The organism is Streptosporangium sp. NBC_01755 (genome assembly GCF_035917995.1).
Classification (GTDB): domain Bacteria; phylum Actinomycetota; class Actinomycetes; order Streptosporangiales; family Streptosporangiaceae; genus Streptosporangium.
The window spans coordinates 1,206,463-1,264,133 of sequence record NZ_CP109131.1 but is presented as its reverse complement, the minus strand read 5'-3'; the positions used below and the strand labels follow the sequence as shown (position 1 = coordinate 1,264,133).

The following is a 57,671-nucleotide window of genomic DNA, read 5'->3' as shown; positions in this document are numbered from 1 at the left end:
CCGGGACCGACGACGTGGACGGCCGGCTCCTGCCCGGCTGCCGCTTCGCCGCGCTGTGCCCGTCCGTCACCTCTGCCTGCACGGCCACTCCGCCCGCGCTGGACGAGCTGTCCCCGCGGCACGAGGTCGCCTGCTACCACCCGTTCGAGCCCGCTGTCCGCTGACATCGGCTCCATCAGTCCCTGAGAAAGAAGGCAACGCAATGCGCGTCCCATATCGGGGTAGCCGCGTGGGCAGGGCGACCGTCCTCCTCCTCGCGTCCGCCACGGCGATCACCATGTCCGCCTGCACGGTGCAGGACGGCAGCACCACCTCCGGCGCCCCCGCCGCCACCGATGCCGTCCCGAAGGCCGGGGGAACCCTGACCGTCAGTGGCGGGGCCGACCTGACCACCCTCGACCCCTCCAAGGGCTCGGCCAACACGATGGCGCTGATCGGCTCGGCGGTCTACGACACGCTGATGGCGGTGCCGAAGATCGGCGATCAGCCGGAGCCGAACCTGGCCAAGTCACTGGTCGAGAGCGATGACCAGATGAGCTGGGAGATGACGCTGCCCACGGGCGTCCAGTTCAGCGACGGAACGCCCTTCAACGCCGAGGCGGTGAAGTTCAACCTCGACCGGAACAGGGCCGAGGGCTCGACCGCGGCGGCGCTGCTGTCCTCCATCGACTCGGTCGAGGCCAAGGACGACAGCACGGTCGTCATCAAGATGAAGCAGCCCTTCAGCAACCTGCCGTACGTGTTCGCCTACGACGGCTCCGGCACCGCCGGGTACGTGGCCTCCCCGACGGCGTTGAAGCAGTACGGCGACGACTACACCGCGCACGCCGCCGGGGTCGGGCCGTACAAGCTCCAGTCGTGGTCGCCGGGCAGCCCGGTGGAACTGGTCCGCAACCCCAACTACTGGAACAAGAACAAGCAGGCCTACCTGGACAAGGTCGTGGTCAAGACCATCGCCGACCCGCAGAGCGCCTACCAGGCACTCCTGGCCGGGGACATCGACCTGATGGCGACCACCTCCTCGACGCTGATGAAGACGGCCAAGGCGAACACCCAGGTCAACTTCGTCCAGGGCGTCGGCGGCGACCAGGACAGCATCATCCTCAACGTGACCAGGCCCCCCTTCGACGACCAGCGGATACGCCAGGCGGTGTCGAAGGCGCTCAACCGCCAGGAGATCGTCGACCTGACCACCGAGGGCCTGGGCAAGCCCGCCGTCAGCCTCTTCCCCGAGGGCAACCCCTTCCACGGCACCGAGGCCAACCCGGAGTACGACCTCGCGGGGGCCAAGGAGCTGATCAAGGCGTACGAGACGGAGACCGGCAAGAAGGCCTCCTTCACCTACACCTGCAACAACGCCAGGGCGGCCACCGACGTCATCGTCTCCCAGCTCAAGGCGGCCGGGTTCGACGTGAAGCTGGACGCGCTGGAGAGTTCCGCCTGGCTGGCGCAGTTCTTCGGCAAGAAGTACGAGTCGATCTGCTGGACGATGGCCGGCTTCCTCACCCCGGACCTGCTGCCGTACCGGTTCCTGCACTCGAGCGGCGATCTGAACACCGGCGGGTTCAAGGACGCCGCCTTCGACGAGAAGGCCGAAGCGGCCCGCGTCACCGGGAGTCCCGAGGAGCAGAAGAAGCTGTGGAACGAGGCGGACGCCGTCCTGACCAGCCGGCTCCCGTGGGTGTGGACGACCAGCGCGCCGATCGGCTTCATCTGGTCCAAGCGGGTGCACAGCATCGACCTCGACGAGCCGGGCCGGCTGCGCTACAGCGTGCCGAGCTTCCTGAACGCGTGGGTGTCGGGCTGACCTCGCGACCGGACGCCTGACCGAAAGGCAGAACAATCATGGACTGGACGGATCGTGTCGGCATCGTGACCGGCGCCGCGTCGGGCATCGGCGCGGCCACGGCCCTGCGCTTCGCCGCGCGCGGCATGCACGTGATCGGGTTCGACATCGACGAGGCGGGCCTGGCCGCCACCCGCGAGGCGATCGAGCAGGCGGGCGGCACGGCCACCGCCGAGGTGGTCGACGTCGGCGACGACGAGGCGGTACGACGCGCCGTCGGCGGCATCGGGGCCGCGCACGGCCGCCTGGACGCGGTGGTCAACTGCGCGGTGAACTTCCTGGCCCGGGGGCTGGACGTGACGCCGCCGGAGTGGGACCGGGTGCTCCGGGTCAACGTGCAGGGCATCAGCAACGTGGTGCGGGCGGCGCATCCGCTGCTGGCCCGCTCAGAGGCGGGGGCGATCGTCAACACCGCCAGCGTCTCCGCCCACGTCGCCCAGCCGGCGCGGTGGACCTACAACACCACCAAGGGCGCCATCCTGACGCTGACCAAGTGCATGGCGATGGATCTCGCCCCGGACGGCATCCGGGTCAACGCGGTCAGCCCGGGATGGATCTGGACGCCCGAGGTGAGCCGGGCCGCGCACGGCGACCGGGCCGCCTGGGAACCGATCTGGGGCCGCTTCCACCTGCTGCGCCGCCTGGGCGAACCGGACGAGGTGGCCCGCGCCATCGCCTTCCTGTGCTCCAGCGACGCCAGCTTCATCACCGGCGTGGAACTGCCCGTGGACGGCGGCTATCTGGCCATGGGTCCTGAGGGCCTGGGCGAGGACTCCAGCTTCGCCGGATCCGCTCCGGCGACGCGCACCGACAGCGATTCGAGGGACCCGCGTTGAACACGCACATCGTCATCACCGACACCAACCTGGGGGACGGCTCCATCGAGCGCGACGTCCTGGTCCCCGTCTTCGAGGTGAGCCACCACGACGCCAGGACCGAGGAGGAGGTGCTCAAGGTAGGCGCGGACGCCGACGGCCTGCTGGTGCAGTGGGCGCCGCTGACCGAGCGGGTCCTTTCCGGGCTGCCCCGGCTGCGCGCGGTCGTGCGGTACGGGATCGGCCTGGACAACATCGACCTGGCCGCCGCCGCCCGGCTGGGCATCGAGGTCCGCAACGTGGACGACTACTGCCTGGCCGAGGTGGCCGACCACGCGGTCGCGTCGGTCTACGCCCACAACCGCAGGCTCACCGCGGCGAGCCGCTCCTACACCGTCAGGGGATGGACCACCGAGGGCATCGCCGCGCCGCTGCCCCCCGGCGAGGACCCGGTCGGCATCGCCGGGTTCGGGCGGATCGGCCGTGCGGTCGCCCGGCGCGCCACCGCACTCGGCTTCCCGGTGCACGTGTGGGATCCGTACGTCACCGACCTGCCCTCCGACGTCACCGGACATACGACGCTGTCCGGCCTGGCCGCGGCCGTCAACCACCTCACGCTGCACGTGCCCTCGACCGAGCAGACCCGCGGCATCGTCGGCCGGGCGGTGCTCGACGCGCTCGGCCCGGCCGGGCATCTGGTCAACACCGCCAGGGGCGCCCTGGTGGAGGAGGCCGCGCTGCTGGCCGCACTGGAGGCGGGCACGCTGGGCTTCGCCTCGCTGGACGTACTGGCCGGGGAGCCGCCGTCCGGGATCTCGGCGGAGCTGGCCGGGCACGACCGCGTGCTGGTGACCCCGCATGTCGCCTACCTCTCGACGCGGTCGCTGCCGATGCTCCAGCGGCGGGCCGCCGAGATCATGCGCGACCTGCTGACGGCGGCGGGCTGAGACGATGCGCGCTCTCGTCTTCACCAAGCCGAGCACCGTCGAACTGCTCGATGTCCAGGACCCCCCGCCGGTCGACGGTGAGGTCCTGGTCAAGGTCCGCGCGGTCGGCATCTGCGGCAGCGAGTTGCACGGCATCCGGGACAGCGGCTTCCGGCGGCCACCACTGATCATGGGTCACGAGTTCGCCGGGACCACCCCCGACGGCCGCCGGGTCACGGTCAACCCCCTGCTCAGCTGCGGGGCGTGCGACCTGTGCCTGATGGGCCGCGACCATCTCTGCCGCGAGCGAGCGATCCTGGGCATCCACCGGCCGGGGGCGTTCGCCGAGTACGTCTCCGTGCCGGAGAAGGCTCTGCATCCGCTCGCGCCGTCCATGTCGTTCGAGACGGCGGCGGTGATCGAGCCGCTGGCCAACGGCGTGCACGCGCTGAACCTGGCCCGCCCGGCCGAGGGCGCCCGCGTCGCCGTGCTGGGCGCCGGCACGATCGGCCTGGTCTCCATGCTCGTGGCCAGGCGGTTCTCCGACCAGGTGGTGGTCTGCGATCTGTCGAGGGAGCGGCTGGAGGTGGCCGGGCGCCTGGGCGCGACCGCCGTCACCACGTCTCTTCAGGGTGAGTTCGACATCGTCGTGGACGCCGTCGGCGCGGCGGCGACGCACCGTATGTCGGTGCAGCACCTGCGCCCGGGTGGCACGGCCGTGTGGGTGGGGCTGCTCAGCAGCGATGCCGCCTTCGACGGGCAGAAGATCGTTCGCGAGGAGAAGCATGTCGTCGGTTCGTACTGCTACACGGCGGCCGAGTTCGCCCAGGCGGTGAAGCTCGCCGAGGAGGTCGCGCTGGACTGGACGTCCTGTTTCGACCTGGCCGACGGCGCGGCCATCTTCGGTGAGCTGATGACGGGCCGCCAGGATGTCGTCAAGGCGCTGCTGCGCCCATGGGGAGAGGAGTGAGATGTTCGGTGTACGCCTGCTTCATCTGGGCGACGGAGACGTGCCGGGTCCAGAGGTGTACTGGATGTCGGACTGGGACCAGTGGTACCGGCTGGCCTTTCAGGCCGTGCTGATCCAGGGCGAAGGGGTCACCGCGCTCATCGGCACGGGACCGGCCGAGGACCTCGGCCCGATGAACGAACAGTGGGCCGGTTTCCTCGGCGAGCGCGCGGCGATGCGGCGCGAGCAGGGCCAGTGGCTGCCCGACCAGCTGGCCGCGCACGGGGTCGCGCTGGAGGAGGTCACCCACGTCCTGCTGACGCCGTTGCAGCTCTACACCACCTCGAACATCCCGCTGTTCCCGAATGCACGGTTCTGCCTGACCGAGCGTGGTTGGACCCACTTCCACCGCACCAAGCGGCACCCGCACGACGACCGCTGGTCCTGCCTGCCGCCGCACGTGCTGAGTTATCTCACCCACGACGCGTGGGATCGGGTCCGGCTGCTCGCAGACGAGGACGAGGTGGTGCCGGGGATCCGCACCTGGTGGACCGGCTCGCACCACCGGGCCTCCATGGCCGTGGAGATCGACAGCACGGCGGGCGTGGTCACGGTGACCGACGCCTACTTCACCCGCCGCAACCTCGACACCGACCAGCCCATCGGGATCTGCGAGAACATCTACGAGGCGATGGCGGCCCACGAGCGGGTCCGCAGGGTGGCCGACGTGCCGCTGACCATCTACGACGCCGACCAGCTCATCCGCTACCCGGACGGCGTCGTCGCGGCGGTCCCCGGTTCGTGACCGGGATCCGCCCGCCGACGCCCCGGCTGATCGGTTCGCGCCAGGTCGGCCCGGTCGGGCTGGGCGGCGCCCGCTGGTCCCTGGCCGCGGAGCCGGACGAGGCAGCCGCGCTCGCGACGCTGCACGCCGCCGTCGACGCCGGGGTGACGCTGGTGGACACCGCGCCCGCCTACGTCCCGGCCTCGTGTCCTGGGCGCAGCCACAACGAGGAGCTGATCGCGCGGGGCCTGGCCGCTCACCCGCGCGGCTCCTCGGTCCTGGTGGCCACCAAGGGCGGGCACTGGCGCGACCCGAGTGGCGGATTCCCGGTCGACGCCCGGCCGGAGACCCTGCGGCGGCACTGCCTGGGCAGCCTCGCCGCGCTCGGCGTCCCGCGGATCGACCTGTACCAGTTGCACTGGCCCGATCCGGAGGTGCCGATCGCCGACAGCGTCGGCGCGCTGGCCCGGTTGCGTGAGGAAGGTCTTGTCGAGCTCGTCGGGGTCTGCAACGTCGGGCTCGTTCAGCTACGGGAGGCCACCGCGCGGACCCGGGTCGACGCGGTGCAGAACCGCTTCTCCGTGCTGGACCGCGCCGATCGCGCGGTGCTGGACCACTGCACCGCGCACGGCATCGCCTACCTCGCCTACTCGCCGTTCGGCGGGCCCGCCGGGGCGCGCGGCCTGGCCGGCCGTCTGCCCGCGCTTGGCGAGATCGCGCTGGCGCGTGGCGTGAGCGCGCACGAGGTGGCCATCGCCTGGCTGCTGGCCCAGTCTCCGGTGATCGTTCCCATCGTCGGCGCCGGGCGCCCGGCCAGCGTCGCCACCGCCGTACGGGGGGCCGGGCTCGTCCTGAGCGAGGAGGAGCTGCGGTCGCTGGACCGGGCGGAGCCGCCGACTCAGAACGCGGGCTGGTAGTCCACCACCTTCTGCTCCTGCCGGCCCAGCCCGTCGATCTCCATGCTCACCACGTCGCCGGCCTTGAGGTACGGAAAGCGGCCGGAGAGGCCGACGCCCTCGGGCGTGCCGGTACTGATGACGTCGCCGGGCAGCAGCAGCATGTGGTGGCTCAGATGCACGATCAGCTCGGGAACCGAGAAGATCATGTCGGCGGTGCTGGAGTCCTGCCGCGGCTCGCCGTTCACCCAGGAGCGCAGCCGCAGCCGGTCGGGCCGGAGCTCGGCCGCGGGCCGCAGCACCGGGCCGAGCGGGTTGAACGTCTCGGCGCACTTGCCCTTGGACCACTGCCCGCCCGACACCTCAAGCTGGAACGCCCGCTCCGACAGGTCGTTGGAGAGCGCGTAGCCCGCCACGTAGTCGAGGGCCTCGGACGGGTCGCTCAGATAGCGTGGCGTGCGCTTCATCACCACGGCGAGCTCGACCTCCCAGTCGGTCTTGACCGAGCCGGCAGGGAGGATCACCTCGTCGTCCGGGCCGACCACGCAGCCCGGGTGCTTCAGGAAGACCACTGGCTGCTCCGGCGGGGCCGCGCCGGACTCGGCCGCGTGGGCGGCGTAGTTCATCCCGATGCACACCACGGCGGCCGGTCGCGCGATGGGCGACCCGATCCGCTGCCCGGCCGTGTCGGCCTCCGCGAGCCCGCCCGTGACCAGGGCGGCGGCGACCCGCTCGATGCCGTCGGCCGCGAAGAACGCGCCGTCAAGGTCGGTGGTCAGCGAGGTGAGGTGGTATTCGCGACCTTCGTGCCGTACGCCGGGACGTTCTGACCCGGCGGGGCCGAACCGGAAGAGTTCCATGTCAGTCCTTATGCCTTATGCGTTGCCGCTCGCGCCGTCCTGGTAGCCCATGCGCAGCGAGAGCTGGTGAGCGGTCGAGCGGACGTTGTCGATGGTCGTGGCGATGAGCGCCGGCGTCTTACGCATCTCGGGGATCGAGACGCTGATCGCGGCGCGGCTGCCGCCCCGGTGGCCGCTGAAGGAGGCGGCGATGCAGAACACGCCGGGGGTGTACTCGGAGTTGTCGGTCGCGTAGCCGTTCTCGCGCACCTCGCGCACGGCGGCGAGCAGATGGGGCAGCGACTTGATGGTCTGCGGGGTGTACTGGACGAAGCGGATCTCGGCGAATCGTTCCCGGATCTCCTCGTCGTCGAGCTGGCCGAGCAGGGCCTTGCCGATCCCGGTGGCGTAGGCCGGCAGGCGGACGCCGACGCGGGAAGCGAGCCGCAGCTGGTGGTCGGGGTCGACCTTGGCGATGTAGACGTTGTCCGTACCGTCGAGCGTGGCCAGCTGGACGGTCTCGTTCAAGGTGTCCCGCAGCGTCTCCATGTACGGCAGCGCCGCCTGCTCCAGATCGGAGACCGCGACGTAGCTCTGGCCCGCCTGCCACAGCCGGATGCCGACGCGGAAGCGTCGCGTCTCGGCGTCCTGTTCCAGGAACCCGCGGGTGACCATCGTGACGAGCAGCGTGTAGGTGCTGCTTTTCGGGATCTCCAGCCGGCGCTGGATCTCGGTCAGGGTCAGGCCGTCGCGATGGTCGGTCAGCAGATCCAGAATCGCGAGGGTACGGTCTGCCGACTTGACAAGTGGGTTCATAACAATGGAAGGCCGTTCATGTAGGTAAACCGGGGTTCGGTCAGTGGTACCTTACTCGGTTCGCTGACGCACAGGGAGAAGCCAGGAAAGGTCCGGCCGACCGCCCCGTGCGGGGGGCCACGCTCCCGGCCGGCGGCGCTAGCCGACATCGGCACGGGCCCGCAACAGCACCTTTCGGATCTTGCCGGAGGACGTCTTGGGCAGCTCCCCGAACTCGATCCGGTCCGGTGCCTTGAACGCGGCGAGCCGGCCGCGCACGTACGCGCGCAGCTCCTCCGCCGAGGCCTGCGCGCCGGGGCGCAGGGTCACGAAGGCCACCGGGCGCTCGCCCCAGCGATCGTCGGGAACGCCGACCACCGCCGCCTCCAGGACCGCCGGATGGCCGGCCAGGGCCGCTTCGACCTCGATCGAGGAGATGTTCTCCCCGCCGGAGATGATGATGTCCTTGGCGCGGTCGCGCAGTTGCAGGTAGCCGTCCGGATGCAGCACGCCGAGGTCGCCGGTGCGGAACCAGCCGTCGGGCGCGGCGGCCCGGGTGGCCTTCTCGTCCCGGTAGTAGCCGAGCATCACCGTGTTGCCCCGCAGCGCGACCTCGCCGATCGTCTCCCCGTCCCACGGCACGTCCAGGCCATCGGCGTCGAGGACGCGCATCGCGGACGACACCAGGTTCGAGACGCCCTGGCGGGCGCGCAGCGGCGCCTGCTCGTCGTCGGGCAGGGCCGACCACTCCGGCCGCCAGTCGCAGATGGCCGCCGGGCCGAACGTCTCGGTCAGGCCGTACAGGTGGGTGACGTCGAAGCCGACCCGGGCGCAGCCCTGGAGCAGGGTGGGCGACGGCGGCGCGCCGCCGACCGCGACCGTCACCCGGTGGCCGTCGAACGCCGCGGGGGCGGCCTCGACCAGGGAGATCAGCACGGTGGGCGCGGCGCACAGCATGGTGACCCGCTCGGCGGCGATCAGCTGCCACACCCGGGGTGGGTCGACTTTGCGCAGGCAGACGTGGACGCCGCCGGCGGCCGTGACCGCCCAGGGGAACGCCCAGCCGTTGCAGTGGAACATCGGCAGCGTCCAGAGGAAGACGGCCTCCGATGTGAGGCGGAAGTGACCGACCATCGCCAGGGCCTGGAGGTAGGCGCCCCGGTGGTGGTACATGACCCCTTTGGGGGGACCCGTGGTTCCGCTGGTGTAGTTCAGGGCCATCAGTGCGCGCTCGTCCGTCACGGGCACCCGGTGCGGCGCGGCGTCGGCGCGCAGCGCCTCGTACTCTCCCGGGTCCACGACTCTCAGGTCCTCCAGCGGTTCGGCGACCGCCGCGGCGAGTTCGGCGAACTCGGGATCGAACAGCAGCAGCCGGGCGCCCGAGTGCCGGATGATGTGACGCAGTTCCTCGGCGGAGAGCCTGATGTTGAGGGTGACCAGCACCGCCCCCGCGTACAGCACGCCGAAATGCGACTCCAGTAGCAGCGGGGTGTTGGCGGCGAGCACGGCGACGCGGTCGCCCGGCCGCACGCCCAGACCGGCGAGCGCGCCCGCCTGGCGCAGGCACCGCAGGTGCAGCTCGCGGTAGGTCAGCCGGAGCGGCCCGTCGATCACCGCTGTGCGGTCGGCGTGGACCGCCGCGGCCCGGTCGAGGAAGGCCGTCGGGGTGAGGGCATCGAAACTCAGGGCGGCGGCGATGCCCGCGCCGGGCGTCTGACTGACATGAGTCGACACGACAACTCCACCTCTCTTGCCGGACGTCGCGGCCCATTGTCAGTCGGGTTCCATATGCTGTCAAGCTGTTTATATATGTGAACTTTGCGAGGGTGTCGTGAGAGGATCCCGCGGTGTTCGTGGACTGTTCGGAGAGCTCGGAGAGCAGGGGGCCTGGGCGCCCTCGCGCCCTCCGGGAAAGGCGGGGCCGGGTCAGTCGTCGGAGGCGACGATGACGGCCAGGGAGCCCTCGCTCCGGTCGATCAGGACGAGTTCGTGGAACTCGCCGAGGATCCATCCCAGGTCGTCGTCGCGGGCCGCCTCGTCGAGGTCGCGGAGGCGGTAGCGGGAGGTGGCCGCGCGGATCAGCCGGTAGACCTCGGTCTCCAGATCGTGGGCGACGGCCTCGGGGAGATCGGTGTATCTGTCGGCCCAGGTACGGATCGTGGCGGAGGCGGTTTCCGTGTCGACGTCCTCGAAGGAGGCGGCCGAGAGCGCGTCGAGGCGGTAGGGGCCGTGCACCGACCCGTCGCCCTTCCAGGAGTCGGAGCCAAGGTAGTCGTCCCGGTACAGCTGGTGGGAGAGCAGTGCGGTGAGCAGCGGTTCGTCGTCCTGCCCGGAGGCGATACGGAAGTGCTTCACGTCCACCCAGCGGTAGGTCCTGTCCTTGAAGTTGACCAGGGTGGTCGAGGTGAACGCCAGTTGCTCCATGGTTGTGACGATAGTGACTTCCAGGACCTGTTGATCACCGGTCGACCGAAGCGGACGAGCGGCTGGGAAACGAGGTGCCCAAGAGCAGGAAGGCGCCGAAGCAGGCACGGCCGGTCCGCGGTGACCGGGACGGTCGTCAGGTCGACGCCGATTCTCTCTTTTAGTCAACATTCATAACAAATGCAGACTCGATATGGTTTGCCGACTAATCGCTTAATGGAAAGAGCGGCAATGACCGGTAGCCGTTGGACGGAGGCCGACGTCTCTGACCGCCCCCGGAGGGATCCGTTCCAGTGCCGGCTCGCACGCCGTCGCCGCCTGGACCCGGCTGCGGGCGAGGTCCGAGCGCCTGACAGGGATCGTGTACGAGCTGTGATCGACCTGAACGTGTCGATCGAGATGGCACATCCGGCGGCCGAGATATGGCGGATCATCGCCGACTTCGGCCAGGACCCCCGATGGCGCGCGGGCGTGACCACCATGGCGCCGGACCCGCCGGGCCTCGTCGTTCCGGGCACCACCGCGGACGAATCCATCACTTTCGGGGGCCGTGTCCACCACACCGGCAGCGTGGTGACCTCGGTGGTTCCCGGGACGGAGTTCGCCTGGCGGATGATCTCGGGGATCGACGCCGAGGGTGGCAGGTCGGTCGTGCCGCTGGCCGGCGACCGGTGCCTGGTGACCGTTCACCTCAGGATCAGGCTCCGCGGCCTGCAGCGCCTGCGTGTCCCCTTTCTCAGACGCGGGCTCAGGCACAAGCTCCAGCAGGACGTCCGCCGCCTCAACGACCTGGTCATCGCGCGCGCGTGACCGTCACTCGTCCAGGATCGAACCGACCTGGCGCAGGGTGAGGCCGAGATCCTTCAGGGCGCAGATCAGGACAGCTGGGACCGCTACGTGGCGAGCCAGTGGTGGACGCTGAGTGACTGGCTGCGTGACAACCCCGACGATGCCGACGTCGAGGAGGTGCGCGACTTCCTGGAGCGCCGCCGCCGCTCGCATGTCGAGTACGGCAGGAGACACCTCGGCCGGGGTGTCTTCGTGCTGCGCCGCCGTTGACGGCTACTGACGGGTAGGAATAGGTTCCCAGAGACCGGCTGGTCGCTTCGAGGGAGCTTGCATGCGGGTGCGGGACAAGGTCGTGGTGGTGACCGGGGCCTCGAGCGGGATCGGCCGGGCGATGGCCCGCAGGTTCGCCGCCGAGGGGGCCACCGGCGTGGTCGTGGCCGACCTCGACGCGGCTGGTGCGACCGCGGTGGCCAAAGAGATCGGTGACCAGGCGGTCGCGGTACGGGCGGATGTGTCGGTCGAGGAGGACGTGCGCGGCCTGGTCACCACCGCCGAGAGCGCCTTCGGCCCGATCGGGCTGTTCTGCTCCAACGCCGGCGTCACCACCGGCCGCGGGCTCGACGCCACGACCTCGGACTGGACCCGGACGATCGCGGTGAACGTCCTCGCCCACGTCTACGCGGCACGCGCGGTCATGCCCGGCATGGTCGAGCGCGGCGAGGGCTACCTGCTCAACACCTGTTCGGCCGCCGGGCTGGTGAGCTGCCCCGGAGACGCCCCCTACGCCGTGACCAAGTCGGCGGCGATCTCCTTCGCCGAGTGGGTGTCCATCCACTACACGACCAGGGGCGTCAAGGTCAGCGTGCTCTGCCCGCAGAGCGTGCGCACCGCCATGTTCGAGCGAGGTATCGCCGAGGACCATCTCAGCGCGAGGGCGGCGGGCGCGTCGGGACCCATCCTCGACCCGGAGGCCGTGGCCGACACGGTGGTCGACGGCCTCGCCGCCGAGCGGTTCCATATCTTCCCGCCCCCCGAGGTCGCCGGCTTCGTCCAGCGCAAAGCCGAGGACCCCGACCGCTGGCTGACCGGAATGGCGTATTTCGTCGACTCGTTGAGGACGTGATCATCAACGTCCGGCCCGCCTGCCCCGGCTCGACCGGGCTCAGTTCCCGGCGGTGGGGTCGCCGACCTGACCGATGAACAGCGGGGTCAGCGTCGGCCGGTGGACGATCGCGAAGGCGAACGGGTGGTCGGCGCGGACCTCGGCCTCGGGCACGGCGGGGGCCGACACGGTGAAGGCGAGGCCGGTGACGGCGGCGGCCTCGGTGCCCCACTCGTCCACGGTGATGTTGGCGCGGTGGACGGCCTGGTCAAGAGAGGCGTCGTCGGTGATACCGGAGTAGTCGGCCCCCCGCAGTCCCAGCTTCCCGAGCGGCTCCGTCAGGTCCAGGCTCGTGGAGAAGTCCCAGCGTGGCATGGCGAGCCTCACCGGCCGTTCCCTGAGCCCGCCGGCCACCTGTGCCATTACGGCGGGAGAGAGCAGGTCGCCGGGAGAGCCGCCCGCTCGCGGCACGAGAACCCACATGGCCAGGTCACCGCCGGCATACCGCAGCTCCACGGCCTGCCAGCCGGGCCCCGCCGCGTACGGGAGGCCGCCGTCGCGGCGCATCAGGGCCGTACGCACGGCCGTACCGTCCGCGCGGGTGAAGGAGGCGCCTTCCTCGGCTGGTTCGACGAACGGAGTCGTCCACTCGGCCTTGAGGTAGAGGGCGTTGGCGATGACCAGCCTGGTTCGCGGGTCCAGGTTGCCGAACACCTTCCTGATCCGCCCGGCCGTCTGCTCCTCGACCCAGGCGTCGATGACCTTCGCGCCGTCCCCGGCGAAGTCCACCTGGCGCACGCCCGCACCGTACTGCGCCGCGAGCGTGCGCAGGAACTCCGCCTTGACGCCCAGGCCCTCCTGGGTGAACAGCCCGTTGGCCATGCCGACGATCGCCGCTTCGGGGGTATCCCCGGCATCCCGCTCCGTGCCTGGGACAACAGGGTGGGGTGGCGGGTCCTCGGTCGTGATGATCTGCCTGGTGAGCGCGTTGAGCGAGGTGTGCGGTCCTGCTGAGGGGAAGCCGAAGACCCTGTCGAGCTCGGTCGCGGTGTCCTTGGAGGCACCCGCCCTCGCCAGGCCGAAGGCGTAACCGATGCTCAGGGGCGACAGGACCGCGTTGGCGCCGGGGCTCGCGGTCGCGGCGAACAGGGCGTGTCCGAAGGACGTCAGACCACGCACGGTCTCCGCGACCGGAGGGTTCTCCGGGACCTCCCGCCGCACCCCCTCCGCGGTGATCACGTTGGGCTCGGCCATGGCACACGACGAGAGGACGGCGACGGCCAGCAGGGCGGGAAACAGTCGGCGCATGCTTCTAACACGTATGTCGCCGCACGGTGGTTCACCATCGGTGTGGCGGGTGACGTCAGGTGAGTGCGGCGAAGGCGCCCGCCCCGATGAGGGTGGCCCCAGCAGCCGCCAGAGGCCGAAGGCGCACACCACGGCCGCCACACCGTACGAGACCGCTTTCGGCGGACAGACGGAGAGGTACGGGGGACATTGTCGCCCCGTACCTCTCCGTCTGTCGGTTCTATCTGTCAGTCGACGGCCACCTGTCCTGCGCAACCGTTCCCGAACGCCACTTTCTTGGTCCTAGAGACCTTCGGAGCGAACCACTGGGCCGGGAGGTGTCAATCGACCTGTTCCATGAGACCCCTGGAGAACCTCAGCAGATTTTCGTAGGAGTGCAGACATGCATGGGAGTCCAGATGATCGGGGCAGTGATAATCGGCACCCTGATAATCGGCGTCCTGATAGCCGGTGGCCTGGTCGTCGGGGTACTCAAAGTTCCCGATCCGGGCGGTCCGGGCGGTCCTTGCGGGCCTTCCGGTCCTTGCGGTCCTGTTGGTCCTTCGGGTCCGGGTGCGCCGTCGGCGCCTGCCGGTCCGGGTGCGCCGTCGGCGCCTGCCGGTCCGGGTGCGCCGTCGGCTCCCGCGGGTCCTTGTGGTCCTTCGGGTCCGGGTGCGCCGTCAGCTCCCGCGGGTCCGGGTGCGCCGTCGGCTCCCGCGGGTCCTTGCGGTCCTTCGGGTCCTTGTGGTCCTGCGGGTCCTTCGGGTCCGGGTGCGCCGTCGGCGCCTGCCGGTCCGGGTGCGCCGTCGGCTCCCGCGGGTCCTTGCGGTCCTTCGGGTCCTTGCGGTCCTTCGGGTCCTTGTGGTCCTGCGGGTCCTTCGGGTCCGGGTGCGCCGTCGGCGCCTGCCGGTCCGGGTGCGCCGTCGGCTCCCGCGGGTCCTTGCGGTCCTTCGGGTCCTTGCGGTCCTTCGGGTCCTTGTGGTCCTGCGGGTCCTTCGGGGCCGGGTGCGCCGTCGGCGCCTGCCGGTCCTTGTGGTCCTTCGGGTCCGGGTGCGCCATCAGCGCCTGCCGGTCCGGGTGCGCCGTCGGCGCCTGCCGGTCCGGGTGCGCCGTCAGCTCCCGCGGGTCCGGATGCGCCGTCGGCGCCTGCCGGTCCGGGTGCGCCGTCGGCTCCCGCGGGTCCTTGCGGTCCTTCGGGTCCTTGTGGTCCTGCGGGTCCTTCGGGTCCGGGTGCGCCGTCAGCTCCCGCGGGTCCGGGTGCGCCGTCGGCGCCTGCCGGTCCGGGTGCGCCGTCGGCTCCCGCGGGTCCTTGCGGTCCTTCGGGTCCTTGCGGTCCTGCCGGTCCTTGTGGTCCTGCGGGTCCTTCGGGTCCGGGTGCGCCGTCGGCGCCTGCCGGTCCGGGTGCGCCGTCGGCGCCTGCCGGTCCGGGTGCGCCGTCAGCGCCTGCCGGTCCGGGTGCGCCGTCAGCTCCCGCGGGTCCGGGTGCGCCGTCGGCGCCTGCCGGTCCGGGTGCGCCGTCGGCTCCCGCGGGTCCTTGCGGTCCTTCGGGTCCTTGCGGTCCTGCCGGTCCTTGTGGTCCTGCGGGTCCTTCGGGTCCGGGTGCGCCGTCGGCGCCTGCCGGTCCGGGTGCGCCGTCGGCGCCTGCCGGTCCGGGTGCGCCGTCAGCGCCTGCCGGTCCGGGTGCGCCGTCAGCTCCCGCGGGTCCGGGTGCGCCGTCGGCGCCTGCCGGTCCTTGTGGTCCTTCGGGTCCGGGTGCGCCGTCAGCGCCTGCCGGTCCGGGTGCGCCGTCAGCTCCCGCGGGTCCGGGTGCGCCGTCGGCGCCTGCCGGTCCTTGTGGTCCTTCGGGTCCGGGTGCGCCATCAGCGCCTGCCGGTCCGGGTGCGCCGTCAGCTCCCGCGGGTCCGGGTGCGCCGTCGGCGCCTGCCGGTCCTTGTGGTCCTTCGGGTCCGGGTGCGCCGTCAGCGCCTGCCGGTCCGGGTGCGCCGTCAGCGCCTGCCGGTCCGGGTGCGCCGTCAGCGCCTGCCGGTCCGGGTGCGCCGTCGGCGCCTGCCGGTCCGGGTGCGCCGTCGGCGCCTGCCGGTCCGGGTGCGCCGTCGGCGCCTGCCGGTCCGGGTGCGCCGTCGGCGCCTGCCGGTCCGGGTGCGCCGTCGGCGCCTGCCGGTCCGGGTGCGCCGTCGGCGCCTGCCGGTCCGGGTGCGCCGTCGGCGCCTGCCGGTCCGGGTGCGCCGTCGGCGCCTGCCGGTCCGGGTGCGCCGTCGGCGCCTGCCGGTCCGGGTGCGCCGTCAGCTCCCGCGGGTCCTTGCGGTCCTTCGGGTCCTTGTGGTCCTTCGGGTCCGGGTGCGCCGTCAGCTCCCGCGGGTCCTGCGGGTCCTTGCGGTCCTGTCGGTCCTTCAGGCCCCTCAGGTCCCTCAGGTCCGGTTGCGCCAGCGGGACCTCGTGGCCCCACCGGGCCTCTGGGGCCTACGGGTCCAGCAGGGCCCTGGACTCCATCAGGAATCCGGCACAGGAAGGTCGGCAGGCCCAGCCACTTGCACAGCGGGATGTAAGCCGAACCACTCGTGGTCGGCTGCAACGCACCCTGGATGATTGCCTTGGTGCTGGAGACGTCGCGTGCGGTGACTAGTCCGGGGATGGAGACGAAGTTCGTGCAAATAGTGGAAATCGCCAGAAGACAGGGGTCAACCTGTGCCCCCCTGGCGGATTCGATGATCTCGTGACGAGCCTGCGCCGAAGTCGGAAGTTGCGAATCAGCTGAAACTGGGACAGGGGAGTGCAGAAGAAGGACGGCCCCGGCGAGCGCGCCGCCCGCAAGGGTCCGTTTCATGAAAATAGACACGTGCGTTGTCTCTCCTGTTGCATTCAGAGAAAACGCTTTGCGACCATTCTTGGGAAGCTTAAGGGGTGGTGGGAGAAGCGTCGGTCGAATCAGGCGTGGAAGCTTGATAAGGGGTGCGCGTTTCTTTGCTTTCCGTAAAATTGAAGCACCACATAAAAGCTCAATATACTTGTTGTGCTAATTAATTGGATAAGTGAATCATATTCACCAAAGTCGGATAATAGGGTGGCTGGACTGTGGTTGGACGTAGCTCTCGACGCCGTCCAGAACCGGCTGTGAGTCGAGGTCGGAGCCGTCGTCGTCGTCGTTGAAAACGCTCGCTCGCGGAATACGCTCCATCGTTGAGAAGTGTCCGTCATACATGATCTTCGTGCGTCGTACGCGTGACGTTGCGCGATATGCGCGGCTGGGAGATTCTCGGCCCGAATGGGGCGAAGTTTTTATGATTACGAGACGGAGGTGGAAGGTGGGCTCGCGTGGCAGGGCGACACCGGGGCGCGGAACGCCCGGCGATAGCCCGAGTGGGAGGTGCGCATTGCCCGGCACCGGACACGCGGGTCGCGAAGATCGAAAACGAGTCGGGGAACGGCGTCGGTAAAGCGTGGTCTTCCCCGGCTTCAGCCGTGGGGAGGAGGTCAGGACGGGATGGGGATGTGGATCCTGGGCAGGCCCTTCGGCTCCTTGCCGGGATAGTCTCCACCCAGCATGGTGGCCACCGTGTAGAGATGCCAGGCCTGGTTGGGCTTCTTGAGGACGGGTTCGGCGAACAGCGTGCGAACCTCGTCGGGGTTGACGATGGGCGTCAGCAGGTCGAGGCGGCCCAGGACGTGGTCACGCATCAGGCCGGTCAGCTCCGCGCCGGGGCTGGTCCGCCAGTTCCAGCCACCGCCGCCGGTTTTCGGCGCGGTCAGCACCTGTGGTCTGCGCTGCCAGGGGTAGTACCGCTTCCCGGTGGTGAACCGCCACGGCTTGCCCTCGATCGGGATGTCCCCGAGCGACGGGGCCAGGACGCCGAGGAGCTCGTAGATGACCTCCTCCGACAGCCGCCAGGTCTGGTCGAGGCCCAGCGCGGCGCGGACCACCCGGTTGTCGAGGAACGGCCAGATCTGGTCGCCCCGGCGCAGCGAACCCGCCCGCGACCCCGCGTGCCAGCGGCCGACCTTGTAGGTGACGTACATGTGGTCGAGCGCCTCAAGCGGAGCCCGCTCTCGCCACGGCCCGGCCAGTTCGCGGGCGTGCTCGTTGGCCGCCTCGCTGAACAGCGCCGGATCCCGCAGGAAGGTCACGTCCACCCGGCGACGCAGCGCTTTCTCCCCCAGGTCGGACTGGAGCAGCAGCAGGCCGCCGGCTCGCAGGATCTCGCCGCTCTGCCCGGACATGGTCGGCCTGGCGCTGTAGGGGAGGTAGCCGACGACCGACTCGTACGCCGATGTCATCCCCTCGCAGGTGCGCAACGTCTCGTAGGCCCGCGCGAGCGGGTGCTCGACGACGATCGCGTCCTTCTTCTCGGCGCGGGCCGGAGGGATGACCGTGTGCTCGATGCGGAGTGCCCTGGCGACGCGCCTGGAGAGGATCACGTCGGGGTGGGTGTCCAGGCCGTTGGTGGTCGCGCGCAGCGGGATGCCGGCCGCGTGCAGCACCGCGGCGATCAGGCGGCTGTCCCTGCCACCGGTGAGCGCGAGGTTCACCGGTTCACCGGCCGCGCGCAGCGGCTCCACGGTGACCAGTAGCGCGTCGGCCAGCTCTCCGACGAGCTCCTTCTTCCGCCTGCGCGACTCCGGAACCGGCACGGCCGTCGGGAGCGGGGTCGTGGTGATCGTACGGGCGCCGCCCCTGATGGTCACCGACGAGGACGGCGGTAGCGCGCTCACCCCGAGGTAGGGCGTCTCGTCGGACAGGAAGTATCCCTGCCGGACCATCGACTGCAGCGCGAGCACGTCCCAGTCGACGCGCTCGCCGCAGGCGAGGTGGACCAGGAGTGCCCGGCTGCCGATCACGTGTACGTCGGGTGTCTCGGCGTGGTAGACCGGGCAGACCCGGTGGATCGCGGTGGCGGCCGACAGCTCGTCCTCCGTCGCCCGGAACACCGAGAAGCACCCGCCGACCGTCTCGGTGTCCAGTGTGGTCATGCCCGCCAGCCGGTTCACCTCGTCCGGTGCGGCCAGGTAGCCGTTCACCCCGGTCACCCGGTCGTGCCCGGTCACCAGCGGCGGGGGCTGCCGCGAGTCGTCAGGCTCGTTGGTCCAGGCGAACAGGGTGACGCCGGGGCGGTGCCACTCGCGTGACCTGATGACCTCCGGCGGTACGGGGAACGCGCTGTCGATCGCGCCCCTGACACGACGCAGCATCGTCTCCGGTATTCCGGCTACCGGGTGTTTGGCCGCGAGGCCGAGGTACACGCGCATGGTGCAGGATCCTATGTCGCGTTTTTTCGAGACAGCTAGTAGTACTTCGTTAGGTTACGAAGTGTTATGGAATGAATATGTTTGATGGCATACGTGGCAAGCGCCGGTCCATGTGGCGAGTAAAGTCTGGAGTTCGCCGAGGACCTGGTACAAGGTCAGGCCGGCGCAGGGGCTTTTGGGTCCAGTCGCAGTTCGGTGCAGAACGCCTGAGCCAGGGCGGCCAAGGTCACATGGCGGTGCCAGCCGAAGAAACTACGCCCCTCGAAGTGCTTGAGGCCAAGGCCGGTGTTGAGTTCCCGGTAGTCGTGCTCGATCCGCCATCGGATCTTGGCAAGCCGCACGATTTCACGCAGCGAAATCCCGGCGGGAAGATCGGTGATCCAGTAGCCGGTGGGTTCGGCTTCACCCGCCGGCCATTCCACCAGCAGCAAACGCTCGGGAACGCTGCCATCGGCACCGCGGGGGATGTCTTTGTTGGCCAGGCGAACCGGCAGGACCATGAACCGTGATCGCATTTTCGCGCCTGGATTGCCGCTGGTCTTTCTGGTGCCCCGCCGCCAGGTGACCCGCCGGAGATTCCCGCGGCCCGCCGCCAGCGCGAGGTTGCGCAGATTAGAGGGCTTATCTCGATAACGCGGCCTCGGCCGACGCCCTTGACCGCTGTATTCCGGCAGCTCGGGCAGCGCCTCCCCGGGGAAGGCCGACAGATCCTCGGAGACGGCCGCCACATACGACAGGCCACGGTCCTGCAATCCCAGCCGGAAAGCGGTGCAATCACCGTAACCGGAGTCAAAGACCACCGGAAGATCTGTGCCGACCCCCCACTCGTCGTACATCTGGTCGAGCATGTCCAGCGCCAGTCGCCACTTCTCCCGGTGGCCGACCTCCAAGGGAATCTTGCAGCGGTCACGGCGCCGGCGGACCACGTCCGCCTGAACCGCGTCGTCGATCTTGTCCGGATCCCACGACTCGGGGATGAACAGGCGCCAGTTGACCGCGGAGGAGGCATGGTCGGTGACCAGATGCGCGCTGACCCCGATCTGGCAGTTTCCGGTTTTTCCCAGTGCTCCGCAATACATCCGGGCCACTCCCGGGGAGTCCAGGCCGTCCTTTGGGAAACCGACGTCGTCGATGACGACCGCCCGCGGGCCGATCCGCTCCAGCGCCCAATGTGTGAGATTTTCCCGGACCGGTTCGTAATCCCAGGTCGAGTCGGCCATGAATTGCTGTAATCGCTGGGTGTCAACTCCCAGACGCTCCGCCATCGGATCCATCGACTTGCGTCGCCCATCCAGCATCAATCCCCGCACGTACGCCTCGCCGGTAGCCAGTTGATCACGGCGACGAAGCACTCTCCGCAGCATTTGACCTGCGAATGTCTCAAGCCGCGGGCGCACCGGCGCCATCTCCTCAGGTGTCACGAAAGCATGATCCCGAAGCGACATCCCAAAATGATCACGCTAGGTGATTATTAACCTAACGAAGTACTACTAGGAGATCGGCCGGACAGCATGGCCGCCGTGAACGAGATCCGGACGCCTCGCCGTTCGAGCGGGCGCTCGGGTTCAGCGGACGGGATCCGGCCTGGAAGCCCTGATCACGTGCCGAACACGGTTTGCGCTCGCTTGGGTCAAGCTCCCGGCGGGTGGATGGAAGGAGCCGTCGTAGGGGGTGACATGCATCCCTAGGAGGCGACATGAAGTCACGCCCGCTTGCCACCGCACTCGTCGTGATCGCCCTGCTGTCCGCCGCCTGCGGCGGGTCCTCGGACGGGACCGGATCCGCCGGCCAGCCGATGCCCGAATCCGGCAAGCCGGTCCCGCAGCCCACCCTCGCCGAAACCGGTGACCGGGACACCGCCGAGGTCGAGGCCCCCGAGGCCGTCGCCACCAGGCAACGTGACACCGCCACCGAGCAGATCTCCACCTTCGCCCTCGACGTGGACACGGCCTCGTACGGCTACAGCAGGCGGCTCCTCCAGGATGGCGGGCTGCCGGAGCCGGGCCAGGTCAGGCCCGAGGAGTTCGTCAACTCCTTCGCGCAGGACTACAGGGAGCCGGACGACGACGGCTTCACCGTGCACATGGACGGCGCTCGTACCCCAAAGAACGGCACCGCGCTGCTCCGCGTCGGCCTGCAGACCCGCAGGGCGGCCGCGGAGGCCCGGCGTCCGGCGAACCTCACCTTCGTGGTGGACGTGTCCGGTTCCATGAGCGAGCCCGGCAGGCTCGACCTGGTCAGGGAGGCCCTGCACAAGCTCGTCGACCAGCTCGGGCCCGGCGATCAGGTCTCCGTCGTGGCTTTCAGCGACCGGGCGGACACGGTCCTGTCCATGACCCCGGCAACTGACAGGGACCGGCTCCACGCCGCCGTCGAGCGCCTCGCCATAGGGCAGTCGACGAACCTGGAGGCGGGGTTGACCAGCGGTTACGCCGAGGCCGCGGCGAGCTTCAGGGCGGTGGCGGTCAACCGCGTCATCCTGCTCTCCGACGGACTGGCCAACGTCGGCGACACCACCTGGCAGGGCATCCTCGACCGGGTCGAGGATGCCGCCGGCAAGAAGATCACCCTGCTGTGCGTCGGCGTCGGCCGCGACTACGGCGACCGGCTGATGGAGCAGCTCGCCGACAACGGGGACGGTGCCGCGGTCTACGTCAGCTCCGTCGACGACGCGCGCAAGGTCTTCGTCGAGCAGTTCGCCACCAACCTCGACCTGCGTGCCCGCGACGCCAAGGCGCAGGTCGTGTTCAACCCCTCGGTCGTGGAGTCGTACCGCCTGATCGGCTACGAGAACCGGCAGCTCGCGACCGAGGACTTCCGTGACGATGCCAAGGACGGCGGCGAGATCGGTCCCGGTCACTCGGTGACCGCCCTGTACGAGGTGCGGCTGCGCGGCGGGGCGTCGGGTCAGCTGGCCACCGCCACCGTACGCTGGCAGGACCCTGACACCCGCGACCCCGCCGAGGCCAGTCGCTCCCTCGCGGCCGGTGACCTGGCGGCCTCGCTGTGGCGGGAGTCCGCATCGAGGTTTCAGGTTGACGTGGTGGCCGCGGGCTTCGCCGAATATCTCCGCACGGGTGAGGGGATCGCCGGAGCGGCGCCCAAGGACCTCGCCGCCCACGCAACCCGCCTGGCCGCGTCCACCGAGGATCCCGCGGTGACCGAGCTCGCCACGCTGATCGAGAGGGCCATGTCGCTACGGTAGGCCCTCGCCCGTGCGTGCCCGCGCCGCCCGTGCGCGCCCCGCCGCCCGAGGCGAGTAGGCACCCGTGGGCGGGCCGCCCCGGCGGTTACAGGGTGTGGGGTGATTTCCTATACACTGGCGTGGACGCCGGGCCGGGCCCGGCGGCATTCGGTTGACACCGAGGGGCTATGGCGCAGCTGGTAGCGCGCCTCCATGGCATGGAGGAGGTCTGGGGTTCGAATCCCCATAGCTCCACTCCTCACCGAAGGGCGGCCACGCGGCCGCCCTTCGCTGTTTTCCGGGACGGTCGCTCTCAGCCGAGCTCGTAGTCGAGGTGGAAGGAGTGGGCGCCGTCGTCGCTGACGATCTGGCCCCCGCCCCGGATGCCCAGCAGTTCGCCGGTGCCCGAGTCGGGGAGGATCGTCCAGCTCAGCGTGGACTCCCCGGCGTGTGCCGTGGCCGTGTGGTGGAGCACGAAGGTGCCCTTGCGGCCGTGCGCGGTGCCGGTACGTGTCCCCTTCGGGCGCGGCTCTCCACCCGTGACCGCGACGGCGAGAAGGGGACGCTCTAGGAAAGACGCCATTTATCCATGTTCCAGGTGATGGTCGACTGTGCGGGGTTGGGGACGACGTTCTGGAGCGTCTCGTCCCACGCGCTGAGGCCCGGATGCTGGAACAGCGGGATGGTGGCCAGGTCACTCCAGAGCCGCTTCTCGATCTCGCCGATGATCGGGTCCTGGGCGGCCAGGTCCACCGTCGAGTTCAACTCCTTGATGAGGAGGTCGACCCGCCTGCTGGAGTAGCAGCCGTTGTTGTTGCCCTTGCTGTGGGCGTCGCACTTCTGCGGTGAGGTGAAACTGGAGGCCCAGCCGCTGACCAGGGACGAACCCGACCAGGCGAACAGTGCCACGTCGTAGCCGTTGGTCGGCATCACGGTGCCCAGGAAATCCTCGGAGCCCTTGTCGACGACCTTGAAGCCGGCCTTGTTGCAGGAGTCGATGATGAGCTGCACCGCCGCGGTGCGGCGCGGGTTCGGGGTCTGGTAGCCGATGTTGACCTCCAGCCCCGTCTTGCCGGCTTTCCGCAGCAGTTCCCTGGCACCCGCGATGTCCTGTCGCGTGTAAACGTCGGCGCTGCCGCTGGCGGCCACGACCGCGGTGCTGTTGGTCTGGAACGGAGCCACGGTGCGGATCTGCAGGGGCCTGGCGGCGGGTGCGACGGGCTTGATCAGGCTGTCGACGATGAGCTGCCTGGGCACGCACCTGGCGAACGCCTCGCGCAGCCTCCTGTCGCGGAACGGACTGGAGTCGAAGTTGAAGTCCAGGTGCTCGTAGGTGTACTTGTCGGAGACGCTGACCTTCACCCCTCGCAGGGACTGCAACTGCTTGAGCACCTCGGGTCCCGGCTGTGGCTCGACGATCTGGACCTCGCGGTTCTGCAACGCCTGTGCCTGCTCGTCGAGGGTGATGAAACGCTCGACGATCGTCGGGGTCGCGGCGGGAGTGCCCCACCACCTGTCGTTGGCGATGAGGGTCAGCCGCTGTCCGGCGTCCAGTTTGGAGAGCTTGTACGGTCCCGAGGACGGGATCAGCCTGGCCTCGGGCAGTCTTCCCTCGGAGACCCAGCCGTCGTTGAAGAACCGGATGCCCTCGGCGAGCTTCTTCGCGTCGGTGTTCCTGACCGCCGCGATGAAGTCCTCCTCGGACAGGCCGTCCTGCTCGGCGACCACGTGGGCCGGCAGTATCTCGGTCGCGCCGGGGCCACCGGCCACCCAGTCCGCGAACGGCTTGTCATAGACCAGGGTGAACTCCTTGCCGCCCTTCTCGCAGTCGGGGACCTCGGTGTCCTGGACGCCGTTGGTGTCGGCGGAGGCGAAGCCCTTGACCTTGCCGGATCGGAAGGCCCACCACAGCATGACGTCGTCGCAGTCGATCGGGGTGCCGTCGGACCAGACCGCCTTGGCGTTGATCGTGTACTTGACGCTCAGCGGGGCGTCGGAGATCTTCTCGTAGGTTCCGAAGTCCCTGTCGGGGACGATCTCGCCTTTGTCGCCGTAGAACCAGAAACCCGTGCGCACCCGCTGCAGGGGCGCCGCGTTGCGCGTGGCGTTCTCGGCGGTGGTGTTGTTGTTGTAGGAGTGGAACTCCTGCTCGTACGCGTAGGTGATGGTCTCGGCCGGTCGGATCGACTCCGGGTCCGATGCCGTCGGGTCGTCCGCCGGATCGGTGTTCGCGCAGGCGCTGAGCAGGAGCGCGCCGCATGCCAGCAGTGTCAGGACCCCTGTCGGCCTTCGTGCGTGGAACACGGCACCACCCCTTCGGTCGCCCGTTCTCCGGCCGGCCCCGTACCGGTCGAGCGGAGCGCGAGCATCGTCACTCCCTCATGACCGGCGAGACCGGAGACCGGCCTCGCGTCTCCCCGTGACCATGCCGGATGCGAGACTCACAGTTGACGAGAATAGAAAAAACAGAACCTTTGAGCGAATTCTCCCAATATGTGAGACGGTCACTCCCGAACTCTGGACGTGTCCGCATACGGGAAGGGTGCCCGAGTAAGGGAACGCGACGGCACCGCCGGAGCGGATATGGCCCGATCCTTGTGGATGTTGACACTCGGGTCACTCGCGTGACGTGTTCTCCCCCTCGATTATGGGGCGCATGACAACGACTCTTCGGGCGCCCGACCGCAAGCTGCACCGCGCCTGGATCGTGGCGGGAGTCGCATTCGTGGCCATCCTCGGCGCGGCCGGGTTCCGGGCGACGCCCGGCGTGCTGATCACACCGCTCCAGGAGGAGTTCGGCTGGTCCCGGGGCACGATCTCGCTGGCCGTCTCGGTCAACCTCATGCTCTACGGGCTGACCGCGCCCTTCGCGGCCGCGCTCATGGACCGCTTTGGAATGCGCAGGATCGTGACGTACGCCCTGCTGCTGGTCGCCGCGGGCAGCGGGTTGACCATCCTGATGAACGCCCCCTGGCAACTCGTCCTGTGCTGGGGCGTCCTGGTCGGCCTCGGCACCGGCTCGATGGCCCTGGTCTTCGCCGCGACCCTCACCGAACGCTGGTTCGTCCGTCACCGCGGCCTCGTCACCGGCGTGCTCACCGCGGGCGGCGCCACCGGGCAGCTCGTCTTCCTGCCCGTCCTCGCGCACCTGGCGGCCGACAGGGGCTGGCGGTCGGCCGCGATCACGGTCGCCGTCGCGGCTCTGGTCGTGGTCCCCCTGGTCTGGTTCCTGCTGCGTGACCGGCCTGAGGACGTGGGCACCACAGCTCTGGGCGCCGACCCCGCCGCGCCCCCGGCTGTGCGGCCCACGCGGACCGGTGGCGCCGCCTCGCGGGCCCTCGGCGTGCTGTGGAGCGCCGCGCGGACGCGTCCCTTCTGGCTGCTCGCCGGAGGGTTCGCGATCTGTGGGATGAGCACCAACGGCCTGGTGGGTACCCACTTCATCCCTGCCGCCCACGACCACGGCATGGCCGAGCCGACCGCCGCCGGGCTGCTCGCGCTGGTCGGGATCTTCGACGTGGTCGGCACCGTGGCGTCCGGATGGCTGAGCGACAAGGTCGACTCGCGCGTCCTCCTCGGCGCCTACTACGGGCTGCGGGGTCTGTCGTTGATGGCCCTGCCAAGCCTGTTCGGGGCCACCGCCGAGCCCAGCATGCTCGTCTTCATCATCTTCTACGGCCTCGACTGGGTGGCCACGGTCCCGCCGACCGTCGCCCTGTGCCGCCAGATCTACGGTCCCGACGGGGCCGTGGTGTTCGGCTGGGTCTTCGCCTCCCACCAGATCGGCGCGGCGGTCGCCGCGGTCGCCGCGGGAGTCACCCGTGACCACTTCGGCGCCTACGACCTCGCCTGGTACGCCGCGGGGTTCCTCTGTCTCGCCGCCGCGCTCATGTCGGTGGTCATCACCAGGAAGCAGGCGTTCTTGAAGGCCTGACGTCATCCCTGTCCCGAAGGGATGGGCAGTTGGGGCACAGCCGTCCGGTGGGCCGGTGAGGAAGGTACTCGTTCCCGAAGTGTGATGGGGATCCCGCACGGGAAAACCGGATTTGTCGTACGCTCCCGATCGTGCTCGATGGGTTGGGTGGGACTCAGGGGACCCGGGAGACGGGTCCCGCGCCGACGTACGTGACCGCCGAGGCGGAGACGTCGGAGTTGCCGAAAATCGTGGCGGAGAGCCCCCCGAAGCCGTCGGACTCACCGGTGAAGCGGTCCCGTATCGGCGACCTGCCGATGCGAGTGATCTATCGCATCCTGGCCGTGGGCGTCGCGCTGGTCCTGGCCGCCGTCGCGACGGTGGTCGGTTTCGTCTCCTCGGGCTCCTCAGATCAACCGGGCGGGGGAAAGACGGGGCAGGTCGCCGCGCCATCTGCCGCGCCACCCTCGCCCGGTCCAGGCTCGCCGGAGCCGTCCGCCCCGGTGTCGGCGTCGGCTTCGGAGCAGGCGTCCCCATCGGAGAGCCCTGCCGAGACGGCCTCCCCCTCCCCCTCGCCTGAGGGCTGGGAGCCGGCACCCGACCGTAGCGCCGTCATCGCGGCGCTCGCCGACTCCCGGGTGCCCGCACTGCCGCGTGACAAGCGGCTCGGCCGGCTTCCCGGCAAGGTGTACAAGAGCAAGCGCCGCGTCGAGGACGACAGGTCGGGGGTGTCGCTGATCCGTTTCGGCAAGCCATGGAAGATCTTCGGTGCGTCGCCGTTCTCCACCAAGCAGGTGCTGCCGAAGGTGAAGGGGGTCGCTCACCGGGCGATGCTCGCGAGCTGTCCGGTGCCGATCCTGGTGCAGCGGAAGCCGAAGGACACCGCGCTGCTGGCGGCCCGGTGGACGCTCAACCACCATCCCAAGGGCAGCAGGATCGCGTGGGTCGCCTCGCAGCCGATCAAGGGCGGCTGGATGCTCGCCTACCGGGTGAAGTACAAGATCAAGAAAAAGACGCGCTCCTCCATGGCCGCCGTCGCCGTGGTCCAGGGTCCCGGCGCCAAGCCCGCGATGCTCTTCGTGACGATCCCCGACGCCCAGAGCAAGCGCTGGCGCGATATCAACACCGCGGTCTCCTCCCTCAGATTATTGAAGTAAGCCCCATCTGGGCAGGAATCGCGGTATCCGTGTGACCTGATGAAACTCGGCTGCCCGCCGGGGCGCCCGCCTTCGCCCCATGGCTGACCTTTGGCGGCCCCGTCGCGGGCCGACGCCTGGATGCGCTGCCCGCGGACCTCCGGCCGGACGCCCGTCGCAGGGGGTTTCCGCCTGTGGCGAAGGGGCGGCCGGAGCCGCGCTAGGCTCGGTCGGCGTGACCCGGATAGTCCTCGCCTCCGCATCCCCCGCCCGCCTCGCCCTGCTCCGCAGCGCCGGACTCGACCCAGGAGTGATCGTCAGTGGTGTGGACGAGGAGGCCGTCACCGCCGACAGCCCGAGCGAACTCAGCCTCGTGCTGGCCCGCGCGAAGGCGGCCGTGGTGGCCGAGGGCCTGACCGACGGCCTGGTCATCGGCTGCGACTCCGTGCTGGAGCTCGACGGCCGGGCCTACGGCAAGCCGTCCTCACCCGAGGAGGCGGTCGCCCGCTGGCGGGACATGCGCGGCCGCGAGGGCCGCCTGCTCACCGGCCACTGCGTGATCGACGCCGCGGACGGGCGCGAGGTGGCGGAGGTGGGTGCGACGGTCGTGCGCTTCGGTACCGCCACCGACGACGAGATCGCCGCCTACGTCACCACCGGCGAGCCTCTGCACGTGGCCGGAGCCTTCACCCTGGACGGCCGCGGCGGCTGGTTCGTCGACGGCATCGACGGCGACCACGGCAACGTCCTGGGCATCTCCCTGCCCCTGCTCCGTCGCCTCTTCGCGGCCCTCGGCGTCTCGGTACCCGACCTCTGGCAGCGCGCCTGACGTCTGCGGCCCCGCCCATCGGTGGCCTGCGTCCGCTTTCGCTCGCATACGGGGTATGAGGAGGAGACCGTACCCGTCCCTGTCGCCGTCCGATCCCGATAATCTTCCGGCATGGGTCATTTCCGCTCCTTTATGGACGGCATCGGGTTCTTCTTCCAGGGGCTGCGCTGGGTCGCGCGATATCCGCGCTGGTGGCTGTTCGGGGTGATCCCGGCTCTGATCGCGTTCGTCCTCTACGCGGTCGGCCTCTACCTCCTTGGCAAGAACGCGCTGGACATCGCCGCGTGGGGAACGCCGTTCGCCGACGGGTGGGGCGAGGCGGCGCGGACCGCGCTGCGCGCGCTGGTCGGGCTGGTGCTCTTCGGCACGGGGCTGGTCCTGTCCGTGGTGACCTTTACGGCGGTCACTCTCATTCTGGGCGATCCCTTCTACGAAAAGCTCTCCGAGAAGGTGGAGGAGACCTACGGGGAGGTGCCGACCGGCTACGAGCTCCCGCTGTGGAAGTCGATCCCCAGATCCATCAGGGACAGCCTGGTCACCCTCGGCTGGCTTTTGGTGTTCACGATCCCGCTGTTCTTCCTCGGCTTCGTGCCGGTGGTCGGGCAGACGGTGGTTCCGGTTCTGGGCGCCCTGGTCTCGGGTTTCTTCCTCACGATCGAACTGACCGCGCTGGCCCTGGAGCGCAGGGGAATGGTGCGCAAGAGCCGCTTCGGCCTGCTCCGTGCGAACAAGGCCCCCGTGCTCGGCTTCGGGGTCCTGCTCTTCCTGCTCTTCCTCGTCCCGTTCGTCGCGGTCATCGCGATGCCTCCCGCCGTGGCCGGGGCGGCCATCATGGTCCGCACCCGTCTGGCGCCGGCCGTCCTGTCGGCGGAGCGGGCGGACGGGGGGCCGCGCATCGACAGGGGTATCTGAGCAGCGCGGGTCTCACGCGAATCCGGGCTGCGTGGCCGTGAACCCCTGGCGGTGAACCCCTTTCTGTGGACGGCCACAGGCTCTGTCCACAGAAAGGGGTTCGGGCCGAAAGACGCGGGACCGGGTCCGGGAGGCTTCCGGCCATGACAACAGACAGCCAGGACTCGCCCGAGTCCCTGTTTCCGCCCGTCTCGCAGCCCCGGCTTCTGCTCGGTTCCACCGAAGACGTCCTGGGCGCGGTTCCCTACCTGCTGGGGTTCCACCCCGCGGAGAGCCTGGTCGTCATCGGCCTCACGGGTGGTCTGCCCAGAAGCAGGTTGCACCTCACCGTCCGATGGGACCTGCCCCTGGCGTCCGGCGGTCTCGGCGAGATCGTTCCGCTCTTCCAGAAGGAGGACGTCACCCAGGTCGTCATGGTCGGTTACGGCCCAGGCCCGCTGGTGACCCCGGCCATCGACGAGGCCGGGGCACTGTTCCGCCGGGGCGGTCTCACCGTTGTCGACGCACTCCGGGTGGAGGGCGGCCGTTACTGGTCGTACGGCTGCTCACAGACCGACTGCTGTCCGGTCGACGGTGTGCCGTACGAGCGGCGGGCCACCGTCGTCGCGGCCGAGGCGGTCCTGCACGGGCTGGTCGCGTGGCCGGACAGGCAGGCGCTGGAGCGCTCACTCGACCCGGTCGCCGGGCCCGCGCGGGCGGCCATGCGTGAGGCGACGGGCCGCCTCATGGAGGAGCTGAGCGGCAGACTGACCGGATGTCGTGACGCCGACGAGTTCGCTGTGGAGTTCGTCGCGGAGGGGGTGGCGAGGGTCCGTGAGGCGATCGCCACCTGCGCCTCGGGCGGTCGGCTCGACGACGACCAGGCGGTCAGGCTGGGGCTCGACCTGGCGGTGATCAGGGTTCGCGACGAGGCGTGGGCGCTGGTCGGCGACGACAGCCATGACGTGCATCTCAAGCTCTGGCACGACCTCACCCGGAGGCTGGAACCGAGGTTCGTGCCCCCGGCAGCCTCACTGCTCGGCCTGGTCGCCTGGCGGCGGGGCGACTCCGCGCTGGCGGGCGTCGCCCTCACCCGGGCGCTTGAGGCCGATCCCGGCTACTCGATGGCTCACCTGCTCACGCACGCGGTCCGCCACCTGGTCCCGCCACACGCCCTCAACGACAGGATGCCCAGCCCCGAGGAGCTGGACCAGGAGATGGGCAGCCCGAAGATGGCCTGGCTGCTCCCGATGGCCGCATTGCTGGAAGAACCCGGCGGTCCCGTTCACGATGCGACCACCGGGTTCCTGGCTCAGCTCTCCGCGCGTTTCTGGCGCTCGTTGTAGGCCCTCATCCTGGGGGGATAGCCGGTCAGTTGCACGTCGTAGACGGGCAGGGACAGGTCGCGGGCCACCTTGCGGATCACCGCGGGGGAGCCGACCCGGCGCCGGGTCCACTCGCCGTCGTCGGCGACGGCCACCGCCGTGGTGTCGGTCGCGAAGGTCTCTGGCTCGACGTAGAACTCCACGCCCCGGCGTGACTTCGCGAAGGCGATGAGCGTCTCGATGTCGGCGTCGGTCGCATCACGGTCGAACTTGGCGATTTTCGGCCCGCGCAGGCGCCTCAACCCATAGCGATCTCGCCATCTCATGTCTCTTTGTATACCTCTCCTGCTCGGTTCGCGGTGAAAGGCCAGGGGTGGATTTCAGGGGCCTATGGGGGTTCATCCTGATATACGGGGCCGACAATGTGGACGAGCATTGAGATCGAAGAGGCGACGAAAGGGTATCGGTCTCATGGCAGGCACAATGACATCGGCGGGCCAGGGGTACGGGCACGGGGGAGTGCCGGTGAGCGGCCCCGCTCCCGGTTACGCGGGGCTCCGGGTCGGCGACCAGGATCGTGAGCGGGTGGTCGAGCACGTCCAGGCAGCCTATGCGGAGGGAAGGCTCGACAGAGTCGAGTTCGACGACAGGCTGGAGCGGGCGATGACGGCACGCGTCCACGGCGACCTCATTCCGATCATGAACGAGCTGTACGGCACGCAGCCGGTCCGGCCCGCCTTCCAACCGCCGGCCACATCTCAGGCGGCGTACGGCCACCACGGGCACCTCGGCAGGCGGGGTGGCGACACCGGAGCGGATCGTCTGGGCGCGGCGGCGGCGCACATGCTCTCGCTGGCCGGCCTGCCCATCCTCGGCCCGCTGGTCATGATGCTCACCGCGGGCAAGACCTCGCCCTACATCCGGGCGCACTCGGTGGAGGCTCTCAACTTCCAGCTGACGCTGATCGCGGCCACCATCGTGCTGGCGATCACGGTTGTGGGCGTCGTCCTGACGCCACTGCTCTGGATCGGCGGCGTGGTCCTGTCCGTGATCGGTGGCGTCGCGGCGATGGGCGACGGCGACTTCCGCTACCCCCTCACACTGCGCCTTGTGAAGTGACACCCAGAAGGCCGGGGCTCGGGACAGGAGGTCAGAGCATGAGGGAGCGGACCGTGTCCACGGTGTCGGCCGTCTCCGCCGTCTTGTCGGGGCGGTAGCGGACGACCCTGGCGAAGCGCAGAGCCATACCGCCGGGGTAACGGCTTGACAGCTGCACGCCGTCGAAGGCGATCTCGACGACCAACTCGGGGCGGACGGCGACCGTCCAGCCGTCGGTGGGGCCCTCGGCGATGCCGAGGAAGCGGTCGGTCTGCCAGGCGAGCAGCTCGTCGGTCAGGCCCTTGAAGGTCTTGCCGAGCATGACGAATCCGCCGCTTCGCGGGTCGCGGGCGCCCAGGTGCAGGTTGGACAGCCTGCCCTCGCGGCGGCCGTGGCCCCATTCGGCGGCCAGGACGACGAGGTCGAGCGTGTGCCGGGGCTTCACCTTGATCCAGCCGGCTCCGCGCCTCCCGGCGGCGTAGGGCATCAGGAGCGACTTGATCACCACACCCTCATGACCGCTCCTGATCGCGTCCTTGAAGAACGCCTCACCGTCCGCGACGTCGCCGGTGACAAGGCGCGGGGTCACCAGCTCCGGGGGCACGGCCGCGGCCAGGGCCGCATGGCGGTCCTCGCCCGGCAGGTCGAGCAGGTCGGCGCCGTCGACCCGCAGCGCGTCGAAGAAGAAGACGCTCAAGGGGGTCTTCTCGCGTACTCGCGACACGTCGGTGCGGCTGGACACACGGCCGGAGGTGACCTGGAAGGGCTCGGGGCGGCCGTCGGGGCGCAGTGCGATGACCTCGCCGTCGAGAACCAGGTCGCTGGAGGGCAGGGCGCTCACCGCCTCGACCAGTTCGGGCACCTGGGTGGTGATGTCGTCGAGGGCACGGGTGAAGACGGACACCCGGTCGCCGGAGCGGTGTGCCTGGACCCTGACCCCGTCGAGTTTCCACTCGACGGCGACCGGGCCGCCGAGCTTGCCGAACGCGGTCGCGACGGAGGCGGCGCTCTGGGCGAGCATCGGCGACACCGGCCGGCAGACCTCCAGGTGGAAGGCACGCAGCGCCTCGACCCCGCCTGACAGGGCGGCGGCACCGACGGCGGGTAGCCGGCCGTGAAGCGTCAGCGCCCGCCTGACCTCGGCGGCCGGAACCTTGGCCGCCTTCGCCACGGCCTCGATCATCACCCCTTCGAGCGCACCCTGGCGCAGCTCGCCCCGGAGCAACCGTGACAGGAAGACCTGTTCCTGGCGGGTTAGGGCACCGAACAGCTCGGCGACGAGCGTCCTGCGTGCGTTCTGCGAGCCGGGACCGGCCAGGGACTTGACGCGGTCGAGGAGGTCGTGGACCTCGCGCAGGGTGGCGGTGGCGACCAGCCGGGGTTCGGGTGGATCCTGCAGGCTCGTCCAGCCCACACCGACGTTGCGCTGTGGCAGCTCTCCGGAGAGGTAGGCGATGGCGATCTCCGCCTCGTCCGGCTCGACCCGGCCGAGCAGCTCCGCGAGGTGGGCGGTCTTCGCCAGCCGGGCGGAGCCGGCGGCCACGGCTGCCGAGGTGCGCGCGAGGTCGATCAACAACACAGTGGCCAGCCTAAGAGCTGTAAGCGACATTTCGGTGAGGCGAGGGTCTGCTTTTCACGGGCCGTCGCATTCCCGGAAGGGGGGAGGAGCCCCTCGAAGCGCGTCACCCCCCGAAAACACGCGCGAAAACGGGTGGGCGGGCGGACCGCCCCCGTTACCGATGTTCGATGTCCGCTCGTGCGGGGACATCGGGATTCGGTGGTGAGGGCGGCCCGCCCGCCGGTGCTGTCTCGCCTCCCGGGCGTCAGCTCACGCCGAGCAGGTCCACGACGAAGATGAGCGTCTCGCCCGGCTTGATGCGGCTTCCCGCACCGGCGTTGCCGTAGCCGAGGTGCGGCGGGATGGTGAGGCGGCGACGGCCGCCGACCTTCATGCCCGCGACGCCCTGGTCCCAGCCCGCGATGACCCGGCCCCCGCCCAGCGGAAACTGGAAGGTGTCGCCGCGGTTCCACGACGCGTCGAACTCCTCGCCTGTCGAGAAGGCCACGCCGACGTAGTGCACGGTGACCTGGTGCCCCGGCTTGGCCTCCGGGCCGTCCCCTACGACGATGTCGACGATCTCCAGCTCCGAGGGCGGGGTGCCTTCCGGAAAGTCGATCTCCGGCTTCTCCAGTGCCACGTGGTTCTCCTTGGTTGGATACGCGCCGGTCGATTTCCGACCGGCCGGACGACTCTACGGGGTCCGGCGCCGCCACGAGAGCCACGGGGACCGGGTGGCTTCCGAGTCGTCCTCCGGAAAGGACCGTGCGGAGCGGCCGGGAGACGGGACGCACACGGGATTCACCACCGGAGTTGCGCGCCGTGCACGCCGCGATCGCGGACGGGGTGGACGCGCGTGGTTACCTGGTCTGGTCGCTACTGGATAATGAGGAACCTGGCGACCCAGCGGACCAACTCGGTCGCGCTGGTCGTCTCGGAGTCGCCGAACCGGGTGTTCTCCGACGACCCGATGTTCTCCACGGTCATCCGCTCGGCCAGCCTGGAGCTGGAGGCCGTCAACAAGCAGGTCGTGCTGCTGCTGGCCGGGTCGCCGGAGAGCCATGCCCGGGTGGAGAACTACATCGCCGGCGGGCACGTCGACGGGGTCATGCTCGTGTCGAGCCATGGCGCCGACCCGCTTCCGGTCGCGCTCACCCGGCTGCGCGTCCCGGTCATCTCCTACGGCAGGCCTGCCGTGCCGGTCACGATGCCGTACGTGGACAGCGACAACGTCGCCGGCGCGTCCCTGGCCGTGCGGCACCTGCTTGAGCGGGGCAGGCGGCGCATCGCCACCATCGCCGGGCCGCTGGACATGATCGGCGGCCAGGACCGGCTGGCCGGCTACCGCGAGGTGCTGCGCGACTCCGACCGCCGCTCGATCATCGCGGTCGGCGACTTCACCCGCGAGTCCGGTGCGGTCGCGATGCGGCAGCTGCTCGCCGACGATCCCGAGCTCGACGCGGTCTTCGCCGCCAACGACCTGATGGCGATCGGTGCCATGCACGCGCTCCGCCAGGCGGGGCGGCGGATCCCCGAGGAGGTCGCGATCGTGGGCTACGACGACATAGAGGCCGCCCGCTACACCGATCCACCGCTCACGACCATCCGCAATCCGCACGCCGAGCAGGCCGCGACCATGGTCCGGCTCCTGCTCGGTCTCCTCGGCGGAGGACCCGCCGAAACAGTGATCATGCCCACCGAACTGGTCGTCAGGGCATCGTCGTAGACCCCCTGACGATCAGCTCGGTGGGGAGCGTCACCTGCGCCTTCTCCTCCAGATCGAGCACCATGCGCGCGAGCCTCCGTCCCATCTCGACGGTCGGCTGCCTGACCGTGGTCAGCGGGGGCTCGGCGTAGGAGGCGGCGGGGATGTCGTCGAAACCGACCACCGCGACGTCGCCGGGGACCTGCCGCCCCGCCTGGCGCAGGGCCGGTAGCGCGCCCAGGGCCATCAGGTCGTTGGCCACGAACACCGCGTCGATCTCCGGGTCGTCGGCGAGCAGCTGCCGCATCGCGACCGCACCGGACTCGCGGGTGAAGTCGCCGACCGCGACGATGGAGCGGCGGTCGGAGTCGCGCAGCACGGCGCGGTAGCCGTTGAGCCGATCGATCCCGGCGATCATGTCCTGCGGTCCCGCGATGGTCGCGATCCGGCGGCGCCCCTGCTCCACCAGGTGCCGCACCGCGCGCTCGGCGCCGCCGGCGTTGTCCATGTCCACGTACGGCAGACTGCTGGGCACGCTGGGCCGGCCGCTGCACACCACCGGCACGCCGCGCCTGGCGAGGACGCCGGGCAGCGGGTCGGTCCCGTGCATCGAGGCGATGATCACGCCGTCCACGTGGCCGTTGGTGGCGTAACGCTCGACTCGCTGGTAGCCGCCCGCCAGGCCGGTGAGCATCAGCACGAGCTGCTTGTCGGCCTCCTCGATCTCCATGCTGACCCCGCGGATGATCCCGGAGAAGGTGGGGTCCTCGGAGAAGACCCTGGTCGCCGGTTCGGGGAAGACGAGGGCGATCGAGTCGGCCCGCTGAGTGACCAGGCTCCGTGCCGCCTGGTTGGGCACGTAGCCCAGCTCGTCCACGGCGCGGTTGACCGCCTCACGGATCTGCGGCGCCACGCGCGTGGAGCCGTTGACCACGCGCGAGGCGGTCGCCCGGGACACACCGGCCCGGGCGGCCACCTTCTCCAGGGTCGGACGGGCCCTCACAGTCCGTTCCGGCGTACGACCTTGCTGTACCACAGGGCGCTGTCCTTGGGGATACGGCGTTGAGTCCGGTAATCGACATGTACGACGCCAAAGCGTTTGCGGTACCCTTCGGCCCACTCGAAATTGTCCAGCAGGGACCAGACGAGGTAGCCGCGCAGGTCCGCACCCCCTTCGATGGCCGCGTGCGCCGCGCGCAGGTGCCCGTCGAGATACGAGAGGCGGCCGGCGTCGTGCACCTCGCCGTTCTCGACGACGTCGTCGTAGGCGGCGCCGTTCTCGGTGATGATCAGTGGGGTGCCCGGATAGTCGCGCGAGAGCCGCAGGAGCAGGTCGGTCAGGCCGAACGGCTGGACCGGCCAGCCCATCGCGGTCTTCGGCGCGTCGGCGAGGCCGAAGGCGATGCCCTCGCTGCCCGGGTAGACGGGGTTGGCGGGCTCGCCGACGCGGGCGGCCACGGTCTGCGGGTGGTAGTAGTTCACGCCCAGCAGGTCGATCGGCCGGCTGATGATCTCCAGGTCTCCGTCCTGGACGAAGGACCAGTCGGTGAAACGGCGGGCCCGCTCCACGACGTCGGCGGGATACTCGCCGCGGAGTATCGGGTCCAGGAAGATCCGGTTCTGCAGGCCGTCGACGAGCTCGGTCGCCGCGACGTCGTCGCCGAGCACGGGGGCGAGGTTGAGCGTGATGCCGACCTTGGTGGCGCCCGAGGCGCGCAGCGCCTGGACCACCAGGCCGTGGCCGAGCAGTAGGTGGTGGGTGGCGGCGAAGCCCAGCGCGGGCTCGGCGAGGCCGGGAGCGTGGATGCCCGAGGCGTAGCCGAGGAAGGCCGAGCACCAGGGCTCGTTCAGGGTGGTCCACGTCTCGACCCGGTCACCCAGCCGGCCGTGCGTGATCGCGGCGTAGTCGGCGAAGTGCGCGGCGGTCTCCCTGTTGGTCCAGCCACCGCGATCCTCCAGCGTCTGCGGCAGGTCCCAGTGGTAGAGCGTCACGATCGGGGTGATGCCCGCGCCGAGGAGTTCGTCGACGAGACGGTCGTAGAAGTCCAGGCCGCGCGGGTTCACCGGGCCCGAGCCGTCGGGCTGCAGGCGGGGCCAGGAGATGGAGAAGCGGTAGGCCGCGAGGCCGAGGTCGCGCATGATGGCGACGTCCTCGGGGTAGCGGTGGTAATGGTCGCATGCGACGTCACCGGTGTGGCCCGCGTGGACCTTGCCGGGGGTCCGGGAGAAGGTGTCCCAGATCGAGGCCCCCCTGCCGTCGTCCCGGGCGGCGCCCTCGATCTGGTAGGCCGCGGTCGCGGCACCCCAGACGAAGCCCTCGGGAAACCTCAGCACGCCGGAGTCCCGAAGGTCGTAGGACTTTTCGGCGGACATGGTCATGTCCTCACCGTCCCATTCTGTTTGACTGTACCGTGAGAGCGCTCTCACGAGCATCACGGTATCGCAGGGATCGTGTCAAGAAAAATGAGACTGTAACCGTAATATCACAGTTCTTGACATTGCATGGTGTGCGGACAATTCTTCCAGAGAGCGCTCTCTCACTCCCCGGCAATGTACGTATGGAGGAAGGTCCATGTCGCTCCTCTCTCGGCCCAATCGTGCCATCCTGGTGGCAGGCACCATAGGGCTGGCGCTGGTCGCCACCGCATGTGGATCCACGGAGGCCAAGCCATCGGCGGGCGGCGGCAGCAGCACGTCCCCCGAATGCGCCGCCTTCAGCCAGTACGGTAAGCACGAGGGCAAGACCGTCAGCATCTACTCGCCGATCCGCGACGCGGAGGCCGACCTCTTCGAGCAGGCGTGGAAGCCGTTCGCCCAGTGCACCGGAATCAAGATCACATACGAGGGCACCGGCGAGTTCGAGGCTCAGATCCAGGTCCGTGCGGACGGCGGCAACCCGCCCGACATCGCCTTCTTCCCCCAGCCGGGTCTGCTGGAGCGCTTCGCCAAGGCCGGCAAGCTCAAGCCCGCCTCCGAAGAGGTCAAGAAGCTCACCGGCGAGGGCTGGTCGGCGGACTGGGCCAAGTACGCCACGGTCGACGGCACCTTCTACGGCGCTCCGCTGGGCGCCAGCGTGAAGTCCTTCGTGTGGTACTCGCCGAAGATGTTCACCGAGAAGGGCTGGGCCGTCCCCAAGACCTGGGACGAGCTCATGACGCTCAGCACCACGATCGCCGGCACCGGCGTCAAGCCGTGGTGCGCGGGCATCGAGTCCGGTGACGCGACCGGCTGGCCGGCCACCGACTGGATCGAGGACATCCTGCTCCGGGAGATCGGCCCCGAGGGCTACGACGACTGGGTGAGCCACAAACTGCCGTTCAACGACCCCAAGGTCGTCGCCGCGGTGGACAAGGTCGGCGCGATCCTCAAGAACGACAAGTTCGTCAACGGCGGCTACGGCCCGGTCAAGTCGATCGCCAGCACCGCCTTCCAGGAGGGCGGCGTCCCGATCACCGAGGGCAAGTGCGCCCTGCACCGCCAGGCGTCCTTCTACGCGAACTTCTGGCCCGAGGGCACCAAGGTCGCCGAGGACGGCGACGTGTTCGCCTTCTACCTGCCGGGCAACGACCCGGCCAAGAAGCCGGTGCTCGGCGCGGGCGAGTTCGTGGCGGCCTTCACCGACCGCCCCGAGGTCCAGACCGTCCAGGCATACCTCGCCTCCGCGGAGTTCCCCGCCGCCCGGATGAAGCTGGGCACCTACGTCACCGCCCGCAAGGGCGTCGACTCGGCCAACGCCCAGAACCCGATCGACAAGCTCTCCATGGAGATGCTGCAGGACCCGAGCACGATCTTCCGCTTCGACGGCTCGGACCTGATGCCGGCCGCGGTGGGCGCGGGCACGTTCTGGAAGGGCATGACCGACTGGATCAACGGCAAGGACACCAAGACGGTCCTCGACTACATCGAGGCCTCCTGGCCCAAGTCCTGACCTGACTGACGGGTCCGGTCCCGCGTGACGCGGGACCGGACCGTCGTTCCCCCCCCGGCCCGATCCTCCCGGGAGATCCTCCGATGGATTTCGACTTCGCCGCAGAACTGCCCAAACTCGTCCAACTGCTGATCGGCGTCGCCGCGTTCCTCGTGGTGGTCGCGGTGATACTGGTGCTGGTCGACCGCGCCCCGATGCGACGGCGCGCCTGGACCCACGCCACCATCCTGCTGCTGCCCGCACTCCTGCTTCTCACCATCGGCCTGGTCATACCGGCCGTGAGGACCACCCTGCTGTCGTTCATGAGCGGTGACGGCAAGCAGTGGGTGGGCATGGACAACTACGGCTGGATGTTCACCCAGCCGGAAGCGGTGACCGTGCTGCGCAACACCCTCATCTGGGTGCTGCTCGTCCCGCTGCTGGTGACCTCGGTCGGGCTGATCTACGCCGTCCTGGTGGACCGCACCCGCTTCGAGTCGCTCGCCAAGTCGCTGGTCTTCCTGCCGATGGCGATCTCCTTCGTCGGCGCGGGCATCATCTGGCGCTTCGTCTACGCCTACCGCTCCGAGGAGCAGGACCAGATCGGCCTGCTCAACCAGCTCGTGGTCGCCGTCGGCGGCGAGCCGCAGCAGTGGCTCCAGGAGCCCCCGATCAACACGCTCTTCCTGATCGTGGTCATGGTCTGGATCCAGGCGGGCTTCGCCACGGTGGTGCTCTCGGCGGCCATCAAGGGCATCCCCGCCGAGATCGTCGAGGCCGCCAAGCTGGACGGCGCGAACCCGATACAGATGTTCTTCAGGGTGACGCTTCCCTCCATCCGCTCGGCCATCGTCGTCGTGATGGTCACCCAGTCGATCGGCACGCTCAAGCTGTTCGACATCGTCCGCACCATGACCGGCGGTCAGTTCGACACCAGCGTCATCGCCAACGAGATGTACAACCAGGCCTTCCGGTACGGCGAGACGGGCAAGGGCGCGGCACTCGCGGTCTTCCTGTTCGTACTGGTCACCCCGATCGTGATCTACCAGATCCGCCAGCGCAGGGAGGCCCTGAGGTGACCGGGCGAGCAGGCTGCGCGAGCACGCCCCGGACGAAGGAGGCCACGTGGCCACGTTGACCCAGAGCGCGGTGCGGAGCCGGGGGGAGAACGCGCCGCAACGCGTACGGCGGCGGCTGAGCGGCCGGGTCGCCAGCGCCGTCGCGATCGTCATCGCCGTCCTGTGGACCACTCCGACCTTCGGCCTGCTGCTCTCCTCGCTGCGCCCGGAGGACCAGATCAAGACCACCGGCTGGTGGATGTTCTTCTCCGACCCGCAGATCACGCTGGAGAACTACCAGGAGGTCCTGTTCGGCACCTCCTCGTCATCCGGCCAGATGATGAGCTTCCTGATCAACTCGATCGTCATCACGATCCCGTCGGTGCTCTTCCCGCTGGCGCTGGCCACCTTCGCCGCGTACGCGCTGGCCTGGCTGCCGTTCCGCGGGCGCGAGTGGATCTACATCGGTATCTTCGCGCTGCAGATCGTGCCGCTGCAGATGTCGCTCGTGCCGCTGCTGTCGTTCTTCTCCGAGGGCGTGGCCGTCTTCGGCGTCCAGTTGATGCCCGCCTGGGACCTGGAGGGCCCGGCCCGCTTCGTTCAGGTCTGGTTCGCCCACACCTGCTTCGCGCTGCCGCTGGGCGTCTTCCTGCTGCACAACTTCATGTCCGAGCTCCCCGGTGAACTGGTGGAGGCGGCCAGGGTGGACGGGGCCAGCCACGGGAAGGTGCTGCGCACGATCATCCTGCCGCTGGTCGGGCCCGCGCTGGCCACCTTCGCCATCTTCCAGTTCCTCTGGGTCTGGAACGACCTGCTGGTCGCCCTGATCTTCGCCGGCGGCACCCCGGACAGCGCCCCGATGACCGTACGGCTGGCGCAGATGGCCGGCACCAGGGGCAACGAGTGGCAGCGCCTGACCTCGGGCGCGTTCGTCTCGCTGGTCATCCCGCTGATCGTCTTCCTGTCGATGCAGCGCTACTTCGTCCGCGGCCTGCTGGCGGGCAGCGTCAAGGGCTGATCGGCGGTGCCCGGTTGTGCTTCCGAGCCCCGGCGGGCGCCCCGGTCCGGGGCAACGGCGCGATCCGGCTCGGCCGCAGCCCGCTGGGCGGTGGCAGCGCGATGGGCTCCGACACCATCTGCGCCGCGCTGCGCGCCGCCCGCCGCGACGGCGTCAAGGCCGTCGTCTTCCGGACCGACAGCCCCGGCGGCTCGTACGTGGCCTCCGAATCGTCCCGCTCGTCCTTCACCGTGACGACCGTCACCCCGGTCACCACCTGGGCCATGGACTCGACGAACTCGTTCATGCGGCAATCATCCCGGAGCCGGGCGGATGCTCCGCCGCCGCCCGGCAAGGCCGTGGTCGCGGAGGGCTGGTCAGCTTCTTGCCGGGCAGGACCGTGACGACACCGGGCGGAGTCGATCTTGACCGTATCCGGCCACAATCTTCCCGTCACGCCCGTCGCTCTTGATGCGATGCCCTCGTCACCAGCGGATGCCCGAAAATATGTCTTTCGTCATGGTTTCTCATGGATGCCGCCGCCTCTTACCAGGCGTGAGCTGGACTCTTAAGGAAACCGCTCCCAGGCGAGCCACGCGAGACGACCGAAGGTGATCACACCTTCCCTCCGCGTCGTCGTTTTCATCTCGCCACTCCACGACTATGCGTCACATCTCACTCACGTGTTCGATATCTCATCTCCCCAAACCTGACCGTCGCGCCCTTTATTTGTTCCTTATGGAGATCTTGCGGACTTAAGTGATCTATATGTACTTTTTGGTCGTTTGCTTGCACCTGACGCACTCTGAACCGTCAGCTCCGGCCTCGTCCGGTTCCCATGACGGACTGGGGTAACGCGGGGACGCTCGTTCTCGCGCTGACGTGTTCGGAGGATGACGGCGTATGCGCCGCTTGTTGTCATGGGGCCGTTCGTCTCGATCTTCAACCGGCGTGAGTCTCATCACCTTGGTGACGCTGATCCCCGGCCTTCTGCTCCTGCACGCGGAACCGGCGGTCGCCGACTTGAATCCGGCCATCGCGTCCCTTGCCGTGCGGGGCGAGCCGGCACCGGTTCAACTGTCCGGAACGGCAGCCGGTCTGCCCTCCCTCGTGGGAACGGACCGCACGGCGACAACGGTGCAGGTGAAATCCCCTTCGAAGGAAGTCGCCGCACCGAAGAAGGCGCTGCCCCTCGAAGGCCGGTTCGTCAAGGAAGCGGCGCCTTCCACCACGACAGCTCCCTCCCTGTCGAAGAAACAGCAAAAACAGCGGAAACAGGCCACGTTGTCGATGCAGGCGCTCGCAGACCCTCCGTGCGGAAGCGTCTCACCATGGCGGTCCAACTACGCGGTCGCGCAGGGGGATCGGCTTGCCTCGGCCGGCCGGATCTGGGAGGCGCTTCAGGCCATCGCGGGATGGGCCAATACGACGCCGCCGGAGAATGGCTTCTCATGGGTATGGGCGGACCGGGGAGCGTGTCCGCTGCCCCCCGCTCCGACGGTCACCTCCATGACCCCCGCCGACGAGGCACTGGTCATGACATTGCAGCCGACGCTGTCGGCGACGGTGACCTCGTGGGCCGGCGGCGTGGCCGGCTTCGACTTCCAGGTCTGTGACAGTCCGTCGATGTCGGGCAACTGCGTGAACTCCGACGACTACGACAATGTCTGCTGCGGACTGTCCGGCCAGTGGCCGTTGCCCGAAGGACTGCTGTCGTGGGGCAAGGAGTATTGGTGGCGGGTGTACGTCACCGACGCCTCCACCATCGGCGGTCAGGGCAGATACTCCTCGACGCGTTCCTTCACCATGGGAGTGCGCCAGCCCACGATCACCTCGAACCTGTCGGCCCGGGGTGTCAACGGCCAGGAGTTCCACCAGTCCACCGGTAACTACACGACGACCTTCACCGACGCGGTGGTCAACACCGCGGGGTTGCCCCTGTCGGTGGTGCGCTCCTACAACAGCATGGACCCGCGCCGTGACGGCGCGTTCGGGGCGGGCTGGTCGACCCGTTTCGACATGCGGATCGTGCCGGAGACGATCCGCGGCTTCGAGGCGCTTCTGGTGACCTACCCCGACGGGCGCACAGTGCGTTTCGCCGACAAGGGGGACGGGACCTTCCAGCCGCCGCCGGGCACCTACGCCACCCTGGCGACGGTCACCGGGGGCGGCTGGCGGCTGATGGACAAGTCGTCCACCTCCTACCTCTTCGACACCCAGGGCCGGCTGCTGCGGGCGACCGACAGCCAGGGCCGCGGCCAGGAGCTGACCTACGGCACCGACGGCAAACTGAGCGAGGTCACCGCGACCGGCGGCAGGTCCCTGTCGTTCACCTGGACCGGCGCGCACGTCACCACCGTGTCCACCGCCCCGGTGAACGGGGCGCCGTTGACCTGGACCTACTCCTACACCGGTGACCGCCTGACCGAGGTCTGCGCGCCGACGACCGCCTGCACCAGCTTCGAGTACGGCGCCGGATCGCTGTATCGCAGCTCGGTCCAGGACGCCGACCCGTTCGGTTACTGGCGGCTGGGTGAGGCCTCCGGCAATGCGGCCGATCTGGGCTGGGGCGCCGGTTCGGCCTCCTACTCCGGGGCGACCCGAGGGCGTCCGGGAGCGCCGGCCGGCAGTACCGACACCGCGGTCGAGCTGACGAGTTCGGGCTATGTGGAGCTGCCCTCGGGCCTCATGCCACGACTACATCAGCAGGGAGCGGTGGAGTTGTGGTTCAAGTCCACCGGGACGGGCCGCCTCGTCTCCTCGGGAGAGTGGAGCAGCACGCTGGACCCGGTGGTGCAGGTGGGCACCGACGGCAAACTACGGGCCTCGCTGCGGCCGACCGCCTCGCCCATCGTCTCGACCGCCGTGGTGAACGACGGTGCGTGGCACCACCTGGTGTTCACCGTCGCCGCCGACAAGCAGACCCTCTACCTCGACGGCCTCCCCGCCGGAACGCTGACCCAGCCGGTGGCCGCCGACAACCGCGGCTTCACCCGGATCGGCGGCGGGCTGGCCGGGACCGTCGACGAGATCGCGGCCTATGACCGGCCGCTGACCGCGGCCGAGGTGGCGGCGCACTACGCCGCCCGGGTCGAGGCCCCGAACAAGCTGACGAAGATCACGCTGCCGTCGGGGCGGGTGTGGGCGACCAACACCTACGACTCGGCAACCGAACGGCTCACAACGCACGTCGATGCCAACGGGGGCACCTGGCAGATCGGCGCCCTGGCCTACAACCGGACGACCGGCCAGTCCACCGTGACGGTCACCGACCCGCGCACCGAGACGCTGACCTACGTCTATGACGCCTGGCGTGGCTACCGCCTGGTCAGCCGGAGCGACCAGCTCGCCAAGGTCACCAAGTACGCGTACGACACCGGCGGCTTCCTCAAGACGGTCACGGACCCGAACAACAACGTGACAGAGCGCTTCTACGACAAACGCGGCAACCTTGTCGGGGTCAAGCAATGCCGGAGCACGAATAATTGCCAGACCGAGCGCCATGCGTACTACCTGAACACCAACGACCGGTTCGACGCCCGCAACGACCGGCCGATCGCCTCGCGGGACGCGCGCTCCTCCAGCGCCACCGACAACACCTACGCCACCAAGTGGGAGTACAACCAGCACGGCGAAACGCTCAAGCAGACCACCCCGGCCACCACCGACTTCCCCAACGGCCGGGCGACCACCTTCACCTACACCGACGGCACCGAACCCGCCGTCGGCGGCGGCACCACCCCGGCGGGCCTGCGCAAGTCGGCCAAGGATTCCAAGGATAACGAGACGACCTACCGCTACACCGCCGCAGGGGACCTGGCCGAGCAGACCAGCCCATCAGGATTGAAAATCCAGTTCGCTCATGACGCACTGGGGCGGGTGACCTCGCGCACGGAGATCTCGCAGACCCACCCCGGCGGGGTGGTCACGACCTCCACCTATGACGGGCTGGGCCGGGTGCTCACCCACACCGGTGCCGGAGTGAAAAACGAGATCACTGATGTGACGCACACCAGACAGACCCGTTACACCTACGACACCGACGGCAACAAGCTCACCGAGACGGCCGTGGATATGACCGGCGGTGATCCCGACCGGAAGATCAGTTACACCTACAACTCCGCCGGCCGGGTGGAAACGGTCACCGGCCCGGAAGGTGCCGTGGCCAGTGTCACCTGGAACACCGACGGAACCCGAGCCGGCATCACCGACGAGAAAGGGACGGTCTACACCTACGCCTACACCAAGCGCGGTGAACCGACCTCCACAACGATCAAGAACTGGACCGGCAGCCCGGTCGCGCCTCAGGCCGCGCAAGATGTGGTGCTGGAATCCTTCTCCTATGACCCTGCAGGCCGCCTGGCCGGTGAGGCCGACGCGATGGGTCGCAAAACCTCCTACACCTACTTCACAGACAACCGCCTATCACAGGTGATCGGCGACGACGTCCGGCTGAACGGTTCCACCACCACAACGGACGTGGTGCTGGAGGCCAACACCTACGACGCGGCCGGCAACCTCACCAAGCAGGTGACCGGCGGCGGCAAGGCCACCGAGGACCATGTCTACGACGCGGCGGGCCGCCTGACCTCCACCACATTCGATCCCACCACGCTCAACCGCAAGACCGCCTACACCTATGACGCGGTCGGCAACGTCACCAGAGAGGACCTCACCGGCGCGGGCAGCACCCGAGTGGAATCCACTCTCTACGCCTACAACGCCCTGGGCCAGGTGACCCGTCAGACCGTGGAGAACGGCTCCGACGACCTGGTCTCCACCTGGTCCTACGACGACCGCGGCCTGGTCACCGAGGCGACCGACCCGCGGGGCAACGCTTCTGGCGCCACGCCTGCGGACTTCACCACCACAATGCGCTACGACCTCGCCGGGCAGCTCGTGGAGTCGAAGTCCCCACAGGTGAAGATCGACAAGGCCGGATCCGCCACCAACGGGCGCCCCACGGTGAGATACGGCTACGACAGCGCCGGGCTCCTGACCCAGAACGTCGATGCCGAGGGGCGGGTCGTCACCTCGGCGTTCGACAGGGTCGGGCGCCTGACCTCAACCACCCTGCCGTCCTACACCCCGCCGGGCGGCGGTTCGCTGACCCCCCAGGTCAGCTACGGCTACGACGCCGCCGGCCAGATGACCAGCTTCACCGACCAGCGAGGCCATGTCACCTCAGCCGAATACGACGCGCTGGGGCGTCAGGTCCGGGTGACCGACCCGGGCCCGTCCGGGCCCGGCGGTACATGGGTTTCGGAATACGACCTGCTGGGCGAACCGCTCACGGTCATCGACCCCACCGGCGCGCGCAGAGAAGCCACCTACGATGATCTCGGCCGCAGAATCACCAACACCCAGATCGAGCGCAGGCCCACCACCACCGCGCTCACCACCACGTTGACCTACGACACCGCGGGCAACCTCACCAAGAGCGTCGCACCGGGTAACAAGACCACCAGCTACACGGTCAACGCCGCCGGGCAGGTCACCGCCATCATCGACCCGCTCCTCAAAACATCCGCCATCGGATACGACTTCCTGGGCCGAACCGCCAAGGTGACCGACCCGCTGGGTAACGCCATCGAGGCCGAATACGATCTCGCCGGACGCCAGATCGCTGCTAAAGACCTCACCAGCACCGGAGCAGCCGTTCGAACATTCGGCTTCGGCTACGACCTGGCGGGCAATCCGACCAGTCGCACCTCCGGCGAGGGGCACGTCACCCGCAAGGAGTTCGACGCGCTGGGCCGGATGACCTCGCTGATCGAGCCGGTCTCCGCCAGCACGTCGATCACCTCGACGTTCGGCTACGACGCCACCGGAGCGCGCACCCGCATCACCGACGGCCGCGGCAACGCGACCTGGACCGGCTACAACACCCTCGGCCTGGTCGAATCGGTCATCGAACCATCCACCGCCGCCCACCCCAATGCCGCCGACCGGACCTGGACCAGCCTCTACGACGCCTCCGGCAACGCCGTGGCCACCCTGCAGCCCGGCGGGGTACGCATCGACCGCACCTTCGACCCCCTGGGCCAGGTGATCGAAGAGAGCGGCAGCGGCGCCTCGGTGGCCACCCCGACGCGGAATTTCACCTACGACGCCGCGGGCCGCATCACCGCGATCGGTGACTACACCCTGGAGTACAACGACCGCAGCCTCCTGACCAAGGCATCCAAGGCGACCAACCAAATCGCCGCCTACACCTACGACGCCCTGGGCAACCCCACCCAGCGCATCGACGCCACCGGCACCGCGAACTACACCTGGGACAACGCCGGCCAGCTGAAGACCGCCGGCGACCCGGTGACCGGACGCACCTGGACCTACGGCTACGACGACGCCGGCCGGCTCACCACCAAGACCTCTGCGAACCCGGTCAACACCCAGACCTACGCCTACGACGCCGTCGACCGGCCCACCTCCCAGACGTTGAAGAACAGCTCCGGCACCGAACTGTCGAAGATCGTCTACGGGTGGGACAAGGACGACAACCTCACCACCAAGACCACCACCGGCACCGCCGGCGCGGGCACCAACACCTACGGCTACGACCACGCCGGACGCCTCACCTCCTGGACCGCCCCCGGCGGCGCCACCACCGCCTACGAATGGGACGACTCCGGTAACCGCACCAAGGCCGGGGACGAGACCTTCGTCTACGACGAGCGCAACCGGCTTACCTCCGGCGCCGGCACCGACTACACCTACACCCCCCGTGGCACCGTGGCGTCGGAGACCAAGGCCGGCGTCACCCGCAACCTCACCTTCGACGCCTTCGACCGTCTGATCTCCGACGGTGACGCCTCCTACGGCTACGACGCGCTGGGCCGGATGACGTCGCGCACCAAGGGGACAGAGCAGCAGCGCTTCACCTACTCGGGCCTGGAAAACGACATCGTCGCCGTCGCCGACAGCGCCAACACCACCCTGGCCAAGTACGGCCGCGACCCCTTCGGCGGCCTGCTCAGCCTGCAAGAAGGCGCCGGGCCGGCCCTCGGGACCATGACCGACCTACACGGCGACGTGGTAGGCACCTTCTCCGGCACCGCACTGGTCGACTCGGTCGCCTACGACCCGTTCGGCGAGGTCACCCACCGCTCCGGCACCCAGCGCACGCTGGGCTATCAAGGTGAGTACACCGACCCGGACACCGGCAAGGTCAACATGCACGCCCGCTGGTACCAGCCCGGCACCGGCACCTTCGCCTCCCGCGACGACTGGACCCTCAATCCCAACCCGTCAATCCAGGCCAACCGCTACGGCTACGGCAACGGCAATCCATTGGTCAACGTTGATCCCAGTGGACATGCGCCCTGTTGGGCGATAGGACGGATATTCGGCCCCCTCTGGGGTCTTAATTGTAAGTTAATTACCGAAACCGAATGGGTGGGTCGTCTGCAACCCGCTGTTGCGACAGGCCCTTGCAATGGACCAATGGACCCGCGCCCGCATTGTCCCGGTGCTCCAGGTCCCGCTACTCCAACCGCAAGTTCTGGCTGCCAAACTCCAAGTTTTCCGGGGTGCCCGCCTAAGCAAACTGGCGGCAACAGCATAAAAGGTGGCACTCAAAGCGCTCCGACAGGCGGCAATCCCTGCCGCAGCTGTGGCAGTAATCCTGCGCCTACGCGGCCGAAGCCGAAGCCGGTAGAGCCACCATATAAACCTGATTTCGACCCAAATAGCAAGGACTTCATAAACGACCCGAATAACGCAAGCAAAGATCGGAATCCACCTACTCCTGACGAGCTCCACTGTAATTACGGTCGGGAACGCCCGAAGAACTTCGGCGGCTGTACAGGTGGAATCGATATCATCGGCGGAGGCGGAGGCGGAGGCGGAGGCGGAGGGATTCCTTGCGAGCAGTGGAATCCTGGAAACTGCGGCGAACCGAGCTCCGTAAAGCCGGTCGGTTACACGCCATCTGATTCTCCCACAACCCTGACCTATCCCCAGGAGCCTCCATCCACCCTGCAAAACCTCGCGGATGGATGCTCAGGAAGTTTCCTGTGCGACTTCTTTATCGGAGACGCACTCAACTGCGCAGCCAACCCATCCTTGGGCAGCTGCGCGATGGGGGTGATCGGATTCATCCCCGGCGGGAAAATCGCCACGACGGCAGCCAAGCTGGGCAGCAAGTTCGCCAAGGGAGCGCAGGGCGCCGCTAAAGCCTGCAAGCGCAACAGTTTCATAGCAGGAACTCTCGTCCTGATGGCCGACGGAACCCAAAAGCCGATCGAAGACGTGAAGGTCGGCGAGTACGTGCTCGCCACCGACCCCGAAACCGGCCGCACCGAAGCCAGAGCCGTCACCGTCCTGATCCCAGGAGAAGGCACCAAGAACCTCGTCAAGATCACCGTAGACATCGACGGCGACAGAGGTGACGCCACCGCCCCGATCACCGCGACAGACGAGCACCCCTTCTGGGTCCCCTCCCAGCGCGAGTGGACCGACGCCGACGAACTCCAGCCCGGCATGTGGCTGCAGACCTCAGCCGGCACCCACGTCCAGATCACCGCAATCAAAAAGTGGACCACCACCCAACGCGTCCACAACCTGACAGTCGACGACATCCACACCTACCATGTCCTTGCAGGCGACCAGGCTCTCCTTGTTCACAACACCATCCCGGACGTTGGTACCTATAGTGAGATGGCTCCATCAGGTCCAGGTAAGGAGCGACACCATATCCCGCCGCACTCGACGAGACCGGCTGGCAGTAGCTACGGCAAAGGCCCGGCGATCCGGATGGACAAGCCCGACCATCGGGCTTTGTACTCCACGGGCTCCTCACGGGAATCGCAGGCATGGCTACAGTGGCAAAAAGAACTCATCGGCGCCGGAAAACATTCCGACGCGATGGAAATGGAGTATCGCGATATCCAGCAACGTTTCCCGGGGAAGTACGACTCTGAGATCAACGCGCATCGCGCACGGTTCGCCGGGGGTGCCTCGTGTCCGTAGTGAGATTATGAGCCGACGATCGGAGGCGCGCAGCGATGGCTGAACGGATGCTCGAAGTCCACGTCGGCTCGGGACTGGACAGTCTGCGGTTCGGCATGGACGAACCACAGGTTAGGGCTGGGTTGGCCACTCTCGGGAATGTAGTGGACTCCACGGCCCCCGGGGGTGCACTCAAGCTTCGCACGGAAGGCCTCGATGACTCATTCTCCGTATACGCCAGCTTCGGGTCCGGCGGGTTCCTGTTTACCCTTGAGGTTTGGCGACCGAATGACACCAATTTGATCGACCTGAATCTGTATGGTATTCCGATCTTCGCTACTCCTGCCGACAGTGCCCTGGTCCAGCTTGCCGAGATAGGGCATCGGCTCGACTTTGAAGATAAGTATCACCCGGTACTACCTGAAGCGTCGATCGGCCTGGACCGTGAGAGCGGTGACGACTGCGACAACGACGGCCTTGCTCGCTATTTTCAGTCAATATTTATTGCTCCAGATGGTTATTATTCCAATTAGCCTACGACTGACTAGGGAACGTGACTGTTCAGGTGCCCTTTCCTCGTGAGGTTGGGCGTGGCATGGGCATGATCGGACTCATGGGATGATCTTCGGGTGATTCCGGCTGAGGGCGAGCGTCCGTCATACGGCGAGCTTGCCGCTTTGGTCGTGACGCTGACCGCCCGGCTGGATGTGCTGGAAGCGCGGGTCGTCGAGTTGGAGGCGGAAAACGCCCAGCTCAAAGCGGAGAACGCGGAGTTGCGGGCTGAGAATGCCGAGCTGCGGCGGCAGGTAGGGCGAAACTCGCGTAATTCCTCGCAACCTCCGTCGGCCGATGGCCTGGCCAAGCCACCGCCCAAGTCGATGCGGGGTAGGAGCGGACGTCGCCCCGGTAAGCAGCCCGGCACGTCGGGGACGGCGTTGATGCAGGTGGACTGCCCGACATGGACGGTGCCGCACCTTCCATCTGCGTGTGGCGGGTGTGGCGGGGACCTGACCGATGCAACCCCGGCGGGCGTTGCGGTGATTCGGCAGGTTTTCGACATCCCCGAGGTCAAGGCCGAGGTCACCGCGCATGAGTTGCACGCCCTGGCCTGTGGCGGTTGCGGGACGGTGACCCGTGCTGCGGCTCCGGCGTTCGCCACGGCCCCGGCGGTATACGGGCCACGGGTGAGCGCGCTGGCCGCCTACCTGTCCGCCCAGCACCACATCCCGGTTGGGCGGGTCGCCGAAGTCCTCGCCGATCTGGCCGGGATCGAGGTGTCGACCGGGTGGATCAGCGACACGGTCACGAAGGTGGCCCAGGTCCTGGCGCCGGTCAACGCACGGATCCGTGACGCGATCGCCGCTGCGAGCGTCGCGCACTTCGATGAGAGCGTCACCCGCGTGAGCGGCAGGAACCACTGGCTGCACGTGGCCGCCACACCTGCGCTGACCGCCTACCACATCGACGCCCACGGGCGCGGCACCGAGTCGATCACCGCGTTCGGGATCCTTCCCCGCTTCACCGGCGTGGCCGTCCACGACGCCTACCGCTCCTACCAGGCATTCGAGGGCTGCACGCACGCCTTGTGCAATGCGCACATCGTCCGGGAGGCCGCCGGGATCGGCGAGTACGACCTTCGCGCGCGGGCCGATGGCTGGGCTGAGGCGCTGGTGCTGTTACTCGGTGACGGATACCGGTGGGTGGCCGCCTGGCGAGACAAAGGGCATGACCGCCTGCCGGACTTCAAGCTGAAGGACCTGTCCCAGCGCTTCGACGACCTGGTGGAACGAGCGTTGACCGCGCATTCCCCACGCGGAACGGGCAAGCAGAGCCCTGCACGTAACCTGGCGCTACGCCTGCGAACCCGAAAGAGTGAGGTGCTGCGGTTCGCCACCGACTTCACTGTGGCGTACTCCAACAACGTCGCGGAGCAGGCCATCCGTATGATCAAGACGAAGACCAAGGTCAGCGGTGGTTTTCGCACGCTCAAGGGCGCCCAGACTTTCCTGGCCATCCGCGGCTACATCTCCACCGTCCGAAAGAACGGTCTCCGCGCCGCTCACGCGCTGCACGACGCGCTGCTCGGCAATCCCTGGATGCCCGCACTCACGCGATGACCTGAATAGTCACCACTAGTGCGCCCGTCGGGGCGAAAAGTCCTTCGCGTTCTACTAATCCCGTCGCTTGGAGCTGAGCGCCTCTCTATCGTTATAAATTCAATTAATATGAAGGCCGGCGAGGCTGACCTTCTGTTTGAGTGGAATGGAGATCGACATATAGCCATAGACGTTCCCCCAGATATTAATTTCGATGACCTGATTGGCCTTGTAAGCGGCTATGTCGAACGAGGAGAAGCTTTCTGGGAATGGGGAGATACCGAACCATTCAGGGCATCGTGAGGGTCTAAGGATCTTGCGAAGATGCGGTGACTATTCAGGTCATCGCGTGAGTGCGGGCATCCAGGGATTGCCGAGCAGCGCGTCGTGCAGCGCGTGAGCGGCGCGGAGACCGTTCTTTCGGACGGTGGAGATGTAGCCGCGGATAGGCCAGGAAAGTCTGGGCGCCCTTGAGCGTGCGAAAACCACCGCTGACCTTGGTCTTCGTCTTGATCATACGGATGGCCTGCTCCGCGACGTTGTTGGAGTACGCCACAGTGAAGTCGGTGGCGAACCGCAGCACCTCACTCTTTCGGGTTCGCAGGCGTAGCGCCAGGTTACGTGCAGGGCTCTGCTTGCCCGTTCCGCGTGGGGAATGCGCGGTCAACGCTCGTTCCACCAGGTCGTCGAAGCGCTGGGACAGGTCCTTCAGCTTGAAGTCCGGCAGGCGGTCATGCCCTTTGTCTCGCCAGGCGGCCACCCACCGGTATCCGTCACCGAGTAACAGCACCAGCGCCTCAGCCCAGCCATCGGCCCGCGCGCGAAGGTCGTACTCGCCGATCCCGGCGGCCTCCCGGACGATGTGCGCATTGCACAAGGCGTGCGTGCAGCCCTCGAATGCCTGGTAGGAGCGGTAGGCGTCGTGGACGGCCACGCCGGTGAAGCGGGGAAGGATCCCGAACGCGGTGATCGACTCGGTGCCGCGCCCGTGGGCGTCGATGTGGTAGGCGGTCAGCGCAGGTGTGGCGGCCACGTGCAGCCAGTGGTTCCTGCCGCTCACGCGGGTGACGCTCTCATCGAAGTGCGCGACGCTCGCAGCGGCGATCGCGTCACGGATCCGTGCGTTGACCGGCGCCAGGACCTGGGCCACCTTCGTGACCGTGTCGCTGATCCACCCGGTCGACACCTCGATCCCGGCCAGATCGGCGAGGACTTCGGCGACCCGCCCAACCGGGATGTGGTGCTGGGCGGACAGGTAGGCGGCCAGCGCGCTCACCCGTGGCCCGTACACCGCCGGGGCCGTGGCGAACGCCGGAGCCGCAGCACGGGTCACCGTCCCGCAACCGCCACAGGCCAGGGCGTGCAACTCATGCGCGGTGACCTCGGCCTTGACCTCGGGGATGTCGAAAACCTGCCGAATCACCGCAACGCCCGCCGGGGTTGCATCGGTCAGGTCCCCGCCACACCCGCCACACGCAGATGGAAGGTGCGGCACCGTCCATGTCGGGCAGTCCACCTGCATCAACGCCGTCCCCGACGTGCCGGGCTGCTTACCGGGGCGACGTCCGCTCCTACCCCGCATCGACTTGGGCGGTGGCTTGGCCAGGCCATCGGCCGACGGAGGTTGCGAGGAATTACGCGAGTTTCGCCCTACCTGCCGCCGCAGCTCGGCATTCTCAGCCCGCAACTCCGCGTTCTCCGCTTTGAGCTGGGCGTTTTCCGCCTCCAACTCGACGACCCGCGCTTCCAGCACATCCAGCCGGGCGGTCAGCGCCACGACCAAAGCGGCAAGCTCGCCGTATGACGGACGCTCGCCCTCAGCCGGAATCACCCGAAGATCATCCCATGAGTCCGATCATGCCCATGCCACGCCCAACCTCACGAGGAAAGGGCACCTGAACAGTCACACCAGAACCTCAAGGCTCGGGTGGCTCGTGAGGCGGTCGCCGATGAACACGAGTTGGCCGCGACCATGCACAGCGGCATGCACCGGCTGCAGAAACGTCCCGACATCGTCCGGTCCTTCTTCGCCGACCAGCACTTGGCCTACATCGGCCCGTAACGCGAATAGTCCCAAAAAATTATGATCGGCTCAGTACCGCCGACTGGCAGAGGTCCTCGAATCTTCGGACCGCCGCGGTGTCCGCGAAAGGCCGGAGCCGGGACCGGATGAGCTCTATGCGGTCGGTGACGCGGGCTGAGTTGACCTTGACCGCCAGGTTCAACGACTTCGAGGCTGCCGCTGTGGCCTGCTCGATCTCGCGGGCCTGGGCGTAGGCATCGGCGAGCCAGCTCAGATAGAGCGAAAGCTCCCGCGCACGCGTGGCGTCGTAGCTGTCGATGCCCTGGATGAGCAACGGTTCAGCCTTGAGCGGGCGGCCGAGCTCGGTGAAGCACCGGCCGGCCATCACATCGACCTCGCCCCGGTCCAGCCAGTAGACCCACTTCGGGTCCTCATCGCCCTCTCGGTGCAGCCCGAACACCTGGTCGACCTCGTCGAGTGTCCATTCGGTGAGCGCCGAATCTCCCGCTTTGGCGTGTGCCCAGGCCACTCGTTCCAACAGCAGAGCGCGGGTGAGCGGGGTGCTTGATCGCTCGGCGCCCTTGACCGCCGTACGGGCCAGCACGGCCGCCTTCCTGGGGTCTCCCACGTTGGCCATCTGGTAACTCAACGAGGACAGCAGATTGGCCGCCGTCGGCTCATCCCCGGCGACATGCGCGGCTTGGATGCCTTTGACGTAGTAAGTCCGGGCTCGACCATACAGTCCAGCGTCGGAGGTCACCCATCCCGCGAGCTGACAGAGCTCTCCCACAGCCTTCAGGAGTCGGCGGCCCACGTCCTCACGGTAGGCGGCCTCCCTGGCGACCGTGGCGGTGGCCTCCAACTCCTGGGAGACGAGCGCGTGCAGGTCCGTGCCGCCCACGTAGTCATCGAGGTGCCGCAAATGGTCGACCCGGGTCTCGATCTTGTCGATCAGTGAATGACCGATACGACGTCCCGCCCGGATCTCATGGAGCTGCGGCGGCTCCACGATCAGCCACTCGTGGGCGACGCGAAGCGCGGACTCCTCCGACATGGCCTCGCTCTCGGCGACCAGCCCGGCGGCCATCGCATCGTTGTTCTCTCGCGTCCAGCCGTCACTGAACAGCGTCAGGCGATCGCCGTTCATGCTCGGCGGAGTGACGCCCAGTCGCTTGGCGCGGGACAGCACGACCGCCTGGTCCAGTACGGCCAGCGGGAGGTCCAGCACGATGCTCAACCACGGCAGCCAGGCCAAGGGCAGCCGCTTGCCGCGCTCCCAGCGGGAGACCTCGTTGCGAGTGATCGTGGCCTGCCCGGACGCTCGGGCGAGCCGGTCGGCGAGGCTCGCCTGAGTGAGGCCCTTGGCCTGCCGGGACTGCTTGATCAGTTCCTCGATCGTCAGACCCTCCACGCCCTGGCTCCTTTCGCTCACTGCCTGTAGGCCAGGAAGCGGCCCCCTCGCGACTGATCTGGCCTTCAAGGCGGCCCCTCGGCGCGGGCCCCCACGAGGCTCCTTTCATCGTCACTCACCTGCGCTTCTCTTGAAAGGAAATTACACAGAGTTACTCGATCTCACTGGGAGAAGATATGCCGGGCAACCCCCCCACTGGTGATCACCATGGATCCCTGCCAGGCCACCGAGCCTCCGCTTCCGCAACACACATCGCGGGACGACGAATACGACCGGGTGCCGCGCGCGCTGGCGCTGCGGTTCACCGGCTGGCACCTCTGGTACGGCAAGGCCACCGGACACTGGTGGGCGCTCTCCCCCGTCTGGTGCAGGCAGCGCATCGGCCTGATCGAGGCCGACACCCCCGCCGAACTGGCCGCCCAGATGCAGCACATCGAGAACTTCCACCCCCACCTCGCCCCCGACCAGCCCAACCGCCCCCTCTCAACGAAAGAAGCCCCGCACCCGGGGGCAGCACGGACGTCAAGGTCGCCGGGAATCCCGAGCACAACGGGATCGCGAGCACGGGAGGTGACCGAGATGGCAACGCGCCTGCTGTCCGCACTCGTCGGCGTACTCGCTGACCGCTTCCGTACACCAGTCGGCGGCGCCATGCGGTCACCGCACCTGGGCCGAATCCCCGGCTGGTCAGCGCCTCTGGGCCACACGCCCGTCATCTCCCAACGGTTCGCGGCCACCCCCGACCAGGTCAGACCCGCACGCGTCTTCGTCGCCGAACTCCTCGGCGACGACCACCCGCTCCGCGACGACGCCATACTCCTCACCAGCGAACTCGCCACCAACGCCGTCGAGTACTCCAGCGGACCGGTCGACCGGCCACGAGAGTTCGTCGTTACGGTGGCCTTCATCTCCCATGGCGTACTGATCACCGTTCAGGACTCCGGCACATCGGAGATTCCCTGTACGAGAAAGCCCGGCCTGGACGCCACCGGTGGCCGAGGACTCATGCTCGTCAACGACCTCGCCACCCGCTGGGGATTCCACCGCGATTCCAGTGGAACCCTGATCTGGTTCGAGCTCGAACAGAACAGCCCGTCTGGAAGGTGTCACAGCCGACCCGGTCCGGAGAACGGGAGGGGATGATCGCGCTGCGCGAGGCGAAGTCCCGCTTGCCGCGGGTGAAGGCGTGGTTGATGAACCCGAACGCGGCGCCCATCACGGCACCCCACAGGGCTGCCCAGAGCACGAGCACGATGAACGACAGCGCGGTCGAGGTGAACAGTCCGAGGAACATCCCGACCATGGCGCCGAAGGCCGCGCCGCTGCCCGCTCCGGTGAGCGCGGCCCGGCCGTCGGTCACCCTGCCGGTGACGGTCTCCTCAAGTTTCAGGTCGCTGCCGACGATCGCCACGTTCTCGACGGGGAATCCGGCGTCGGAGAGACCGTCCACGGTTCGCTGTGCCGCGAGGTAGTTGTCGTAGCCTGCCAGCACCCTCCGGTCCACCACGACCTGTGTGTCCAGGCCGGTGGGCGTCTCGTTCATGGGTGCTCGCCTTTCGGGGGTGGGGGACGAGAGGGAGGCGCCGCGGGGACGGCGGCGCCTCATCCCGGCGGGTGAGTCACCAGCTCTGGTGGAGCGGCATGCCCTCGGTGTAGCCGGACGCGCTCTGCACACCGATCACCGCGCGCTCGTGGAACTCCTCCAGCGTGGAGGCGCCCGCGTAGGTGCACGAGGAGCGCAGACCGGCCACGATGGCGTCGATCTGGTCCTCGACGCTGGGCATGGCCGGGTCGAGGTACATCCTGGAGGTGGAGATGCCCTCCTCGAACAGTGCCTTGCGGGCCCTCTCGAAGGGGGAGTCCTCGGCGGTGCGCAGCATCACCGCGCGGGCCGAGGCCATTCCGAAGTTCTCCTTGTACTTGCGCCCGTCGGGGGCGGTACGGGTGTCGCCAGGCGATTCGTAGGTGCCGGCGAACCAGGAACCGATCATCACGTTGGCCGCTCCGGCGGCCAGGGCCAGGGCCACGTCACGGGGGTGGCGGACGCCGCCGTCGGCCCACACGTGGCGGCCCAGCCTGCGAGCCTCCGCGGAGCACTCCAGCACGGCGGAGAACTGCGGGCGGCCCACGCCGGTCATCATCCGGGTGGTGCACATGGCCCCGGGGCCGACGCCGACCTTCAGGATGTCGGCTCCCGCGTCGACCAGGTCGCGCACGCCCTCGGCGGTGACGACGTTGCCCGCCGCGACGGGTACACCGGGGTCGAGCCCGCGAACCGCCCGCAGGGCGCTGATCATCTTCTCCTGGTGGCCGTGGGCGGTGTCCACGACCAGGCAGTCCACCCCGGCGTCGAGGATCTCCTTGGCCTTGGCGGCCACGTCGCCGTTGACGCCGACGGCCGCGGCGACGCGGAGCCTGCCCGAGTCGTCGACCGCGGGCTGGTAGAGGGTGGAGCGCAGCGCGCCGGTCCTGGTCAGGATGCCGACCAGCCGGCCGTCGCCGTCCACGACGGGGGCGAGCCGGTGGCGGCCCTCGTGGAGGCGGTCGAAGACCTCGCGCGGGTCGAGCCCGGCGGGCAGGGTGAGCAGGTTGTCGGACATCACCTGGGAGAGCTGCGTGTACATGTCCACGCCGGAACAGTCGCCCTCGGTGACCACGCCGACCGGGCGGTTCTCCCAGTCGACGACGATGATGGCGCCGTGGGCCCGTTTGGGCAGCAGGTTGAGCGCCTCGCCGACGGTGTCGTGCGGGGTGAGCGTCAGCGGTGTGTCGTGGATCAGATCGCGCTTCTTGACCCAGTCGACGACATTGGCGACCACGTCGATCGGGATGTCCTGTGGGATCACGGTGATCCCGCCCCGGCGCGCGACGGTCTCGGCCATCCGCTTTCCCGCC

General features: G+C 68.6%; 45 protein-coding genes, 1 tRNA gene and 1 pseudogene (2 of these 47 only partly in view). 27 read left to right on the top strand and 20 right to left on the bottom strand.

Translation table 11 applies throughout. The features are described from left to right. The 7 genes in view from OG884_RS05315 to OG884_RS05285 are tightly spaced (at most 38 nt apart) and all read left to right on the top strand, a layout consistent with a single transcriptional unit that may run on beyond the window. On the top strand, positions 1 to 164 hold the end of the coding sequence (locus OG884_RS05315) for an ABC transporter ATP-binding protein (protein ID WP_326642714.1). 793 nt of this gene lie to the left of the window's left edge; 164 of the gene's 957 nt are visible here — the last part of the coding sequence; its start codon lies beyond the left edge, outside the window; the stop codon is at positions 162 to 164. A gap of 38 nt (positions 165 to 202) precedes the next feature. Then, positions 203 to 1,807: an ABC transporter substrate-binding protein gene (locus tag OG884_RS05310; RefSeq protein WP_326642712.1), complete on the top strand. Its 1,605-nt coding sequence runs from the start codon at positions 203 to 205 to the stop codon at positions 1,805 to 1,807. 38 nt (positions 1,808 to 1,845) lie between these two features. Then, entirely contained in the window at positions 1,846 to 2,682 is an 837-nt protein-coding gene (locus OG884_RS05305; protein WP_326642710.1) for an SDR family NAD(P)-dependent oxidoreductase, read from the top strand. Beyond that, entirely contained in the window at positions 2,679 to 3,608 is a 930-nt protein-coding gene (locus tag OG884_RS05300; protein WP_326642708.1) for an NAD(P)-dependent oxidoreductase, read from the top strand. The genes OG884_RS05305 and OG884_RS05300 overlap by 4 nt, the downstream gene beginning before the upstream one ends. 4 nt (positions 3,609 to 3,612) lie before the next feature. Further along, on the top strand, positions 3,613 to 4,557 hold the full coding sequence (locus OG884_RS05295) for a zinc-dependent alcohol dehydrogenase (protein ID WP_326642706.1): 945 nt from the start codon (positions 3,613 to 3,615) through the stop codon (positions 4,555 to 4,557). A gap of 1 nt (position 4,558) precedes the next feature. Continuing rightward, entirely contained in the window at positions 4,559 to 5,341 is a 783-nt protein-coding gene (locus OG884_RS05290) for a hypothetical protein (protein ID WP_326642704.1), read from the top strand. Further along, on the top strand, positions 5,338 to 6,237 hold the full coding sequence (locus OG884_RS05285) for an aldo/keto reductase (protein WP_326642702.1): 900 nt from the start codon (positions 5,338 to 5,340) through the stop codon (positions 6,235 to 6,237). The genes OG884_RS05290 and OG884_RS05285 overlap by 4 nt, the downstream gene beginning before the upstream one ends. Here the strand turns inward: OG884_RS05285 and OG884_RS05280 are convergent. From OG884_RS05280 to OG884_RS05265, 4 genes are all read right to left on the bottom strand, one after another. Beyond that, positions 6,219 to 7,076, bottom strand: a complete 858-nt coding sequence (locus OG884_RS05280; protein ID WP_326642700.1) for a fumarylacetoacetate hydrolase family protein — start codon at positions 7,074 to 7,076, stop codon at positions 6,219 to 6,221. The genes OG884_RS05285 and OG884_RS05280 overlap by 19 nt on opposite strands. Positions 7,077 to 7,091: 15 nt before the next feature. Continuing rightward, positions 7,092 to 7,871, bottom strand: coding sequence for an IclR family transcriptional regulator (locus tag OG884_RS05275; protein ID WP_326642698.1), 780 nt, complete (start codon positions 7,869 to 7,871; stop codon positions 7,092 to 7,094). A gap of 138 nt (positions 7,872 to 8,009) precedes the next feature. Next, complete coding sequence (locus OG884_RS05270; protein ID WP_326642696.1) at positions 8,010 to 9,584, bottom strand: acyl--CoA ligase family protein; 1,575 nt, start codon at positions 9,582 to 9,584, stop codon at positions 8,010 to 8,012. Between the two features lie 192 nt (positions 9,585 to 9,776). Further along, positions 9,777 to 10,274 (bottom strand): hypothetical protein, encoded by a 498-nt coding sequence (locus tag OG884_RS05265; protein ID WP_326642694.1) that lies wholly within the window; start codon positions 10,272 to 10,274, stop codon positions 9,777 to 9,779. Between the two features lie 372 nt (positions 10,275 to 10,646). On the opposite strand from OG884_RS05265, the gene OG884_RS05260 reads away from it, so the two are divergent. The 3 genes from OG884_RS05260 to OG884_RS05250 all read left to right on the top strand — a co-directional run bounded on the left by OG884_RS05260 (position 10,647) and on the right by OG884_RS05250 (position 12,186). Beyond that, positions 10,647 to 11,084 (top strand): SRPBCC family protein, encoded by a 438-nt coding sequence (locus OG884_RS05260; protein WP_326642692.1) that lies wholly within the window; start codon positions 10,647 to 10,649, stop codon positions 11,082 to 11,084. Positions 11,085 to 11,171: 87 nt separating this feature from the next. After that, positions 11,172 to 11,333 carry a hypothetical protein gene (locus tag OG884_RS05255; RefSeq protein ID WP_326642690.1) on the top strand — a complete coding sequence of 54 codons (162 nt, stop codon included), beginning with the start codon at positions 11,172 to 11,174 and terminating at the stop codon, positions 11,331 to 11,333. Positions 11,334 to 11,394: 61 nt separating this feature from the next. Then, positions 11,395 to 12,186, top strand: coding sequence for an SDR family oxidoreductase (locus tag OG884_RS05250; RefSeq protein WP_326642688.1), 792 nt, complete (start codon positions 11,395 to 11,397; stop codon positions 12,184 to 12,186). Between the two features lie 39 nt (positions 12,187 to 12,225). Here OG884_RS05250 and OG884_RS05245 read toward each other — a convergent pair whose 3' ends face one another. The 4 genes from OG884_RS05245 to OG884_RS05230 all read right to left on the bottom strand — a co-directional run bounded on the left by OG884_RS05245 (position 12,226) and on the right by OG884_RS05230 (position 20,114). After that, entirely contained in the window at positions 12,226 to 13,473 is a 1,248-nt protein-coding gene (locus OG884_RS05245) for a serpin family protein (protein WP_326642686.1), read from the bottom strand. Positions 13,474 to 13,944: 471 nt separating this feature from the next. After that, positions 13,945 to 15,312: a hypothetical protein gene (locus tag OG884_RS05240; protein ID WP_326642684.1), complete on the bottom strand. Its 1,368-nt coding sequence runs from the start codon at positions 15,310 to 15,312 to the stop codon at positions 13,945 to 13,947. A gap of 1,611 nt (positions 15,313 to 16,923) precedes the next feature. Further along, complete coding sequence (locus OG884_RS05235) at positions 16,924 to 18,693, bottom strand: asparagine synthase-related protein (RefSeq protein ID WP_326642682.1); 1,770 nt, start codon at positions 18,691 to 18,693, stop codon at positions 16,924 to 16,926. A gap of 155 nt (positions 18,694 to 18,848) precedes the next feature. Next, the gene (locus OG884_RS05230; RefSeq protein ID WP_326642681.1) at positions 18,849 to 20,114 is read right to left on the bottom strand and encodes an IS701 family transposase; all 1,266 of its coding nucleotides are present in this window, start codon (positions 20,112 to 20,114) and stop codon (positions 18,849 to 18,851) included. Positions 20,115 to 20,389: 275 nt separating this feature from the next. On the opposite strand from OG884_RS05230, the gene OG884_RS05225 reads away from it, so the two are divergent. Next, positions 20,390 to 21,898 (top strand): vWA domain-containing protein, encoded by a 1,509-nt coding sequence (locus OG884_RS05225; RefSeq protein ID WP_326642680.1) that lies wholly within the window; start codon positions 20,390 to 20,392, stop codon positions 21,896 to 21,898. A 161-nt stretch (positions 21,899 to 22,059) separates the two neighbouring features. Next, a tRNA-Ala gene (locus tag OG884_RS05220) sits at positions 22,060 to 22,132 on the top strand. Between the two features lie 58 nt (positions 22,133 to 22,190). Here OG884_RS05220 and OG884_RS05215 read toward each other — a convergent pair. Both OG884_RS05215 and OG884_RS05210 read right to left on the bottom strand, forming a co-directional pair. Further along, positions 22,191 to 22,460, bottom strand: a complete 270-nt coding sequence (locus OG884_RS05215; RefSeq protein WP_326642677.1) for a DUF3224 domain-containing protein — start codon at positions 22,458 to 22,460, stop codon at positions 22,191 to 22,193. Continuing rightward, positions 22,445 to 24,181, bottom strand: a complete 1,737-nt coding sequence (locus tag OG884_RS05210) for an ABC transporter family substrate-binding protein (protein WP_326642675.1) — start codon at positions 24,179 to 24,181, stop codon at positions 22,445 to 22,447. The genes OG884_RS05215 and OG884_RS05210 overlap by 16 nt, the downstream gene beginning before the upstream one ends. 352 nt (positions 24,182 to 24,533) lie before the next feature. On the opposite strand from OG884_RS05210, the gene OG884_RS05205 reads away from it, so the two are divergent. From OG884_RS05205 to OG884_RS05185, 5 genes are all read left to right on the top strand, one after another. Further along, positions 24,534 to 25,811 carry an MFS transporter gene (locus OG884_RS05205; RefSeq protein ID WP_326642672.1) on the top strand — a complete coding sequence of 426 codons (1,278 nt, stop codon included), beginning with the start codon at positions 24,534 to 24,536 and terminating at the stop codon, positions 25,809 to 25,811. 131 nt (positions 25,812 to 25,942) lie between these two features. Beyond that, entirely contained in the window at positions 25,943 to 26,947 is a 1,005-nt protein-coding gene (locus tag OG884_RS05200) for a hypothetical protein (protein ID WP_326642670.1), read from the top strand. A gap of 214 nt (positions 26,948 to 27,161) precedes the next feature. After that, complete coding sequence (locus OG884_RS05195) at positions 27,162 to 27,755, top strand: Maf family protein (protein ID WP_326642668.1); 594 nt, start codon at positions 27,162 to 27,164, stop codon at positions 27,753 to 27,755. A gap of 111 nt (positions 27,756 to 27,866) precedes the next feature. Continuing rightward, positions 27,867 to 28,667: an EI24 domain-containing protein gene (locus OG884_RS05190; RefSeq protein WP_326642666.1), complete on the top strand. Its 801-nt coding sequence runs from the start codon at positions 27,867 to 27,869 to the stop codon at positions 28,665 to 28,667. A gap of 143 nt (positions 28,668 to 28,810) precedes the next feature. Further along, on the top strand, positions 28,811 to 29,992 hold the full coding sequence (locus OG884_RS05185; RefSeq protein ID WP_326642664.1) for a DUF4192 domain-containing protein: 1,182 nt from the start codon (positions 28,811 to 28,813) through the stop codon (positions 29,990 to 29,992). On the opposite strand, the gene OG884_RS05180 is transcribed toward OG884_RS05185, so the two are convergent. After that, a complete protein-coding gene (locus OG884_RS05180; RefSeq protein WP_326642662.1) occupies positions 29,959 to 30,297 on the bottom strand; it encodes a hypothetical protein in 339 nt (112 codons plus the stop codon). The genes OG884_RS05185 and OG884_RS05180 overlap by 34 nt on opposite strands. Before the next feature lie 145 nt (positions 30,298 to 30,442). Here OG884_RS05180 and OG884_RS05175 point away from each other — a divergent pair, with 145 nt between their 5' ends. Then, positions 30,443 to 31,090 carry a DUF1707 and DUF4870 domain-containing protein gene (locus OG884_RS05175; RefSeq protein WP_326642660.1) on the top strand — a complete coding sequence of 216 codons (648 nt, stop codon included), beginning with the start codon at positions 30,443 to 30,445 and terminating at the stop codon, positions 31,088 to 31,090. Between the two features lie 31 nt (positions 31,091 to 31,121). Here OG884_RS05175 and OG884_RS05170 read toward each other — a convergent pair whose 3' ends face one another. After that, positions 31,122 to 32,648 (bottom strand): ATP-dependent DNA ligase, encoded by a 1,527-nt coding sequence (locus tag OG884_RS05170; RefSeq protein WP_326642658.1) that lies wholly within the window; start codon positions 32,646 to 32,648, stop codon positions 31,122 to 31,124. 244 nt (positions 32,649 to 32,892) lie between these two features. After that, on the bottom strand, positions 32,893 to 33,267 hold the full coding sequence (locus tag OG884_RS05165; RefSeq protein ID WP_326642656.1) for an FKBP-type peptidyl-prolyl cis-trans isomerase: 375 nt from the start codon (positions 33,265 to 33,267) through the stop codon (positions 32,893 to 32,895). Between the two features lie 216 nt (positions 33,268 to 33,483). Here OG884_RS05165 and OG884_RS05160 point away from each other — a divergent pair, with 216 nt between their 5' ends. After that, positions 33,484 to 34,353, top strand: coding sequence for a LacI family DNA-binding transcriptional regulator (locus OG884_RS05160; protein ID WP_326642654.1), 870 nt, complete (start codon positions 33,484 to 33,486; stop codon positions 34,351 to 34,353). Here OG884_RS05160 and OG884_RS05155 read toward each other — a convergent pair. After that, positions 34,337 to 35,335, bottom strand: a complete 999-nt coding sequence (locus OG884_RS05155) for a LacI family DNA-binding transcriptional regulator (protein ID WP_326642652.1) — start codon at positions 35,333 to 35,335, stop codon at positions 34,337 to 34,339. The two genes, OG884_RS05160 and OG884_RS05155, sit on opposite strands and share 17 nt — an antisense overlap. After that, positions 35,332 to 36,711, bottom strand: a complete 1,380-nt coding sequence (locus OG884_RS05150; protein ID WP_326642650.1) for a GH1 family beta-glucosidase — start codon at positions 36,709 to 36,711, stop codon at positions 35,332 to 35,334. The genes OG884_RS05155 and OG884_RS05150 overlap by 4 nt, the downstream gene beginning before the upstream one ends. Positions 36,712 to 36,904: 193 nt before the next feature. On the opposite strand from OG884_RS05150, the gene OG884_RS05145 reads away from it, so the two are divergent. From OG884_RS05145 to OG884_RS05135, 3 genes are all read left to right on the top strand, one after another. After that, positions 36,905 to 38,260: an ABC transporter substrate-binding protein gene (locus OG884_RS05145; RefSeq protein WP_326642648.1), complete on the top strand. Its 1,356-nt coding sequence runs from the start codon at positions 36,905 to 36,907 to the stop codon at positions 38,258 to 38,260. A gap of 83 nt (positions 38,261 to 38,343) precedes the next feature. Further along, entirely contained in the window at positions 38,344 to 39,318 is a 975-nt protein-coding gene (locus tag OG884_RS05140) for a carbohydrate ABC transporter permease (protein ID WP_326642646.1), read from the top strand. Positions 39,319 to 39,364: 46 nt separating this feature from the next. After that, a complete protein-coding gene (locus OG884_RS05135; protein WP_326642644.1) occupies positions 39,365 to 40,315 on the top strand; it encodes a carbohydrate ABC transporter permease in 951 nt (316 codons plus the stop codon). Here OG884_RS05135 and OG884_RS05130 read toward each other — a convergent pair. Then, positions 40,305 to 40,601: a hypothetical protein gene (locus OG884_RS05130; RefSeq protein WP_326647129.1), complete on the bottom strand. Its 297-nt coding sequence runs from the start codon at positions 40,599 to 40,601 to the stop codon at positions 40,305 to 40,307. The two genes, OG884_RS05135 and OG884_RS05130, sit on opposite strands and share 11 nt — an antisense overlap. Positions 40,602 to 41,245: 644 nt before the next feature. Here OG884_RS05130 and OG884_RS05125 point away from each other — a divergent pair. From OG884_RS05125 to tnpC (OG884_RS05115), 3 genes are all read left to right on the top strand, one after another. Beyond that, positions 41,246 to 49,267, top strand: a complete 8,022-nt coding sequence (locus tag OG884_RS05125; protein WP_326642642.1) for a polymorphic toxin-type HINT domain-containing protein — start codon at positions 41,246 to 41,248, stop codon at positions 49,265 to 49,267. 35 nt (positions 49,268 to 49,302) lie between these two features. After that, complete coding sequence (locus OG884_RS05120; protein WP_326642640.1) at positions 49,303 to 49,779, top strand: hypothetical protein; 477 nt, start codon at positions 49,303 to 49,305, stop codon at positions 49,777 to 49,779. A 96-nt stretch (positions 49,780 to 49,875) separates the two neighbouring features. Next, positions 49,876 to 51,363, top strand: a complete 1,488-nt coding sequence (gene tnpC / locus OG884_RS05115; protein WP_326642639.1) for an IS66 family transposase — start codon at positions 49,876 to 49,878, stop codon at positions 51,361 to 51,363. A gap of 316 nt (positions 51,364 to 51,679) precedes the next feature. On the opposite strand, the gene tnpC (OG884_RS05110) is transcribed toward tnpC (OG884_RS05115), so the two are convergent. Beyond that, positions 51,680 to 53,173: an IS66 family transposase gene (gene tnpC / locus OG884_RS05110; RefSeq protein WP_326642636.1), complete on the bottom strand. Its 1,494-nt coding sequence runs from the start codon at positions 53,171 to 53,173 to the stop codon at positions 51,680 to 51,682. A gap of 96 nt (positions 53,174 to 53,269) precedes the next feature. Between tnpC (OG884_RS05110) and OG884_RS05105 the strand changes: the two genes are divergently transcribed. Then, positions 53,270 to 53,404: a hypothetical protein gene (locus tag OG884_RS05105; protein WP_326642634.1), complete on the top strand. Its 135-nt coding sequence runs from the start codon at positions 53,270 to 53,272 to the stop codon at positions 53,402 to 53,404. A gap of 19 nt (positions 53,405 to 53,423) precedes the next feature. Here OG884_RS05105 and OG884_RS05100 read toward each other — a convergent pair whose 3' ends face one another. Continuing rightward, positions 53,424 to 54,776 (bottom strand): helix-turn-helix transcriptional regulator, encoded by a 1,353-nt coding sequence (locus OG884_RS05100; RefSeq protein WP_326642632.1) that lies wholly within the window; start codon positions 54,774 to 54,776, stop codon positions 53,424 to 53,426. A gap of 207 nt (positions 54,777 to 54,983) precedes the next feature. Between OG884_RS05100 and OG884_RS05095 the strand changes: the two genes are divergently transcribed. Then, the gene (locus tag OG884_RS05095) at positions 54,984 to 55,919 is read left to right on the top strand and encodes an ATP-binding protein (protein WP_326642630.1); all 936 of its coding nucleotides are present in this window, start codon (positions 54,984 to 54,986) and stop codon (positions 55,917 to 55,919) included. Between the two features lie 136 nt (positions 55,920 to 56,055). On the opposite strand, the pseudogene OG884_RS05090 reads toward OG884_RS05095, so the two are convergent. Together OG884_RS05090 and OG884_RS05085 are read right to left on the bottom strand one after the other, a co-directional pair. After that, a pseudogene (locus OG884_RS05090) lies at positions 56,056 to 56,319 on the bottom strand (general stress protein); the annotation flags it as partial. A gap of 76 nt (positions 56,320 to 56,395) precedes the next feature. Next, a protein-coding gene (locus OG884_RS05085; RefSeq protein ID WP_326642628.1) for a GuaB1 family IMP dehydrogenase-related protein crosses the window boundary here: on the bottom strand, positions 56,396 to 57,671 show its 3' portion. The gene runs 164 nt beyond the window's last position; 1,276 of the gene's 1,440 nt are visible here — the last part of the coding sequence; its start codon lies beyond the right edge, outside the window — the gene reads right to left on this strand; it ends in the stop codon at positions 56,396 to 56,398.

Bases quoted from the DNA above. Each gene is read 5' to 3' on its own strand.
- OG884_RS05310 (WP_326642712.1), top strand. From the start codon at position 203: ATGCGCGTCCCATATCGGGGTAGCCGCGTGGGCAGGGCGACCGTCCTC.
- OG884_RS05305 (WP_326642710.1), top strand. From the start codon at position 1,846: ATGGACTGGACGGATCGTGTCGGCATCGTGACCGGCGCCGCGTCGGGC.
- OG884_RS05295 (WP_326642706.1), top strand. From the start codon at position 3,613: ATGCGCGCTCTCGTCTTCACCAAGCCGAGCACCGTCGAACTGCTCGAT.
- OG884_RS05290 (WP_326642704.1), top strand. From the start codon at position 4,559: ATGTTCGGTGTACGCCTGCTTCATCTGGGCGACGGAGACGTGCCGGGT.
- OG884_RS05280 (WP_326642700.1), bottom strand. From the start codon at position 7,076: ATGGAACTCTTCCGGTTCGGCCCCGCCGGGTCAGAACGTCCCGGCGTA.
- OG884_RS05275 (WP_326642698.1), bottom strand. From the start codon at position 7,871: ATGAACCCACTTGTCAAGTCGGCAGACCGTACCCTCGCGATTCTGGAT.
- OG884_RS05265 (WP_326642694.1), bottom strand. From the start codon at position 10,274: ATGGAGCAACTGGCGTTCACCTCGACCACCCTGGTCAACTTCAAGGAC.
- OG884_RS05250 (WP_326642688.1), top strand. From the start codon at position 11,395: ATGCGGGTGCGGGACAAGGTCGTGGTGGTGACCGGGGCCTCGAGCGGG.
- OG884_RS05245 (WP_326642686.1), bottom strand. From the start codon at position 13,473: ATGCGCCGACTGTTTCCCGCCCTGCTGGCCGTCGCCGTCCTCTCGTCG.
- OG884_RS05240 (WP_326642684.1), bottom strand. From the start codon at position 15,312: ATGGCGCACCCGGACCCGAAGGACCACAAGGACCGGCAGGCGCCGACG.
- OG884_RS05235 (WP_326642682.1), bottom strand. From the start codon at position 18,693: ATGCGCGTGTACCTCGGCCTCGCGGCCAAACACCCGGTAGCCGGAATA.
- OG884_RS05225 (WP_326642680.1), top strand. From the start codon at position 20,390: ATGAAGTCACGCCCGCTTGCCACCGCACTCGTCGTGATCGCCCTGCTG.
- OG884_RS05215 (WP_326642677.1), bottom strand. From the start codon at position 22,460: ATGGCGTCTTTCCTAGAGCGTCCCCTTCTCGCCGTCGCGGTCACGGGT.
- OG884_RS05205 (WP_326642672.1), top strand. From the start codon at position 24,534: ATGACAACGACTCTTCGGGCGCCCGACCGCAAGCTGCACCGCGCCTGG.
- OG884_RS05190 (WP_326642666.1), top strand. From the start codon at position 27,867: ATGGGTCATTTCCGCTCCTTTATGGACGGCATCGGGTTCTTCTTCCAG.
- OG884_RS05185 (WP_326642664.1), top strand. From the start codon at position 28,811: ATGACAACAGACAGCCAGGACTCGCCCGAGTCCCTGTTTCCGCCCGTC.
- OG884_RS05180 (WP_326642662.1), bottom strand. From the start codon at position 30,297: ATGAGATGGCGAGATCGCTATGGGTTGAGGCGCCTGCGCGGGCCGAAA.
- OG884_RS05175 (WP_326642660.1), top strand. From the start codon at position 30,443: ATGGCAGGCACAATGACATCGGCGGGCCAGGGGTACGGGCACGGGGGA.
- OG884_RS05150 (WP_326642650.1), bottom strand. From the start codon at position 36,711: ATGACCATGTCCGCCGAAAAGTCCTACGACCTTCGGGACTCCGGCGTG.
- OG884_RS05145 (WP_326642648.1), top strand. From the start codon at position 36,905: ATGTCGCTCCTCTCTCGGCCCAATCGTGCCATCCTGGTGGCAGGCACC.
- OG884_RS05140 (WP_326642646.1), top strand. From the start codon at position 38,344: ATGGATTTCGACTTCGCCGCAGAACTGCCCAAACTCGTCCAACTGCTG.
- OG884_RS05130 (WP_326647129.1), bottom strand. From the start codon at position 40,601: ATGAACGAGTTCGTCGAGTCCATGGCCCAGGTGGTGACCGGGGTGACG.
- OG884_RS05120 (WP_326642640.1), top strand. From the start codon at position 49,303: ATGGCTGAACGGATGCTCGAAGTCCACGTCGGCTCGGGACTGGACAGT.
- OG884_RS05095 (WP_326642630.1), top strand. From the start codon at position 54,984: ATGGATCCCTGCCAGGCCACCGAGCCTCCGCTTCCGCAACACACATCG.